Raw genomic sequence first — 57,198 nt, 5'->3', positions numbered from 1 at the left:
CCGTCCAGTTTCAGCTTCGCCTTTGCAGCAAAATCGGCCAGAACCTGCGAGGCCTGCGGCAAAGGCGCCTTCAAAGCGAGGAACTGCTTCAGCAGCGCAAAACTGTCATCCGGTAGACGTGTGGCCGCAAGGGCCAGTTTTTCCCTCAGGCGGCGGGCGATTTCCTGTGGTGAACGGCTTGCATTGGTGGAGTAGCCGGTTTCCTGCATCACCGTATCGAGATAATCGACCAGCACCGCCTCATCCCCGGTCGCCAATAGTCCGGCGACGCGGGCGTCCAGCCCGGTCATCGGCTTGGGATGCATGAGGCTTTCCAGCAACGCGTCAAGCTGCGCCATGTCACCGAAGGCCTGTACCAGCCGCTTCTGCCAGCCGAGCGGCAGACCAAGGGCGGCAACAACCGCCTCGAACACCTGTTGATCGCCCAGGGTGACGGCAAGCGCCCGGCCCGGCAGCAGACGCTGCAGAATCCCGGTGGCATCGATGACGGCACGCGCATCGGCGGCAGCAATATCGGTATCGCCGAGATCCTCGATGCCGGCCTGATAAAATTCGTTCGCACCTTCGCGGCGCTGGCGGAAGACTTCACCGAGATAGGAATAACGTTTGGGTGTGCCGGTCGCCGTCTCGATATGGCGCAGGCAGACGGGAATGGTGAATTCGGGCCGCAGGCACAGGCTCTCACCCGTCTCGCTCTCCGTCATGAAGATACGGCGGCGCAAATCCTCGCCAGCCATATCCAGAAACGGTTCCGCAGGCTGGATGACGGGCGTGTTCACGCGACTCGTGCGGCGCGCGGCGAATTCTTCCAGTAGCTCTCCGGAAAACTCCGGCATGTCGATCAGGGGCATGGAACGGTACTTTTCGTCACGGTTCGAGCGGCTGCATCATTTCGATGCGGTTTCCGAAGGGATCATGGACATAAAACCGGTGATATCCCTCAAGCGGTTCATCCTCAACCACATGGCAGCCCGCTGTTTCAAGTGTTTTTCGCAAGTCTGCCAAGTCATCGACCAGAAACGCCGGATGGGCTTTTTTCGCCGGTCGGAAATCCTGCTCGATGCCCAGGTGCAGTTTTATCGAACCCCGGCTGAACCAACAGCCGCCGCGGGCAACCAGATTGGCCGGTTTTGCCTGTTCCGCAAAGCCGAGCAGGCTCCCGTAAAAAGCCCGCGCCTCTTTTTCACGGCCAGCCGGCATCGCCAGTTGAACATGGTCGAGCGCAAAGATCCCCATGGCTTCAGCGCCCTTCGGCGGCGCGGCGAACGTCCTCTGCCTGATGCTCCAGAATCTCGCGGACCTTTGCCACCAGCTCGGCCTCCGGCACGCTGACCTGGGCCACACGCGCCTCGCGCCAGCTGGCATTGTCCTCGATCTCGCCGGAGAGGCGCTTGCCTTCGATCAGGTCCTTGATCTGCACCACGCCTTCGGCGCGCTCGTCACCGCCCTGAATGATGGCAATGGGGGAACCGAGGCGGTCGGCGTATTTCAGCTGGTTGCCGAATTTCTTCCAGTTGCCCTGATACATTTCGGCGCGGATGCCTTCGGCCCGCAGCGCCTGGGTGAAGCGCTGATAACGGCTCATACTCTCCACATCACCATCCATGACGGTGATGAGAACGGGTGCGAGCGGCTTCACCTGGCCGAGCTTGCCGAGGTTCTTCAGCGCCGTCATCAGGCGAGAAACGCCGATGGAGAAGCCCGTGGCGGGAACCGGCTGGCCCATGAAGCGGGAGACGAGGCCGTCATAACGGCCGCCGCCGCCGACGGAGCCGAACACGACCTTTTCGCCCTTTTCGTTGGTGACGTCGAAGGTGAGCTCGGCCTCATAGACCGGGCCTGTATAATATTCGAGGCCGCGAACGACCGAGGGGTCGATCTTGATGCGATCCGCATCGTAACCGGCACTGGAGACCAGAGCGCCGATGATGTTCAGTTCATCAACGCCTTCCTCGCCTTTCGAGGTGCCCGCGACCAGTTTCGCCAGATCATCGGCGCTTGCCGCATAATCCTTGATGCCGACGAAAAACAGGACCTTTTCGATCTGCTCGTCACCGAGACCGGCACCCTTAGTAAAGTCACCGGACTCGTCCTTGCGGCCGGGGCCGAGCAGCAGCTTCACGCCCTCAGGGCCGAACTTGTCGAGCTTATCAATAGCGCGCAGTACGTTCAAACGACGACCGGCATTTTCCTCGCCACCGAGACCGATGGCTTCCATGACGCCATCGAGCACCTTGCGGTTGTTGACTCGGATAACGTAATCGCCGCGCTTGATGCCGAGTGCTTCCAGCGTATCCGCCATCATCATGCACATTTCGGCATCCGCCTGCACGCCGGATGCACCCACCGTATCGGCATCGAATTGCATGAACTGCCGGAAACGGCCGGGGCCGGGCTTTTCATTGCGGAAGACATAACCGGCGCGATAGGTGCGGTATGGCAGCTGGATTTCGTTGAAGTTTTCAGCCACATGGCGGGCGAGCGGCGCCGTCAGATCGTAGCGCAGGCTCATCCACTGGTCGTCGTCATCCTGCAACGAAAACACGCCCTCGTTCGGACGATCGCTGTCCGGCAGGAACTTGCCGAGCGCATCGGTATATTCGAACTGCGGCGTTTCGATCGGGTCGAAACCGTAAAGCTCATAAACCCTGCGGATCTTGTCGATCATCTCGTTGGTGGCATGGATATCGGCAGCCGAGCGGTCCACGAAGCCGCGCGGCAGGCGGGCTTTCAGTTTCTGAGGCTTTTTTGCTTTTTCGCTCATGATGCCGATCCGATATTTTCCTGAAATTATGCCGGTGTTAAAGCGCGCTGCGCTTTAAATTCTGTTTTTACGCATGTCTTTATCCCAAAACCGCTGCGCACTTTTGGGAGACATGCTTTAGAGGATGAAGCCCTGTGCGGCAAGCCGCAAAGGCTCCGGTTTTACTGGCCGCGAAGGACAAGCGATGCTATATGGGATGCATGTATCCCATTTTGGTCGGAAAGGACGCAAGCGATGAGCAAACAGACGGCCATCCGCCTCCCGGATGAGACCTATGAGCGGCTGAAAGCGCTTTCCGAGCGCACCGGACGCACATCTGCCTATTACATTCGCGAGGCGATCGAGAAGCATATCGAAGATATGGAAGATCTTTATCTCGCCGAAGAGGCGACGCGGCGACGGATCGCAAACAATGAGCGCACCTATACTCTGGAAGAAGTGATGCGCAATCTTGACCTGGAAAATTGAGTTTCAGCACCGCGCCGTCAAGCAGCTTGAAAAGCTGGCGAAGCAAGATGCCAACCGCATCGTTTCGCTTCTGGCAGACAGGGTGGTGCAAAATGAAAATCCCCGCCAGACTGGTGCCGCCCTGCAAGGCTCCGAACTCGGCATTATTGGCGCTACCGGGTGGGCGATTATCGCATCATCTGCGATATACAGGATCATAAGCTAATCGTGCTGGTGGTCGAAATCGGCCATCGCCGCTAAATTTACCGTTAGGCATTCATGATCCTCGAAGCCCTGCAATATGCCGCGACACGCGCGGTCACGCCGAAAGAATTCCGGCCGCATATCCGCTATTCCGTCAATCTCTGGGCACGCGCCAATCGTTGCGCCAAAGCCTGGGCGGAGCATGAAAACAACAGCCGGCAATTCGTGCTGCAATCGGCGAGAAAGCTGAAGCAGAGACGGACCGCCGTGGTGCTGGGGTCCGGTCTGTTGCGGGATGTGCCCCATGAGGCGCTGGTGGCGATGTTCGATACCGTCGTTCTGGTCGATCTGGTACATCTCGCCAGCGTGCAGGCGAAGTTGCGGCTCAATGCCAAAAAGAACGTCCGCATCGCCAATCGCGATCTTTCCGGCTTCGATGATCTCATGGCCGGCCGACCGGCGGAACCGCTCGATTTCCTGCGGCGAGTGCCCTATCTCGATTTTGTCGTCTCGGCCAACCTGCTGTCGCAGATCGGTACGGGTGCACAGCATCGGCTGGAACGGCAGAAAATAGCGGCTACGCCTGATGATCTCCTGCCGAAACTCATTCATACGCATCTCGATGCGCTGGCCGGTCTCCCCTGCAAGGTGTGCCTCGTGACGGACACCGCCTTTGACGTCATCGGCAAGGATGGAAGCCTGCACCAGCACGAAGACCTGCTGCACGGCATTGAGCTTCCCGCGCCCGCCGCTGCATGGGAGTGGCCGCTCGCGCCGCTTGGCGAGGAAAGCAGGGATTATCGCATCGTGCACCACGTCATTGCACGCGAACTGACCTGATCGTCATGCTTATTCCATAATTTCAGCGGTAACTTCACATCATGCCCCATGTGGTCCGCACATTGATGTTCCTTGCCTGCCTGCTTTACGGCGCGATGCCGGCGCAGATGGCGATGAGCATGCCGACAGGCATGGTTGTTTCCTCGCAATTGCCGATGAAACATCAAGATGCCCAATCACACCCGCAAGATCACGGTTCTCAAACGCCTGCGGAGAATGCCGCTCATGACGCGGGAACGGGCGGTTGCTGCCCCCACGGCAACGATGCTTCACATCCGGATTCCTGCGCCGCCTGCCTGATCGTGGTTCCACGAATGATCTTTGCCGATGCCGGGCGGATGGCATTCGCCTATCCGAAGCCGCAACGCGGCACTGTGTTTGACGGCAAGGCTTTCGCGCCGCCGCTACCGCCTCCCCGCGCCTGACCGCAGATTTTTCAGACCGACTTTCGAAAAATCCGTCAGACACAGGAAGGATAATCCATGTCTATCAAGACCATTACGCTCGCCGCCGCTTTTGCGGCCTCTCTCGCCATGCCCGCTTTTGCACAGGACGCGGGCGGCCATGCCGGACACGACATGTCAAAAGGCAGCATGAGCGACAGCGCTTCCACCCAGGCCTTCATGGAAGCCAGCAAAAAGATGCATGGCAATATGGCCATCGATTATAGTGGTGATGCCGACGTCGATTTCGTGCGCGGCATGATCCCGCATCATCAGGGGGCGATCGATATGGCCAAGGTCCAACTGCAATACGGCAAGGACCCGGAAATCCGCAAGCTGGCCGAAGAAGTGATCAAGGCGCAGGAAGGCGAAATCGCCATGATGAAGGCCTGGCTGAAGTCCAGGGGCAAGTGATTGCTATTGTTGAAGGGGAGCGCCGGCTATGGCGCTCCTCCGGCAACTTTGCGGCATATTTCTTCCCCCGGCGGGGAGAAGAAACTTGCGACAGCTTTCCCATACAACGGCGAACGCGCGAACGCCGCCTGCCACCCCGCGCTTTACTATAACCCCGCAAGACCGGCCTTGTAATCCTCCGATGCCGCGCGGCTGAGGCGTTCCAGCTCCATGGCTGCCCGGCTGGTGTGGCGTTCCTTGTGGCGCAACAAAGCGAAGTTGCGGGCGGGCAGATCAATACCAGCGCGAACGAGCAGCCCTTGCCGCAGGAAGAGGGATGCCACTGAGGCTGAAACCGCCGTCGCAGCCCCGCCGGAGCGTGCCGCCATCACCACCGCCTCGTTGGACGGCAGTTCAAGCATGACCGAGAGTTCACCCGGATCCACGCCCATCTGCCGCACCGCCGCCTCGAAGGCGGAGCGGGTGCCGGAGCCCTGCTCGCGCAGAACCCATGAAGTGCCGTAGAGGATATCCAGCGCGGTGAGATAACGGCCATCGGCAAAGGGATGGGCGGAGCCCGTGACGACCAGAAGCTTGTCAGACACCACCGGCTGCACCATCAGAGCCGGCTCATCGATCCTGCCTTCAATGAAACCCACCTCCGCAAGACCGTCCAGCACCGCCTGCGTCACGGTCTTGGTATTGCCGATATCCAGCCGCACGGTGACACCGGGATAGAGCTTCTTAAACTGCATCAGGATCGGCGGCAGCCAGTAGCTCGCAATGGTCTGGCTGGCGCAGACGGTGATTTCGCCGCGCGTCAGCCCGCCCATTTCGGAGAGAATTAGTTCCGCATTGCGCACACGCGCCAATGTCGCCTTTGCTTCACCCAGAAAAACCCGGCCGCTTTCAGTCAACTCAATGTTGCGTCCGACGCGGTGGAACAGTTCGACATTATAAAAGGCTTCGAGATTTTTGATGGCGGAGCTGACGGCGGAGGCGGTCAGACCGATGGCTTCCGCAGCCCTTGTGAGGTGCTCGCGTTCGGCTACGGCTATGAAAATACGGAGCTGCTCAAAGGTCATGGTTTTTCATTCGATTTTATCGAATAATATATGCCATATTATTTGATAGAATAAAACAGGCTGCTGCGGCATGGTCTGGTCATGGCCCAACATCGCACCCTTGCTCATCCCTTCCAGTTTTCGCTCCGCTGGCTCGCCCCGCTTCTTCCGGGCATTCTCATCTGTTCGGCCGTCAGCTGCGCCGCCATTCTGGCGGAGCGCTTTCAGGTGCGGCTTGCGGGCCATGCCTGGCTTGGCGATCTCGTTCTCGCCATTCTGATCGGGACCATGCTGCGTTCGCTGGTGGCTCTGCCCGCAGCCGCTTCCGCCGGCATAAAGTTCAGCGCCAAGACCCTGCTTGAAATCGCCGTGGCGCTTCTCGGTGCATCACTCAGCCTGTCCATCCTCAAGGGCGCCGGCGGATTGCTGATAGGTGGCATTGCGCTGATCGTCGCGCTGTCACTGGTCGTCAGCTATGCCGCCGGGCGGATGCTCGGCCTCCCGCCCAAGCTCGCGACGTTGATTGCCTGCGGCAATTCCATCTGCGGCAATTCCGCCATTGCCGCTGCGGCCCCTGCCATCGGCGCCAAGCCGGAAGATGTCGCCGCCTCGATTGCCTTTACCGCGGTTCTCGGTGTCGCCGCCGTGCTTTTGATGCCATTCCTGCCGCAGCTTCTCGGGCTCGACGCCACCCAATACGGCATCTTCGCCGGGCTTACGGTCTATGCCGTGCCGCAGGTTCTGGCCGCCACCGCCCCGCTTGGCGCGATTGCCGTGCAAACCGGCACCATCGTGAAGCTCATCCGCGTGCTGATGCTGGGACCTGTCATCGCCACCCTCTCCGTCGTCCACGGCCGGTCCGACAAGGGACGCCTCAGATTGCAGCAGATGGTTCCGTGGTTCATCATCGGCTTCGTGCTGATGATCATGGCCCGGTCATTCGGTCTCATCCCTGAAGTCCTGCTTGCCCCCGTCGCCTCTCTCTCAAACATCCTCACCATCATGTCGATGGCGGCGTTGGGCCTGTCGGTCGATATCCGCAGCCTTCGCCACGCCGGCGGCAAGGTCATCCTCGCTGCCAGCCTGTCTCTCTTGCTGCTGGGTATCCTGAGCTTTGGCCTGATCGTATTGACCCAGACGGCCTGAGCCAGCTTCCGGCTTTATTCGCCGGCGCTGACAGTAAGTGTATAATGCGCACCGAGCCCGCGGCGCGGCGAACCGAGAATGAGCGTCGGGCGAATCAACCACTCGGTATCTGCCTTTGGTGTCAGCGTCGCCACCTTGCCCTGGGAATCGCTGAAGAAAATCGCATCTTCATCCGGGGTCGAAAAATCGAAGATCGCCATCAACACGAATTCGCTCGAGGCGGCAAGCTCGACCTTCACCGTCTGCCCTGCCTTCACCTTCAGACGATAAACATCGCCGCGCCCGCGGCGCGTCCAGCCCTCGAGCTTCAGCGGGCCGGCCGGTGGCAACGCCACCTCCTTCAGCCTTTCGCCGTCATCCAGCCAGATACCGTCAACGTTGCGGCCTTCCGCAAAGGAGGGGTGTGGCACGGCGGCCATGGCCATGGCAAGCGCCAGGAGAAGGGGGGTTACCTTCATGGACGTACAAACTCCCGCCGCATGACCTCTATCGGCTGGCGGCAATGACAGCCTTCGATATGGTCGTTGACCATACCCATGGCCTGCATGAATGCATAGACGGTCGTCGGGCCGACAAAGGTCCAGCCCCGCTTCTTCAGATCCTTGGAAAGGCGGATCGAGGCGGCGCTGGTCGGATTGGCCCTTAAAGTCGCATAGTCCAGCCTTTGCGGCCTTTCTGCGGCAGCCGGTTCGAAACCCCAGAAATATCGGGCGAGCGACCCGAACTCGTCCCGCAGAGCCACGGCGCGGCGGGCGTTGTTGATGGTGGAAACAATCTTGCCGCGATGGCGGATAATGCCCTTGTCGGCAAGGCAGCGCTCGATATCGGCCTCGCCGAACTCGGCCACTTTTTCGAACTCGAAATTGGCGAATGCAAGACGGAAAGCCTCCCGCTTGCGCAGCACCGTCAGCCAGGAGAGGCCGGACTGAAAGCCCTCCAGGCAAATTTTCTCAAACAGGCGGCGATCATCGGTGACGGGATAACCCCATTCCTCGTCGTGATATCGGCTGTAATCCGCAAGCCCCTGCTGCCAGAAGCACCGAACAAGGCCATCCGCGCCCGTTTCAAGTCCCGCCTCGATCATTTCCGCGACCACCTTTTCCACTCCGCCTGCGACCACTTAAAGACTGCACTTACCACTCATTCACCACGTTTCAAAACGGGGCGCTAACCCTAAAATCAGCTTTCCTTAATCAAGCGCTTTTTAATGAACAGCCATTTACGATTCGCTGGCGTCAAGGTGCGAACGTGTTCGGCAAAGCGGGAGAATGATCCCGCAAATCCATAGTTGCGACGTCCCGCAGAGAGAGTCCACCCGATGACGATGAAGTCCGTTTTCCTGGCGCTGAGCCTCGTTTCCACCCTCGCCGTCCCTGCCGCCATGGCCAATGAACGTTATCGCGAGCGTCCGCCCGTCGTCGTCAGCCCGGATCTTTCTGCACCATGGGTAACCCAGCTCGGCGGCCGCGGCAACGTGCGCCCCGTTGTCTATCCGCGCGCACCTGCCGCACGCCAGCCGTTCTTCCAGCAGCGCCAGGCCGCGATGCCGCAGCGACCCAGCTCCGGCGTCACATCGCAGCGCCCGGCACGGGTGCAGAATGCCGCCGTACGCCCCAATGCGCCGGTGCGTACCCAGATCGCGCCGCAATTCCTGCCGCAGATCGTCACCTATCCGACCAATGAAAAACCCGGCACTATCGTCATCGATACGCCGAACCGTTTCCTCTATCTCGTGCTTGCTGATGGCAAGGCCCGGCGTTATGGCGTCGGCGTCGGCAAGCCCGGTTTCGAATGGGCTGGAACTCACAAGGTAACCCGTAAGGCGGAATGGCCGAGCTGGACCCCGCCGAAGGAAATGATCACCCGAGAGGCGGCAAAAGGACATTACCTGCCGGCCTTCATGGAAGGCGGCCCCGCCAACCCGATGGGCGCGCGCGCCATGTATCTCGGCTCGACGCTTTACCGTATCCACGGCACCAACCAGCCCTGGACGATCGGCAGCAACAATTCCTCCGGCTGCATCCGCATGCGCAACGAGGATGTCACCGATCTCTATGAGCGCGTCAACGTCGGAACCAAGGTCATTGTGATATGACGGCAACGGTTCAGCCTTTCCGGCCGCTTCGGAACGGGCGTATCGGCTTATCCGCTTGAATTACCGCCCTGCGGCGGTACAATCCGGCTCACTTCAGCGGAATGAGACTTGGCGGGGGACGCCAGGCGCCGAACCTCTCTCAGGGGGATGACGGAACGGCCTTAAAGCGGGTGGTCAATCGACCGCCCGTTTTTCGTTTCTGTCATTCAAATGTTATCAAAAAACGGTTTGGTGAATTACTGATATCAATCTGGATTCACTTCATGCCGCGCCATACTTCATTTGTTTGCGCCCTGCTCTTCAGCGGCGTTTCCTTCTCTGCCACAATCGCGGGCGAATTCGAAATTTCCGGTTACGGCGGCTGGCAAAGCGCACCGCACAGCGATGTGAAAGTTTCCGACGGTCCGGATTTCCGCGCCGGATGGGAAGGCAAGTCCTTTTCCAGCCCGCCCTACTGGGGCGTGCGCGGCACCTACTGGTTCGATGAGGGTCAGCTCCGGAATTTCGGTATCTCGCTCGATTTCACCCATGACAAGGTCTATGCCGATGACCAGACGCTTGCCCGCTTAGGCTGGTCGCATTTCGAATTCACCGACGGCCTGAACCTACTGACGCTGAACGCGCTCTACCGCTTTCCGCTGGAATCCCTGCCGATCACCCCGTACGTCGGCGCCGGCGTCGGCATCAACGTGCCGCATGTGGAAGTGTACCGCCCTTCGGGCAAGACTTTCGAATACCAGTTCGGCGGCGCAACGCTGCAGGCGCAGGCCGGCCTCAGCTACCGCATCACCGACAGCTGGTCGACCTTCGTGGAATATAAGGGCACCTATTCCTTCGTCGATGTCGATATCGACAATGGTGGCTCGTTGAAGACCGACATCATCACCAATGCGGTGAATTTCGGTGTGGCGTATAAGTTCTAGAAGATATGGCCAGCGCGTGCCGCGTGGACGACGCTCTCTTTCTTCGTCATTCCGGCCAAGAGCCGGAATCCAGCCAGCCCAAGTCATTGGGCTGGAAAGACTCTTCTCGTCGCGCCCACGCGCGTCGGCTGGATGCCGGGTCAAGCCCGGCATGACGGATGCCGAAAGTGCATGCGCGAAATCTGGCTCGGGTACTGCGCAGTCGAAAGTACCACGGGACGTTTCTAAACTGACAGCCTCGCCGGCTTCGGCCCGCCATAAGCCCAGTCCAAAAGCTCCACTGTGTGCAGGATCGGCATGTCCGTGCCGGTTCCGATCTGCGTGATGCAGCCGATATTGCCTGTCGCGATGACATCTGCCCGCGTGGCCTCGATGTTCTTCACCTTGCGCGCCTTGAGCTTGCCGGAAATTTCCGGTTGCAGGATGTTGTAGGTTCCGGCCGAGCCGCAGCAGAGATGCCCTTCCGCCGGATCACGCACGGCAAAACCCGCCGCCTTCAGCAGTTGTTTCGGCGCAAGCGTGATCTTCTGACCGTGCTGCATGGAGCAGGCGGAGTGATAGGCGACCGTCAGCCCCTGGCTTTGCTGTTGCGGCAGATCGAGGGTGGCGAGATATTCGGTAACGTCCTTCGCAAGCGCGGATACCCGCGCGGCCTTTTCGGCATAGGCCGGATCAAGCCTAAGCATATGGCCGTAATCCTTGATGGTGGTGCCGCAGCCCGACGCTGTGATGATGATGGCGTCGAGACCGCCATTCTCCATCTCGCGCGTCCAGACATCGACATTCCGCCGAGCAGAAGCCAGCGCCTCTTCCTCCCGGCCCATGTGGTGCACCAGCGAACCGCAGCAGCCCTCCCCTTTCGGCACAACGACCTCGATACCGAGCCGCGTAAGCAGCCGCAGCGTCGCCTCATTGATACCGGGATCAAGCACCGGCTGGGCGCAGCCGGTGAGAATGGCGACGCGCCCGCGCCTTTCACCTTCGGCCGGTCGCGCGCCCGGGCGGCTTGACGCCGACGCTGGAGGGACCGCGACCGGTGCGAGAGCAAGCATGGACTGCAGCGGTTTCAGCGCAGGAGCCTTTGCAAAAAGACCGGCGAAAGGCCGTGCCAGACGGGCCAGATGCAGGGCCAGCCGGAAACGGGCAGGATGGGGTAATATGCCGACCAGAAGATTGCGGATCAGCCGATCCATGAAGGGGCGCTTGTATGTCTGCTCGATATGGGCGCGGGCATGATCGACCAGATGCATGTAATCCACGCCGGAGGGGCAGGTGGTGGTGCAGGCAAGACAGGAAAGACAGCGGTCGATATGGGTGACCACCTCGCGGTCGGCCGGACGGCTGTTTTCCAGCATGTCCTTGATGAGGTAGATGCGGCCGCGCGGGCTATCCAGCTCGTTGCCAAGCGTGACATAGGTGGGACAGGTGGCGGTGCAGAAGCCGCAATGCACACATTTGCGCAGGATTTTTTCGGATTCCGCCACATGTGGATCGGCCAGCTGCTCAGGCGTGAAGGATGTTTGCATGGTTCAGACGGCCCTTTCCATCGTTACGGCCATCTTGCCGGGATTGAAGATGCCCACGGGATCGAGCTTCTCCCTGATACGCGCGGAAAGCAGTGCTTCCGCCGCCGGGCGCGGTTCGAAGGCCGCGACTTTGGCGCGCACAGCATCGCTCGCCCTTACCAGCGTGGCATGGCCACCGCCGAGCGCACGGATTACGCCGCGCAGCAGATCGGCTTCGGGGTCCGCCTCCATCTGCATCCAGACCAGGCCACCCTGCCAGTCATAGAAGGCGTCGATGCCTGCCTCCATGCGCAGCGCCGCAACAAGCTGGTGGCCCATCGAAGGCGCTGCCGAGACTTTCCAGAGCGGCTTGGCGGATTGGCCGGCATAGGGCGCGACATCCCGGACCTGCCGCCACAAAAGGCTGCTTTCGTCGCCCTCCAGCAGCGCCCAGGGTCCGACGCGATCCATGACCGACAGGAGTTTAGCCGTGCGGGCCTCCACCGAGGCCGCAAGGCCTTCCAGACGCAGAATGGTGGCCGGTCCTTCCGGCAAGTTGCCATCGATAAAGCGGGAACGCACGCTTTCAGGCAGATGCGCCGCGCCGGAGACCTCGACGCTCATCGCCATCGCCGCCGCCATGATGCGCGTCGCCGCCTCGTCATCAAGGCCGGACACGACAACGGATTTTTCGACGGGCGGTTTCGGCAGCACGCGGAATGTGACTTCGGTGAGGAACCCAAGCGTGCCGAAAGAACCAGCGAGAAACTTCGACAGATCGAGACCGGTGACATTCTTCATCACCCGGCCGCCGGCCTTGATGATCTCGCCGTTACCATTAACGAAACGGATGCCCAGCAGGCTGTCACGCGCCGCACCCGCCACATAGCGGCGCGGACCGGAAACATTGGCAGCAAAGACGCCGCCAATGGTCGGTTCGCCATGGGTGCCCATGATCGGGCGATGGTCCATTGGTTCGAAGGCCATCATCTGGCGATTTTCTGCCAGCGCCGCTTCGACAGTTGCGAGCGGCGTGCCAGCCTTGGCAGTCATGACCATTTCGGCGGGGACGTAGGAAACGATACCGTTCATCGCACGGGAGGTTAGCACGGTCTCCGCCGTCACCGCATTGCCGAAACCGGAGCGAGTGTTGCCGCCGAAGATTTTCAGCGGGGTTTTGCGCGTGGCATGATCGCGGATGATGTCGGCGACCTGGGTTTCTGCGTAGGGCGTCAGCATGCGATTGTTGCCTTCGAGCAAGTGATACCCCCCTCTGCCCGGCAGGGCAGAGGGGGGTAAGCCACACCCTGCAACATCATAAATCCAGCGCCCATCAACCCCTCCCCTCCAGCGGAAACACCTTGGAAGGGTTCATCAACCAGCCCTCGTCAAAGGCTGCCCGCACCGCCATCTGCTGGGCGAGATCGGCCTCGCCATATTGGTGCCGCATCAGGTCACGCTTTTCGATGCCCACACCATGTTCACCGGTCAAACAGCCGCCGGCATCCACGCAGAGCTTCAAAATTTCGTTGCCCGCTTCTTCCGCACGGGCCGCATCGTCAGGGTCATTGGCGTTGAACAGGATCAGCGGGTGCATGTTGCCATCCCCCGCATGGAAGACATTGGCGACGCGCAGGCCGAGGCGATCGGTGATCTCACTCGTCTTTTTCAGCACATGGGAAAGCTGGGAGAGCGGCACCGTGCCGTCCATGCAGATATAATCCGCGATACGACCCGTTGCGCCAAAGGCGGATTTGCGGCCTTTCCAGATCGCCGCCGCCTCCATTGCCGATTGGCATTCCTTCACGGTCTTTACGCCATGTCGTCGGGCAATGGCCACGATATCGGCCAGCATGGCGTCCATTTCCGCCTCGGAGCCTTCGACCTCCACGATCAGAAGCGCACCGACGTCAAGCGGATATCCCGCTTTGGCGAAGGCCTCGCAGATTTCGATTGCCGGTTTGTCCATGAACTCGATGGCAACAGGGATGATGCCCGCGCCAATGATATCCGCGACGCAGGAGCCCGCTTCTTCGGAGGTTTCGAAACCGAACAGCACCGGGCGCGCGCCCTCCGGCTTGGCGATGAGGCGCACCGTTGCCTCCGTCACGATACCGAGTTGGCCTTCGGAGCCGCAGACAAGCGCGAGCAGGTCGTAACCTGCAGCATCCAGATGCTTGCCGCCCAGCTCGAGCACCGTGCCATCGACCAGCACCATCTTGACGCCAAGCAGGTTATTGGTGGTGACGCCATATTTCAGACAGTGCGCGCCGCCGGAATTCATACCGATATTGCCGCCGATGGTGCAGGCAAGCTGCGAGCTGGGGTCGGGTGCATAAAAGAATCCCTCCGCGCCTGCGGCATCGGAGATGGAGAGATTGGTGACGCCCGCCTGCACCCGCGCCGTGCGATTGTAAAAATCAAGATCGAGGATCGCGCTCATCTTCGACAGGCCGATCACCACGGCGTCTTCCTGCGGGATAGCGCCGCCGGAAAGCGAGGTGCCGGCACCGCGCGGCACGACCGGAATGCCGAAGCGATGGCAATATGTCATGACAGCCGCCGCCTCCTCCGTCGTTCTCGGCAAAGCGACGGCGAGCGGCAGACGGCGATAGGAAACAAAAGCATCGGTCTCGAAAGGCACGAGTTCGCGCGGCTCGTGCACAAGACAGTCATCAGGCAGGACGGTCTTGAGGTCGGCGATAATGCGGTCGCGATCCGCCAAGACCTGAGCGCGCGGCTCCAGAAACTTTATAGGCTGCGTCACCGCCGCTCCTCCGTGCCGATAACTGGTATTGTTTCTTTACCACTTTGAAGCTGCGCAATCAAATGTTATGGATTTTTTCTATTCTGGAAACAATCGAGGGCAACTATGACAAATCTGGGTGATCTCGAAGTCTTTGCCAGCGTTGCCGCCTCCGGCAGCATGTCGCTTGCTGCCAAGGAGCTTGGTTATTCGCCCGCCGTTATTTCCAAGCGCATCAAGCGATTGGAAGAAAAGCTCGGTGCCCGGCTGTTCCAGCGCACCACGCGACAAATCTCTTTGACCGAAGCGGGGCAAGGCTTTTACGAACGGGTGCTGGCTGTTCTCGAAGGGCTGGAAGAGGCGGAGGATTTCGTCTCCGGCCGGGCCAATACCGTCAACGGCACGCTGAAGGTTTCCGCACCCACCTCTTTCGGGCGCATGCATATCGCGCCACATCTGAAGACATTCATGGAGCGGCATCCGGACCTGTCGGTCAATCTGGTGCTGAGCGATGAGTTCATCGATATTATCGAGGGCGGTTACGATCTGGCGATCCGTATCGCCGATCTCAACTCCTCCAGCCTCGTGGCCCGCAGGCTGGCACCGGTGCGGCGCGTGCTTTGCGCCTCGGCGGAGTATGTAAAGGCGTACGGCACGCCGGCCACGATCGAAGACATCAGGAAGCATCGCTGCCTGCCCGCGCATAATAACGACGTCTGGCGACTGGAAGGACCCGGCGGCGCGCTCAGCCTTCGCCCGGAGGGGATGCTCGTCACCAACTCAAGCGAGGTGATCCGCGAGGCGGTCATATCGGGCCTCGGCATTGCGCTGCGCTCCACATGGGATATCGGCCACGAATTGCGCAGCGGGAAGCTGGTGCAGGTCCTGCCTGACTATGAAGGGTCGCGCAACGTGACGCTGTCTGCGGTCTATCCAAGCCGGCAGTTTCTGCCGGCAAAGGTGCGGCTGTTCATCGATTATCTCGCTGCGCTCTACGGTCCTTCACCCTATTGGGAGCAGGGCTGACACTCAGTGCCCGCCCTCCGCATGGGAGCGGCGGATGCGGCGCACCACCCACCAGACGCCAAGCACGGCGAAGGGCACAGAAACGCCGGTGACCACGGCCGGGTCGACCGGCAGCACATCATGGCTGATTGCCTTGGTGAGATAACCGATGAGCCCGACGACATAATAGGAGATGGCGGCGACAGACAGGCCTTCCACCGTCTGCTGCAGTCGAAGCTGCATGGCGGCGCGCTTGTTCATGGTATTGAGTAGCACGGTGTTCTGCCGTTCCAGCTCCACATCAATCCAGCTTCGAACCAGAGCCGTGGCGCGATAGAGCTTGCGCGACAGGTTGGCCTGCCGCTCTTCCACCGACTGGCAGGTGCGCATGGCGGGCGCCATACGCCGTTCCAGAAAGCTGCCCATCGTCTCATGGCCATGAACAGGCGTTTCCGCCAGCGCCCGTATGCGTTCGCGCACGATGCCGTCATAGGCGCGGCTGGCACCGAAACGATAGAGGCTGAGGGCGGCATTGGCTTCGAGTTCGGCCGCAAGCCGGGTCATTTCGGCCAGCAGCGCATCCGCCTCGTCACGCGCGCCGTTTTTCATGCGTTGGGTGATGCCCGTCAAGCCATCCTCGATGCGGCGGATTTCCGGCGAGAGCGTCTGCGCCATCGGCAGGCCGAGCATGGCAAGCGTGCGATAGGTTTCAATATCCAGCAGCCGCTGCACCAGCGCGCCGCGGCTGTAATCGCTGAGGCCGCGGTCGATCACCAATATCTGCGTCAGCCCGTCGCGATCCTGCCTGAAATCGGTGAGGATAGCCGCCTGACCGTCCCGCACATCGCTGTGACAGAGGCTGGTCGGCTCGAAGATTGTTTCCGCCTGCGAGGTAAAACCACTCTCCGGGCGAATTTCCAGCCGCACGCCCGAGATCAGCGAGCCGGGCGGCGAAAAGCCGTCACCGAAGGGATCGCCGGCAATCTCCCCGCCAAATTTTTCCGGCGCAGGGCCATCCCAGAACCAGGTCGAGAATTCGGTATGCCGCTCCCAGCGCAATGTCCCCTGCCCCCACGGCATGGCGTGGTGACGCGCATCGCGTTCCGGCGGCGCAACACCGCGGCTGCGCGACATTTCCGCAATAACGGAATGGTGCACGGCCGAGCCGCCATCCATCATGAAGGCAAGCTGGATGATGATGCGCGACGGGGCGAGCAGCACCGTCGGCCGCGCATGCACCTCGCCCAATGCCAGCGACCGTTCCGGCGCGCTTGCGAATGCAAATCTACCCTTTGCCATTGCGATATCGTCCCCGCTTTTATGGCTGATGTCTAAGGCATCGTTTGTGATGACAACACCACGATCGACGCCGATGTCACTGTTTTGATCCACCTGACAGAAAAATCCGCTGTAGTGCCCCTGTCGGGACCGCTTTAACAAAAGCCAATTCAAAAAGGCAGATGCCGTGTTGCCGCAGGCATTGATACAGCGAGCGAGAGAACTGGACAGAATATTTGACCAGTGCGAGACTTGCCTGATACTTCATACGATATCAAACACGGGCGGATTTCGCCGGGGACTTCTGCGATGGACGAAACGCTTTTTGCGCGCATCGAGCACAGCCGCACATCGCAGGAGGTGATCTTACGTTTCGAAGAACTAATCCTCGACGGCATATTGCGCGATGGCGACCGTCTACCCGGCGAGCGCGAACTGGCGCAGCGCCTCGACGTCTCTCGACCTATCCTGCGCGAAGCGCTGAAAGAACTCGAAACCCGCGGACTTCTCGTGAGCCGGCATGGCGGCGGCACCTATGTCGCCGATATTGTCGGGCCGGTCTTTTCCGATCCCTTGAGCGCGCTGATCACCCGCCACAGCCGGGCGACGCGGGATTTTCTCGAATATCGCCGTTATATTGAAGGCATGACCGCCGAACTTGCCGCGCAGCGGGCGACAGAACCGGACAGGCGCAACCTTGCCGCCATTGTCGAGCGGATGCGCGATGCGCACGAGGCAGGCCGCTTCGAAGAGGAACTGGCGGGGGATGTGGAGTTTCACAACGCCATCGGCGAAGCGGCGCACAACATCGTCCTTATGCACACGCTGCGCTCCTGCTACCGGCTGTTGAGCGACGACATCTTTTATAATCGCCACATCATCTTCAGTATCGCAGGCGCCCATGACGAGGTGCTGAGACAGCATGTCGCCATTTACGACGCCATCGTCGCCGGCGATCCGGCATCGGCACGGGCGGCGGCAGAGGCCCACATCGACTTCATCGTTGAGACGACATCCAGGGCGCATCAGGCGCGGGAATGGGACCGGATTTCCCGTTTGCGGCAGCAGCAGCGGAGTAGTTAAAAACGCCCTCACGCGAAATACGCAATCCATTTTATTCAGGTTTTGATGGAACCTTTTGTGCTCTTTGGTCTTTTTATCGGGTTAATTGGAAAAATTTACCAAGATGGGACCCATGACAACCACGAGCGAAACTGAACGCTATCCGCGGATAGCTCTCATATCGACGCATGGCTATGTCGCCGCGCATCCGCCACTGGGCGCGGCCGATACCGGGGGGCAGGTGGTTTATGTGCTTGAGCTTGCACGCAAACTCGGCCAACTCGGTTATACCGTCGATCTTTATACCCGGCGCTTCGAAGACCAGCCGGAATTCGACGAGGTCGATGAGCGCGTCCGCGTGGTGCGCATTCCCTGCGGCGGGCGCGACTTCATTCCCAAGGAATATCTACATCGACACCTGATGGAATGGTGCGAAAATGCGCTGCGTTTCATCAAGAAAAACGATCTCAACTACTCCTTCATCAACAGCCATTACTGGGACGCAGGCGTCGCCGGTCAGCGGCTTTCCGAGGCGCTGAAAATCCCGCATCTGCATACGCCGCATTCGCTGGGCATCTGGAAAAAACGCCAGATGGAAACCGACTATCCGGAAAAGGCCGATACGTTCGAACTGGAGTTCAATTTCAAGGAACGCATCCAGCACGAACTCATCATCTACCGCAGCTGCGATATGGTGATCGCCACCACGCCGGTGCAGCTCGACGTCCTCATTGAAGACTACGGGCAAAAGCGCAAGCACATCCACATGATTCCGCCGGGTTATGACGACAACCGCTTTTTCCCGGTATCGGATGCGACACGGCAGATGATACGCCAGCGTTTCGGATTTGAAGGCAAGGTGGTGCTGGCGCTCGGACGACTTGCTACCAACAAGGGCTATGACCTGCTGATCGACGGCTTCTCGGTTCTTGCCGAGCGCGAGCCGGAGGCCCGCCTGCATCTTGCCGTGGGCGGCGAGAACATGGACGAGCAGGAAACCACCATCCTCAACCAGCTCAAGGAGCGGGTGAAATCGCTCGGACTGGAGGAGAAGGTGGTATTCTCCGGCTATGTCGCGGATGAAGACCTGCCCGACATCTATCGCGCGGCCGATCTCTTCGTGCTGTCCAGCCGCTACGAGCCCTTCGGCATGACGGCCATCGAGGCGATGGCAAGCGGCACGCCGACTGTTGTTACCATCCACGGCGGATTGTTCCGAGCCGTCAGCTATGGTCGCCATGCGTTATTCGCCGATCCTTTCGACAAGGAGGATCTTGGCATCACAATGATGAAGCCGTTCAAGCACGAGCGACTTTATGGGCGCCTCTCCCGCATGGGCGCGCATAAGGCGCGCAGCCTCTTCACATGGACCGGGATTGCTCAGCAGCTTCTGGCCGTGGTGGAAGGCAGGACCATGATGCCGGTCCTCGAGGAAGCCGACTGGGCCGAACCATGGAATGACGGCGATTGAGACCGCTTCGCCTTTTTTCAACGGATCTCGACGGCACCGTCGTGGGCGATAATGACGCGACGCGGCGGTTCCGGGATTTCTGGCAGTCATTGCCGGACGATCGCCGTCCGGTTCTGGTGTTCAACAGCGGCAGGCTGGTGGATGACCAGCTCGCCCTTATGGAAGAAGTGCCGCTGCCCCGACCTGATTACATCATCGGCGGGGTCGGCACCATGCTGCATGCCAAGGAGCGCAGCGACCTGGAGAGCGCCTACACACATTCCCTCGGCACCGGCTTCGACCCGGAGAAAATTGCCGATGTAATGAGCGCTGTTCCGGGTGTGACGATGCAGGAGGAGCGTTACCAGCATGGCCTCAAGTCCAGCTGGTTCCTGCATGATGCAGATGAAGCGACACTGGCCGATATCGAGGCTGCGCTGATCGGGGCCGATATCGAAGCCCGGATCGTCTATTCCAGCGGGCGTGATCTGGATATATTACCGAAGGCCGCCGACAAGGGCGCGGCGCTCGCATGGTTATGTGGACAATTGCGTATCGGCCTCGACGAATCAGTGGTCGCAGGCGATACTGGCAATGATCGGGCGATGTTCGAGTTGACGGACATTCGTGGCGTCATTGTCGGTAATGCCCTGCCGGAGCTTGTATCGCTGGCTGATCTCGACAGCCGTTATTTCCGCTCGGGCGCGTCCGAAGCGGACGGCGTGGTTGAAGGCCTGCGCCATTGGGGACTGCGCCCCGCCTGAAGCGTTCCGTTATCGATGCTTTGGTTGCGAACGGTGTGAAAAGGACGCATCCGTGAGACCGCAATCGGGCTGTTCGGCCGGGGAACCACCCGGTCGAAACTTTGTTCGCAAATCTGCCGCATCATCTTTTCCGCAGGCTTCATCAGCGTGAAGACAGTAGTGGGTTATGGAGGTTGCGGGATTGGCGGAATTTACGGGATATCTATATTAGCAATTATCATAGGCAGGCAAAGAAGGACCTATTCGGATTGAAGATTTTGAATCGATTGGCGACAGATGTTGGCTTGATGTTGCGCAGACCGCCGCGGCAGCAATATGCGGCGCTGTGCTATCGGTTCTCCAAGAAAAATCCGGGGCCTGAAGTGCTGCTGCTGACAAGCAGGGATACGGGACGATGGGTCATTCCCAAAGGCTGGCCCATGGCGCATAAAAAGGCCCATGCGGTAGCCGAGCAGGAAGCCTATGAGGAAGCAGGCGTCAAGGGCACGGTGGAGAAGGCCCCCTTCGGTTACTACGAATACGAGAAAAAACTGAACAGCGGCATCAATGTGCCATGCAGGGTTCAGGTGCATCTGCTCGAAGTTTCCGAAATGCAGGATAGCTTTCCTGAAAAGGAATCCAGGCGACTGGAATGGGTCAGCCCCCAGGAGGCGACCAGACGGGTCAACGAGCCGGAACTGAAAGCGCTGATGCTCGCTTTCGACAAACGGATGACGCATTCAAAATAGTGCGGCCGCCCCAGGTGTGGCAATTTGCAGTTTGTTTTTCGAACACGGCTTTTATCGTCTTTCCTTTTGGAAAGATGTACGAGATGTAACAGTCTTTCTGTAAATTGCCTTCAACCTGCGACACTGCCGGACGAAAGGGAATGCTGGCAAACGAGGTCTGAATGGCATTGAAGCCGCCATCAAACATGAAGCCGACGCTCGACAAGGATCTCGACAAGATTACCCGTGTCGAAGAAGCGACGCTGCATGTCACACAGCAGCTTGCGGGCCTTGGCGCCGGCTTCATGTTCGTCGTTCTGGCGGCGGTCTTCGCCGGTGCTTTTGTCGTAGGCACTTCGGGCGCCGTCATCATCATCGCCGCCGTCGCCATCGGCGCTTATATGGCAATCAATATCGGCGCCAATGACGTGACGAACAATGTCGGCCCCGCGGTCGGCGCCAAGGCGATGCCGCTTGCCGTCGCGCTCATCATCGCCGCGATCTGCGAGATTGCGGGGGCGCTGATCACCGGCGGCAATGTCGTCGAAACCATTTCCAGCGGCATCATCAACATCGAGACCATTCCCGACAGAACCGTTTTCTCCTGGGCAATGCTGTCTGCGCTTCTCGCCGCCGGCCTTCTCGTCAATATCTCGACCTGGACCAGAGCACCGATTTCAACCACCCATACGGTCGTGGGCGGAGTCGCAGGCGCGGGCATGGCCGCCTACGGAGCGAAAGCAGTGGATTGGCTGTCGCTCGGCAGCATCGCCTTCGCATGGGTCCTCGCGCCCTTCATCAGCGCCGCCATAGCCATCATCATCCTTGCGTTCATCAAGGAATTCATCATTTACCGCGAGGACAAGATTAGCGCGGCGCAGCGGTGGGTGCCGGTCCTCATCGGTTTGATGGCGGGTGTTTTTACGGCTTATCTCATCTGGGTCGGGTTGCGGCAGCTCATGCATGTGTCGCTTGGAAACGCCAGCCTGATTGGGCTGGTGACCGGGCTTGTCGTCTGGCGGCTTGGCGTGCCGATCATCCGCAAGCAGTCGGAAGGACTGGAAAACCGCAACCAGTCGCTTCGCATCCTGTTCCAGTGGCCGCTCGTTCTCGCCGCCGGCCTGATGTCCTTCGCGCATGGGGCTAATGACGTTTCGAACGCCATTGGCCCTGTCGTGGCCATCGTGCGGGCCCTGCATGACGAGGCGGTAAGCACCTCTGCACGTGCGCCGCTGTGGGTGATGCTGGTCGGCGCCTTCGGGCTCTCCTGCGGTATCCTTCTTTATGGCCCGCGCCTCATCCGCCTCGTCGGCGAGCAGATCACCAAGCTCAACCCGATGCGCGCCTTCTGCGTTTCGGTGGCAACTGCGCTCACCGTTCTCGTCGCCTCGCGTTTTGGACTGCCGGTCAGCACCACCCATACGGCGATCGGCGCGGTGTTCGGCGTCGGCTTTTTCCGTGAATGGTACACGCAATCGTCCCGCAGGCGACAGGATCTGGTCCAGGTTGGTGACGGCCGACCCCGCCGGTCTGACAAATATGCCGACAATCCTTCGGAGATACGCCGCCGATATCTTGTCCGCCGCTCCCACTTCATGACGATCATCGCCGCCTGGCTGGTCACCGTTCCCTCCAGTGCAGCGCTCGCGGCGCTGCTCTACTGGTTCATGTCCTTCCTCTTTCTCTAAAGCCGAAAAATCCCATGCGCGCCAATTTCCGGATGCAACGCCTGTATATCGAAGCCAGCCTTGCCGAAGGCGTCGCGCTGGAGGCGACCGCCGAACAGTTCAACTATCTCGCCAATGTGCTGCGGATGACCGATGGTGCGGAAATCCTGCTGTTCAACGGTCGGGACGGCGAGTGGAGAGCGAAACTTGCCTTTCCGAGCCGCAAGAAGATCGTGCTCGTCCCCCTCGAACAGACGCGGCCTCAGCCAAACCCCGCGGACCTGCATTATCTTTTCGTGCCGCTGAAAGTCGGGCGCATGGATTACCTGGTGCAGAAGGCGGTGGAGATGGGGGCCGGCCTGTTGCAGCCGGTGATGACACAGCATGTCCAAGGCAAGATTCACAACACCGAAAAATTGCGCGCCAACGCCATCGAAGCCGCCGAGCAGTGCGGCATACTGTCCCTGCCCGAGGTGGCCGAGCCGGTGAAACTGAAGGACATGCTGGACACCTGGCCCCACGACAGGCGCATCATCTATTGCGACGAAGGCGACACGGGGCAAAATCCGCTGCCGATCCTGCAGGCAGTGAAGGAACGCAAAATCGCATTGCTGGTCGGTCCGGAAGGTGGATTTTCGGAGGAAGAAAGGGAGCTTCTGCGCAGCCTCGACTTCGTCACCCCCATTCCGCTCGGGCCGCGCATTCTGAGGGCAGATACGGCTGCGGTTGCCGCACTGGCGGTCATTCAGGCCACGATCGGCGACTGGAACTAAATGCTCCGTTGCTCTTCATGCATCTTTAAAAGAAATTCATTTGCCTCCAGCTACGATACGGCCCTATCTGCCAATCATATGCCTCGCCGCAACAGAGACGTCATAACAAGGTAAGCCATGGCACGCGACACGACCGACCAGACCCCCCTTTCCTCCGTTACGGAGCTTACCGATTATCTGGCGGGCGGTAACAAAGCTGAAGCCGATTTCCGTATCGGCACCGAGCACGAAAAATTCGCCTTTTTCCGCGAGGACAACCGGCCGGTTCCTTATTTCGGCGATGCCAGCATTTCCGCACTTTTGAAGGGCATGCAGGAGAAGCTCGGCTGGGACCCGATAATGGACGGTGAAAACATCATCGGCCTCGGCGAACAACACGGCATGGGTGCCATCTCCATCGAACCGGGCGGGCAGTTCGAACTTTCGGGCGCGCCGCTTGAGAACCTGCACCAGACCTGCAAGGAATCCAACCAGCATCTGGCGACGCTGCGCGAAGTGGCAGAGCCGATGGGCATCCGTTTCCTCGGCATCGGCGGCAGCCCGCTGTGGACCTTTGACGAAACGCCACGCATGCCGAAATCGCGCTACGCGATCATGACGCGCTACATGCCGAAAGTCGGGACCAAGGGTCTCGACATGATGTACCGCACCTGCACCATTCAGGTTAATCTCGACTTTTCATCCGAAGCCGACATGCGCCAGAAGATGCGCGTTTCCATGAAGCTGCAGTCTCTGGCAACGGCGCTTTTCGCCTCGTCGCCCTTTACGGAGGGCAAGCCGAACGGTCTTCTCTCGTGGCGCGGCGATATCTGGCGCGATACTGACAATCGCCGCTCGGGCGTCTTGCCCTTCACCTTCAACGAGGATTTCGGGTTCAAGGACTATGTGGAATGGGCGCTCGACGTGCCGATGTATTTCATCGTGCGCGACGGTAGATACCATGATTGCACCCATATCACCTTCCGTCAGTTCATGAATGGTGCGCTCAAGGGCGAAATCGCCGCATGGGAACCGACCATGGGCGACTGGACGAACCATCTCTCCACCCTGTTCCCCGATGTGCGCCTGAAGCGTTTTCTGGAAATGCGCGGCGCCGACGGCGGCCCGTGGAGACGCATCTGCGCCCTGCCAGCCTTCTGGGTCGGCCTTCTCTACGATCGGCAAGCGCTGGACGCTGCCGACGCACTGACGGCGGCCTGGAGCTTCGACGAGGTTATCGCCCTTCGTGATGCGGTTCCGGCCAAGGGACTGAATGCCGAAATCGCCGGCAAGCCACTTCTCGGTATCGCGCGCGAAGTGCTCGATATTTCCCGCACCGGACTGAAAAACCGCAACCGGCTGAATGGTGAAGGTCAGGACGAGACCGTATTCCTGTCCTCGCTGGACGAGGTATTGGCGAAGAAAACGACACTCGCCGAAGACTTGCTGGCGCTTTACAATGGCCGCTGGGGCGGCTCGGTTCTTCCTGTGTTCGAGGAATATCAGTATTAAAACCAGCGGAACCGCTTCGGGTTTCGCGAGAGCGCCAATCGCAGACATAAAAAAACCCGGTGCGGCCGAGGGGGCCTGACACCGGGCAAAGGCAGGGCTATTGGCAAATCACCCTGCGGGGAAACCTTTCGGCTGGAGGGCCTCTCCGGCAGCTGGAGGCCTGCCGGATGGCGCTATTTCAAAGTGTCTTGAACCTTGTTACGGCCCGTCGACGTGCCGCGCGGGTCAGATGAGCGGTGGGATCTTCCAGCAGGCCCGTGTTGAGGGCGTCGCTGACGTCCGATCTTGCCAGGCCGATATCGGCGAGAAGACGATCATCCAGCTCGGTGAGGCCATTCGCCACGATACGATTGTAGATGCGCTGCACGAAGGTCTTGACGCGGAAAGCGACGCGGCGGAACGTATCGTTCGGCCGTGCTGTTGCAAGTTCCAGTTCCATTCTCCGTTCTGCCGTGCGCATGACACTTATCCTTTCGTAACGGCACGATGCGGCACCGCCCCCGGCGCACCACGCGCGAGAAGCTGCCTCGGGTTGGGGGCCTGACGTTTCGCCGGCCCGGGGTTGAGATTGATTTGCTTGGTGTCAAAATGTCGCAAGACTATTGATCAGTCCAACGAATGTTTCTAATGTAAGACATCAATCATTCTGATGGATGACCATCCATGTCCGCACCTCTCGACATAGACCAGCTGCACACCTTCATCGCCATCGTCGACACGGGCAGCTTCACCAAGGCCGCAGACCGCGTTTTCAAGACACAGTCCGCCGTCTCGATGCAGATGCGACGGCTGGAAGAACGCATCGGCAAACAGCTCTTCGCCAAGGACGGGCGGGGCAACCGCCTGACGGCGGAAGGCGAAAAGCTGATGAACTATGCCCGCCGTATCATCCGCCTCAATAACGAGGCGATCGCCGCCTTCGATGACAACCGGCTGGAGGGCACGCTGCGCATCGGCACGCCCGATGACTATGCCGACCGTTACATGCCCGAGATCATCGGGCGTTTCGCGAAGACTCATCCGAATGTCGAGCTTTACATCGTCTGCGAGCCGTCGGTTAGCCTTGCGGAAAAAATGGCGCGCGGCGAACTGGATATCGCTCTCGTCACCCACAATCCGCGGGCCCGCTCGTCGGATGTGGTGCGTACCGAACCGCTGTGCTGGGTCGCTTCCGCCAACCATCCGCTGAAGGACGATGCCCCGGTGCCCCTCGCCGTCGGACGACGTGACTGCCACTGGCGCCAGCTCGCCTGTTCGGCGCTCGATGCCGATGGGCGCGATTACCAGGTGCTGTTCACCAGCTGGTCTTCAACCGTCGTTGCCGCCGCCGTGCTGGCGGGCATGGCTGTTTCGGTGCTGCCGGAATCGGCGCTGCGCACCGGCATGAAGGTTCTGACCGCCGCAGACGGCTTCCCGCCGCTGCCGCCGGTGCAGATCGGCCTGATGAAACGACCGGGCCTTTCCCCATCGCTGGTGAATGCCATCACCGACCATATCACCGCCTGCCTCGACAATATCTCACCGATGAGCGTGGTCGACGAGATGGACAGCGATGTGAAGACCTATCCGAAGATGCCGCGCCTGCGCGCCGGGCATATGCTGCCGGGCTGGTAATCCGGCGGCGGATCGCCGAGCGCGCCCCGCGCTGACAAGCCGGTCCGACGGCGCCTATCGCGCGCGCAGCGTTGCTACCGCCAGCAGCGTATCGCCGCTGATTCCCGCAGAGCCGCTGCCATTGAACAGCATCATGATGGGATCTGTGGTGTTCTGCGCGTTGTCATACATGACGGTAAAACGCGCGACGAGCTTCTTTACCTTTTCCGGGTCCTGAAAATCCTTGATGTCGAAGTATTTCTTCATCATCGCCACCTGCGTATCGACCGGGGCATTGCCGAGTTCGTCAGGAATGCCGAAGGTGGTGTTGATGAAACTCTGGATCGCGGTATCGGCAAGGATGGAATAATAGGACGTCGTGCCTGCCGCGATGCGCTTGAAATAAAGCGCCAGACGGACGCCGGCATTCTCTTCGCCCGCCTGCGTCTCCAGGGTCTGGGTCAGATAATTGTCCAGTGTCTCGTAGAGACCGCGCCGTGTCTGGATCAGGCTGCGGTCTTCGCGAAGGATATTGCCGTCAGAATCGAAGTTGAAGGCGGTGACGAGACGGCGGAAGACCGGATCCATTTCCTTGTTGAGATAGCTTTCGCCATCATCCAGTTTCGACGAGAACATCTTCTGCAGCTGTTCCTTCGTCACAGTTTTGGGATCGATGCCAAGCGATTCCATCGCGAATTCCGTAAGACGATCATTGCTCAGAAAATCCTTGAGCGTCTTGATCTTCTGCATCTCGCCCGTGAAATATTCCGCCTCCTTCTTGGCGGTTTCCTTGTCTTTCTCAGTGCCGAAAGCTGACTTCTTCTTGATGTAGTCAGCCGACATGGTCTGCATCTCGATTTCCGACTGTGCCAGCACCGGGGAGCCCAGACTTCCGTCCGGTGCGAAGTTGAAAAGCTCCGCCAGTTTGACATAGCGCTCGTCTTTCAGCGTATAGACGTAGCTCTTTTTGTCCTGAAGGTCGCTGGTGAGGACCTTGCGGATATCCGCCGCATTCACCTTGGCCGGATCGAGGCCGACGGCCTTCAGCGCATAATTATAGACTGCGCTGCTGTCGAGGAAATCCTTGACGGAGGTGACGCTTCTAATGTCACTCTTGAATAAGGTCAGCGCCTTCTCGTCGGCGGCGTCATCCTTTTCGCCGTAATGGGTCGTGTAGCCGCTTGTCGTGGTCGCGGTCTGCAGCGTCGTCTGCGGCGTCGTGCCGTCGGCAAGTGTTCCGTCCGTCTTGAAATTGAACGCGTTCCTCATGGCGAGGTAGCGCTTGTCGTTCTTGCCGAAAGTCGCGATGTAATTGTTCGGGTCGTTCAGGTCGCTGGTCAGGATGTTCTCGATCGTCGCCGTCACGATCGTCAGGTCGTTAAGGTCAAAGGCAACCTTGATATAGTTGAGGAGACGCGTATCCGAGAGCAGTTCGTCCACGGTCTTGATCGAACCGATCTTCGATTCGAAATAGTCCCGGTTCAGCGTGGCGACCGTCGGCGTCACGCGCGGTGCGCTGCTGATGTAGGCATCCGTCATCACCTTGATATTGTCAGCTTTCTGCGCCCCGCCGGCGGCAACGGTGCCATCGTTTTTGAATTCGAAGGCGGCGGCGAGCTGTGCCATCTTGTTATATTGGGTAACGGCATTTGAAAGCGTCGTCTGTTCTGCGGTGATCGCGGCAAGCTTCGCTTCCCACTCGCTCTTGGGTGGCAGCACGGCTTCGAGCTGCGTCAGCTGGTCCTGCCTGGTAACTTTTTCCGCCTCGAGCGCCGTGCGCTGCTCGTCTGTCAGTTCCGTTCCCGCGAGTGAAGTGTCGATTGCGGCGATGCGCGCCGTGACCTCCGCGTGCAGTTCGATATTACCTTTCATGGTCAGCTTTTCGACCGCATCATTATAGGCAGCGCCAAATTTCTGATTGAGGTAGCTGTCGGGATCGGCGATGTCGCTCGTCATCAATCCCCGGATATGGGAATAGGTATAGGTCTTCTCATCGATGCTGAAGACCTGAAATATATAGGCGCGGGCCCTGTCGTTCTGGAGCAGCTGATCAACGTTGGTGACCGTGCCGATGATCGCCTTGTAATAGCGGGTCTCTTCGGCAAGGCTGTCATCCATGTCGGTGATCGACGTCCCGTAGAGCCCGATCATCTTGTCGAGCTGTGCCTCCGTCTGAACCGTCTTTGTCGAGGCCGTGAAATTGAAGGCAGCGGCAAATTCCCGATACCGCTCGTCCGTCAGCTTGTTGGCGAAGCTGTTCTGGTCGTTCAGGTCGCTCTCCAGCACCTTTTTCATGAAAGCCTTGGCATAGGTCATCTCGCCGAGGCCGAAGGCATCCATGGCATAGGAATAGAGCTGATAGTTATCGAGGAATTCATCGACGCTTTTCACATTGCCGATGTTTTCCTTGTAATATTTCGTCTGACGCTCGGTGATTGCCTGCTGCGACACGCGTGAAATGCTTGTCTTCATATCGCGGTTGATGAGGTCGTAGCTGAGATAAGTCGATACCATCCGAATGCCCCCTGGAGCCTCGCTCGTCCCCGTGGAACGTCGAAACTCCGCTTGAATCCGCCCCGCCATGCCTCCATCCGGAAGCGCGGCAGGGCCCGACGCGACTATGCAGGACGCGCCTTGCCCGGAGCTTGAAAGAGCACAATTTCGACCGGGATAAAAACCGCATTGTCCCGATCTCCTTTACCCAAGCGAAACCATGCCACAGTGTGTTTTGCTAACCATTTGGGAATGCAAAGTTTTCTTAACCGCGATTTTTAAGCAGTCTCGAACAGGCGGCGGATATTCTCCTGACATCAGAGGACGAAAAGTCCCGATGAGAAGACCGGAAACCGGCTCTCAGGTAAAACAAGGGTAGAATAAACATGACCAAGACCGTTCTGAAGCCCGACTGGGCCGTCGCCACTCTCAGGTTAGACCCGGCACGTTTTCCGCAACAGGTCACCTATGGAAAAGGCAATGGCGCGACCGATGTCGCCGTCACCCTCGATGAACGGGGCGCCGTTCTGAGAAAGGTTCTGTCCTCTTCCGGCCTGCCTCTGTCCTTCGCCCTGCCTGCCCGCGCCTTCAAGGGTGTTGCCGCCCGCGCCATCGACCATGGTGACGGGCAGGTGACGGTGACTCTCGAGCTGCATCACGACGATCCGGACCTTTGCGTTCCGCTTCTCGTCGCCCACGATCTGTGCGATATCGCCGCCGACTGGCGCAGCTGGTCCGAGGCCTACCGCATTCCCATGCTGATGGTGGAAGCCGATGGCGTCGCCCGTCCGCTGGAAGAACATCTCGGCAAGGTGCGCACCCAGAATACCCGTCCGCGCCGCCGCCATTCCTATTTCGCGGAGCGCCGCCCGCGCTTCCTCGTTCGCCGTTCCACCGGTTCGCTCGGCATGAGCATGAAGATCGAGGGCAAGGAAATCATCGCCCGCAACTGATCTTCTTCATAACACAAAAAGCCCGGCGCGGATGACGCGACCGGGCTTTTTCTTATTCGCTATTCCCGCAGCTTACACCAGCAGCAGCGGCAGAATGAGCCCTGCGAAAATCAGCACGCCGACGCGGTTGTTGGATTTGAACAGCACGAGGCACTGGTCAACGTCATCGATATCAAGCACCCATACCTGCCGGAACAGCATGAGAGCCGCGGCGGCAAGTCCGCTATAGGCAATGACGTTAACACCCGCCGTCCAGAACGACAGGAACATCATGGCAAGGGCTGTGCCATAAAGGAAAACCAGCCAGCGATGTGTGTTTTCTCCAAACAGGAGGGCGGTAGAACCGATGCCCACCGCCGTGTCATCTTCCTTGTCCTGGTGGGCGTAGATTGTATCATAACCGATCGTCCAGGCGATGGAGCCGACATAAAGCAGGACAGCCGGCCAGGCAATCGATCCGAACTGCCCCGCCCAGCCCATCAGCGCGCCCCAGGAAAAGGCAAGACCGAGGAAAAATTGCGGCCAGTTGGTGAAGCGCTTGGCGAAGGGATAGATCGCCACGAAGAACAGCGAGAACATACCGGTCGCGATTGCGAAACTGTTGAACTGCAGGAGGACGACCAGCCCGGCAAGCGCCTGCAGGACGATGAAGACCTTGGCCTGTCCGCGGCTCACCCGGCCCGACGGCAGCGGTCGCGAGCGGGTGCGCGCCACTGCCATGTCGATCTTGTGGTCGGCCAGATCATTATAGGTGCAGCCCGCGCCGCGCATCGCCACCGAGCCGATGAAGAACAGCACTAGATGCCAGAGCAGCGTGCCCCAGGAAAAGCCGCCGGTCGCCACCGCCGCGTTGGCCGCGAGGGCTGCGGACCAGAAGCATGGCCACATCAGCAATTGCCAGCCGATGGGTCGATCCCACCGGGCCAGCTGCGCATAGGGCCAGAGGGGCCTCGGCAAAATCCGATAGACCCAGTTATTGGATGGCGCGTCGGAGACGCGGTCTGACAAATCGCTGTGGTGAACCATGGGATGGTTCTACAGCATCAGCCGCAAAATCGGAATGGATTTCAGCAGCCGACCGTACACGCAGAAAAGTCCCGCAGCGGTTCGCGGCGGGGCTTTTCAGGAGCATATCTCCACTCGTGTCAGGGCAGGGAGAAATTGAATTTGTAGCTCGCCTGAACCCCGATGATGAACTGGTTCTTCGAACCGCGCTCGCGCACGAGCGAACTGTCCGCGGCATCGCCGGTCAGGCGGCGATATTCCGCAAAGGAGCCGACTTCGGCATTTTCGGTGACTTTCCAGGTGATGGCGGCGCCGATACCGGCCGAATGCAGGCCGCCACCCGGGCTATAGGGCGATGGCGCGCCGGCGGCCGTCTGTGCCGCACTCACACCGTAATAACGTTCATTGTATTTGCTGCTCACCCACGTGGCGCGCGGGCCGGCCGAAATCTGGATGCCGGGGGCGATATCGGTGAAGGCATCGACAGCGACATCTCCGACCACGCCGCTGTGGCTGCGGATGCCCTGACGAACTTCGCCGCGAACGCGCAGCCAGTCGGTCGGATAAGCCTCGGCAAAACCACCAAGCTCGCCGCCGCGCTTGATACGCGTCATGCCCTTCAGATCGGCAGAATCACCCTCATCACGTGGAGAAATCAGGCGGCCGGCGAGACCCATGCTGATCGGACCGTTATCCAGAAGCGAGATGGAGGCGCTGTCGTTCCGGGAGGTGAAACGGGCGCCCTGCCCCTGACGGCCGAGGGAAATGATGGGCGAAAAGCCGAATTCATTCTTGTTATCGCCCTGATATTTCGGCGCAGTGAAACCCGCGCCGCCGAGTTTCAGATACCAGTCGCCGGAAAACCAGCCATCCGCATGGGCATTGCCCACGACAAAAAGCGACACGACACAGGCGGCAACGGCCGCTGATGGCTTGAACATGAAAGAACCCCAGAAACGCAATACAGACAGGTGTCCGTAGAATTAGAGGGATTGTCTTTCCATTCGATTAACCAGTGCGTTAAGAAGCAGACGCCACTGCGAGCCTTACGACACGGCGCCGAACCTCTCGCTCGTCATGCTCGGGCCTGTCCCGAGCATCTGCGACCAAAGGACTTTACGCATCGTGGATAGATCCTCGGAACAAGCCCGAGGATGACACCGAGATTGCGGAGACGCTTGCCAACACTCTCAGCAATTCGGTCACTCGTCACCCACACCGTCGTCAGAACGTGACCTTCTCCAGTGGCGCCCGGGTCTTCTCAAACTCCAGCAGCTTTGCCTCGTTCTGCGCAATGTAGTCGCGATTATGCGGCACGGCATCCCGGTCCTTGGCGATCTGGATCTGGAAGATGTGGAAGTTCTCGTGGGTGAAGGCCATTTCCGACCCCGCCAGATAAAACTCCCACATGCGGAAGAAGCGCTCGTCATAAAGTGCTATCGCTTCCGCCTTGCGCGCCACGAAACGCTCGCGCCAGTGTCGCAGCGTGTGGGCATAGTGCATGGGCAGAATTTCGATATCCTTTACCAGCAGCCGCGACTTCTCGAGGGCCGGCAACACTTCCGCGAGCGATGGGATATAGCCGCCGGGGAAAATATATTTTTCGATGAAGGGGTTGGTCGCCAGTGCCGGATAGGGCTGACCGATGGAATGCAGCACCATCACGCCCTTGTCATCAAGCACCTCCGCCACCTTCTCGAAATAGTCGCGATAATGGGTCGGCCCGACATGTTCGAACATGCCGACGGAGACGATGCGGTCGTATTTTTTAGAGGCAGGCAGATAACGATAATCCTGCAACTCGAAGCGGACATTGCCCGCAAGACCGCGTTTTGCGGCTCGGTCACGGGAAACGCGCAGCTGTTCCTCGCTAAGCGTGATGCCGGTGACATCGGCTCCGGCGCTCTCGGCGATATACATGGCCATGCCGCCCCAGCCGGAGCCGATTTCCAGAACACTCTGGCCCGGCTCGGTCATCAGCTTGGCGGCGATGTGCCGCTTTTTCGCGACCTGCGCCTCATAGAGGCTGATGCCGGGCGGATTGAAATAGGCGCAGGAATATTGCCAGTCCTCATCGAGAAAGAGGTCAAACAACTTTGCGCTCAGATCATAATGGTGGGCGACGTTGCTCTTGTTGTGATTGACCGGCAGATGCATCTTGATGCGGGCGGCGATGATGCGAGCCATGCCACGCCAGATCATGCCGAAGGACAGGGCTTCGCTCAGCGTATTGCTTTTGACCAGCGCCAGAAAATCATAAATGTCGCCTTCCGCGACCTTCACGCGGCCTTCCATGTACATTTCAGCAAGCTTGAGCGCCGGATCGGCGGCAATCTCCTGCATGGCGGCTTCGTCGGTGAAGTCGAGAACCACCTTTTTTCCGGCACCATTGCCGAATGTGCGGCTGCCGCCGGGGCTGTTGACGGTCAGATCACCGTTCTTGATTATCTTTTCGAGAAGAACATGCAGAGACGACGCCATGGCACCCCCAATTGCTAAGTCTCACTTATCAATTTTGCTGACCGTATTCCTTTCGGCATAAGTTGCAAGATAGTCTTATTTCAAAAAAATTGAACGATTTCATCAAGCAAAAAGCCCTGCCGAGGTGTATGGCAGGGCCTTACTCAGAAAAATCATTTCAACCGCAGGTCAGCGCCGCTTCATGGCTTCAGCCAGGGCAGCTGCCAGTGCACCACCGGATTGCGACCCCTCGTTGCGATCTTTGGGCTTGGCTGTCGCGTGGCGCATGGCGTTTGTATTGCCCCTCTCCCGCATCGGCTGCGGCGCAGCCTCACCACCATCCTTACGCATGGTCAGCCCGATGCGCTTGCGCTTCACATCCACTTCAACGACTCGCACCTTGACGACATCACCCGCCTTAACGACCTCATGCGGGTCTTTGACGAAACGGTCGGCGAGCTGCGAGACATGCACCAGCCCGTCCTGATGCACGCCGATATCCACGAAGGCGCCGAAGGCAGCCACATTGGTAACGGTACCTTCCAGCAACATGCCGGGTTTCAGATCGGTGATCTCGTCCACACCCTCGGCAAAGGTCGCGGTCTTGAAACTCGGGCGCGGGTCACGGCCGGGCTTTTCCAGTTCGGCGATGATGTCCTTGACGGTCGGCAGGCCGAACTGCTCATCGATGAACTTCTTAGGGTCCAGCGACTTCAAGGTGGCGCTATCGCCCATCAGCGAGCGCAGATCGCGGCCGCAGGCGGCGACGATCTTCTTCGCCACGCCATAGGCTTCCGGGTGAACGGACGAAGCATCCAGCGGCTCCTTGCCGTTTGGAATGCGCAGGAAGCCCGCGCATTGTTCGAAGGTGCGCTGGCCGAGGCGCGGCACTTTGAGCAATTCCTTGCGGCTCGCGAATGGACCGGTCTGATCGCGATGGGCAACGATGGCATCGGCAATCGAGGCACCGAGACCGGAAACCCGCGCCAGAAGCGGCGACGAGGCCGTGTTGAGGTCCACGCCGACGGCATTCACGGCATCTTCCACGACAGCATCGAGCGAGCGGCTGAGGCGGCCCTGATCGACATCGTGCTGGTATTGACCGACGCCGATAGATTTCGGCTCGATCTTCACCAGTTCCGCCAGCGGGTCCTGAAGGCGGCGGGCGATGGAGACTGCTCCACGTAGCGAAACGTCGAGATTGGGGAATTCGGCCGCCGCCCGCTCCGAAGCGGAATAGACGGATGCGCCCGCCTCCGACACGATTACCTTGGTGGGCTTTGTACCTGAAGCGGAAGCCGGCAGCTGGGCCAGAAGATCGGCCACCAGCTTTTCCGTCTCGCGGCTGCCGGTGCCATTGCCGATGGCGATCAGCTCGACATTGTGCTTGCGAATGAGCAAGGCGAGTTCCGCCTGCGCGCCGCGCACGTCGTTCTTCGGCTGGAAGGGGTAAACCGTCGAGGTGTCCAGCAGCTTGCCGGTGCCATCGACCACGGCCACCTTGACGCCGGTGCGGATGCCCGGATCGAGACCCATGGTGGCGCGCGATCCGGCGGGAGCGGCCAGCAGGAGATCCTTGAGGTTCCGTGCGAAGACGTTGATCGCCTCTTCTTCCGCCCGCTCACGCAACTCGCGCATCAGGTCGAGCGACAGCGACATGGAGAGTTTCACGCGCCAGGTCCAGCCGGCGACCTCCATCAGCCATTGATCGGCGGGGCCAGCATTGCGGATATCGAAGGCGGCGGCGATGGTGCGCTGCGCCGGCTTCACCGGTGCGGGATCGTCTGCATCGACATCGATCGTCAATGTCAGAATTTCCTCGTTCCAGCCGCGCAGCATGGCGAGCGCCCGGTGGCCCGGCACCGCCGCCCAGCGTTCGGAATGGTCGAAATAATCGGAAAACTTCTCGCCGGCCGCCTGTTTGCCATCCACCACCTTGGCGCGGAAGGTGGCGTTCTGGCGCATGTAATCGCGCAGGCGGCCAAGCAGATCGGCATTTTCCGTCATGGTTTCAGCCACGATGTCTCGCGCGCCCTCGAGCGCCGCCTTCACATCGGCCACCTCTCCCTGCACATAGGCCTCCGCCAGTTTCGCCGGATCGGCGGCGCGGTTTTCCCATATGGCTTCGGCAAGCGGGCCAAGACCCCTTTCGCGGGCGATTTCGGCGCGGGTACGACGCTTCGGCTTATAGGGCAGGTAGAGGTCTTCCAGCTCAGCCTTGGTGCCCGCCTGCATGATCTTGACCATCAGCTCATCGGTCATCTTTCCCTGCCCGCTGATGGAATCGACGATGGAAGAGCGACGGGCATTGAGTTCGCGCAGATAGACAAGGCGTTCGGAAAGCGTGCGCAGCTGGGTATCGTCAAGCCCTCCCGTCACTTCCTTGCGGTATCTGGCGATGAAGGGAACGGTCGCGCCCTCGTCCAGCAGGGTCACCGCCGCCTTTACCTGATCGGGGCGGGCGTTGATTTCGGAGGCGATGAGCGTGGCGAGGCGGGCGTTGTCTGCGGTCATATGGGTCTCTGCTGTCATATCTGGAGCGGCGACCATAATGTCTGATTGTGGCGTGACAACAAGAGGCGACAACGATTCCACAGGAAAGGCTGACTTCAGGGGAAAGACAGGCAATTCATCGTAGTGACCGCGGCGTCTCGAAAAGCGATTTCTGATGCAGAACGGCACCATCCGCACACCGTCACCCCGGACTTGATCCGGGGTCCAGTGCGATCAAGTCCTTGATCGCTTAAGACTCTTTCACGGCGCAGACGCGCCGTGGCTGGATGCCGGATCAAGTCCGGCATGACGGAGGAGGGATTTGCAGCCTCTGTTCGCAGGCTGAACGCGAGGCAATCGCCACATATTGGTCTTGACCTTTCGCCCCCCTGCCCTTAACGCCCCTGACACAAGGTTACTGGCGAATTTTGCAGGGGTATTGACCATGAAAGTTCTGTTGATCGGTTCCGGCGGACGCGAACATGCGCTGGCGTGGAAAATCGCCCAGTCTCCCCTGCTTGATGCGCTCTACGCCGCCCCCGGCAATCCCGGTATCGCCTACCATGCGACGCTCGTGGAGCTGAACGTGGAAGATCATGCTGCCGTCATCGCCTTTGCGAAAGAAAAGGCAATCGACTTCGTCGTCATCGGCCCGGAAGCACCGCTGGTCGCCGGTCTGGCGGATGACCTGCGTGCCGCCGGCATCGCCACTTTCGGGCCATCGAAAGCGGCAGCGCAGCTGGAGGGTTCCAAGGGTTTCACGAAGGATCTCTGCGCGCGCTACGATATTCCGACCGGCGCTTACCAGCGTTTCAAATCCGCAGAGCCGGCCAAGGACTACGTCCGCGCACAGGGTGCGCCCATCGTCATCAAGGCCGACGGGCTTGCCGCCGGCAAGGGCGTGACCGTGGCCATGACGGAAGCGGAAGCGCTTGCCGCGATTGACGACTGCTTCGACGGCGCTTTCGGCGCGGCCGGCGCCGAAGTGGTGGTGGAGGCCTTCCTCGATGGCGAGGAAGCGAGCTTCTTCTGCCTTTCCGACGGCAAGACCGCGCTGGCGCTCGCCACCGCGCAGGATCACAAGCGCGTCGGCGATGGCGATACCGGCCCGAATACGGGCGGCATGGGTGCCTATTCGCCCGCCCCCGTAATGACCGCGACCATGGTGGAGCGCACCATGAAAGAAATCATCGAGCCGACGATCTCGGGCATGGCGAAAGATGGTAATCCCTTCTCCGGCGTGTTCTTTGCTGGACTGATGATTACCGCCAAGGGCCCGGAACTCATTGAATACAACGTGCGCTTCGGCGATCCAGAATGCCAGGTGCTGATGATGCGCCTGAAAAGTGATCTGCTGCCCATCCTCTACGCCACGGCCACTGGCACACTGGACAGGGTTGACGCGGAATGGCGCGACGAGGCTGCGCTGACCGTCGTCCTGGCTTCCAAGGGTTACCCCGGCGCATACGACAAGAACACGCCGATCGCGCATATTCCTGAAGCGAGCGAAGAAGCGAAGGTGTTCCATGCCGGGACTGCGTTGAAGGACGACAGGCTGGTGGCTACGGGTGGCCGCGTGCTGAACGTTACCGCCCTTGGAAAGACCGTGACGGAGGCGCAGGCCCACGCCTATGCGCTGGCGGACAGGGTGGAGTGGGAAAACGGCTTTTGCCGGCGCGATATCGGCTGGCAGGCTGTGGCGCGCGAAAAGGCCTGATTTTTAGATCAAACGGGCCGGCAACGAATATTTCGTTCAATTTTTACCAAGTTTGCTGACCCGATGGAAACGAAACGCCGGTAATACTTGCCCGAACATGGAATGGCGCACTTTGCCCGTATCACGAGGCGGCGCCGTTATTTGGGGGCTTTTTCGATGCGGCGTCTTCTTCTGACAGCGATTGTCGTGCTGACCGGCGGGTCTGCCATGGCGTCTTCCATCGAATATATCAACGGTGTTCATACCACCAATGGCAGCTTCATCCGTCGCGACTGCACGGGTTGCCAGCAGGTCAAGGAGAAAACCGCGGCGCAGGTTTACAGCATTCCTTCCATAGAACCCGGGACCCAGCACACGGAAATGCGGGAAGTGGATGGCAAGCAGACGCTGGTGCGCACGGAAGCATGGCTCGGCGGCGCGCCCGTGACATTTGTCAGCACCAATCCGGCATGGATGCCGAAGGAAGCGTCTGGCACCGCAATCGCCACCTATGACGACGTGGAGCCAACGGCGCATACGCAGGAAACCGCTGCGACGCCCGGCGGCATAGACATGACGACCACCACTGCGGCTACGAAGGAAATTTCGAGTACCGATGCGGCGGCCCCCTCACGCGCTTCTGCCTTGCCCGCTCCGACCAACTTCCCGGACTTCCAATTGCGCGGCAACTGACCTGCGGGTTGGATGACAAATGTCAAACAATCGCGTCCGCGCTGTATTTTTCACGGTCGTCAGCAACCATTTGGGGAATTAAAAATCCCCGAGGGGTTATTCCGCCGGCTGGCGTGATAAAGCTTCCACTAATTAAATATATCTTCAAATTTTTGGCTGCTAAGTCATCTCATGGTGCAATGCAGCACAGCATGAGGCCTTGGGCGGATGCCGCTCTTCAGGCCGTTCCCGGCGCATCATGCGCTTCTCCCTTTTCCGAAACACCGGCAGCGCGCGGCAAAGCGAGGCGCGCGAGGCCAAACGCTTGTGAGCGCCCATGAAGAACCTTTCCATTTCCCGTCAGTTGATCGTTCTCGTCGTGGCCCTGATGGCCGCCTTCGCCGTGGCAACCTTCTACCAGCTGAAGTCCGCCACCGACGCGATCTATGAGGAACGCTACGGTATGCTGCGGACTCAGGTGCAGTCGGCCATCTCCATCCTGCAATCCTTCCACGACAAGGAAAAGGCCGGCACCCTTTCGCGCGACGAGGCCATGAAGCAGGCTTATGCGACCGTCAGCGCCATACGCTTCACCCCGGATGGCTACCTCTTCGGTTATGATTACGATGTGACGATGAAGTTCCATCCCGATGCCAAGCGCGTCGGCGAGAACTTCAAGGGCAAGCCTGACAGCAAGGGTTTCGCTTATCGTGACGAGCTGGTGCGGCTTGGTCGCAATGGCGGCGGCCAGACGGATTTCTACGGCCCGAAGCCCGGCATGGAAGGCAATGACTACGCCAAGAGCTCCTATGCACTTGCCTTCGAACCCTGGCAGGTGGTGGTCGTGACCGGCGTTTACATCGATGATCTGAACGCACAGGTGCGCGGCGAGGTGATGAAGGCGCTATCCATCGGCGCGTTGATCTTCGTGCTGGCGCTTGCAGCCGCTTTCTATGTCATCCGTGGTATCTCGAAGCCCCTCGGCGATATTCACCGCGCGCTTGGCGAAGTCGCCAATGAAAACGTCTCGCTCGCCATTCCCCATACTGGCCTCACCAACGAAGTGGGCATGATGGCGAAGGCTACTGCCTCGCTTCAGGACAAGGTACGCGAGCGCCATGCCATGCAGCGCCGTGAGGAAGAACAGCAGCAACAGCTCAATGCCGAGCGCCAGAACAACCTCGACATGCAGCGCGACGAGGCAGAATTGCAGGCGCGTGTGGTCGCCACCATCGGCGAGGCGCTGGAAAAGCTGGCCGGCGGCGATCTGACCGTGCGCTGCGGCGACCTCGGCAACCGTTACGCAACGCTGCGCGACAATTTCAACGAGGCCCTGACCCATCTCGATGCCGCCATGGCCAAGGTAAATTCCAAGAGCATCGACATTGGCGGCTCAAAGGAAGAAATCCGCAAGGCCTCCAACGAGCTATCGCAGCGTACCGAACGGCAGGCTGCCAATCTGGAAGAGACCTCCGCAGCGCTTGACGAACTGACCGTCGCGGTGCGCCAGACGGCGGAAGGGGCAGCTGACGCCGCCAAGCGTGTCACCACCGTCAGCTCGGAAGCCACGCGCAGCGACCGTGTGGTGGAAGAAGCGATCATGGCGATGAGCGGCATCGAGCAGTCTTCCGACCAGATTTCCAACATCATCGGCGTGATCGACGATATCGCCTTCCAGACCAACCTTCTGGCACTGAATGCTGGCGTCGAAGCTGCTCGCGCGGGTGAGGCTGGCAAGGGCTTTGCCGTGGTAGCGCAGGAAGTGCGCGAACTCGCACAGAAATCCGCGGCTGCCGCCAAAGAGATCAAGGACCAGATCGCCCGCTCTTCCGCCCAGGTGGAAAATGGCGTGCGGCTTGTGGGCGAGGCCGGCGATGCACTGAAGCGTATCTCGGACCAGATCAAATCCGCTAACGAGATCGTCAGCAAGATCGCCCACTCGGCAGCCGAGCAGGATACGACGCTGCGCTCGATCTCCTCATCGCTCAACCAGCTCGACGTCACCACCCAGCACAATGCGGCCATGGCGGAAGAAACCACGGCTTCGGCGGAAGCGCTTGCCGTGGACACCGAGGAACTGCTGAACCTCATCCGCGGCTTCCGCGTGTCGTCCGGTCACCAGCTTCATGCCATGGCGCATGAGCTGCGCATGGCGGGGTGATACGCCGCAAGACTATCGATGAACAAAGGCGCCGGGGAACTCCGGCGCTTTTCTTTTAACGGGTCAGCACATCCAGCCGGTCGATATCGGCAGGTGAAAAAACGGCAATACCGGCTTTTTCGAGCAGCGCCGCCGTCACCCCATTGCCCGCATGTTTGACGCCAGAAAACGAACCGTCATAGATCGCAACCGATCCACAGGACGGGCTGCCGTCGATCAGAAGCGCGTATGTGCAGGCATTGGCCCTCGCAAAGGCCAGCGCCCTTTCTGCGCCGGCAATGAATTGCGCCGTGACATCGCCGCCGGTCACCTCTAGCACGCGGGCGCGGCCCTCCAGCACATCGAGACCGGAGGCACGATCTTCGATTTCCGCCGGCGGGCGCGGCACGGGCATACCGCCCGCCATCTCAGGACAGATCGTCACCAGCCTACCCTCGCTTCGCCAGCGGTCTATCGCCGGGTGGGCGAAGGGTTTGCCTCTGCCGTCGTAACGGACAGGTTGGCCGAGGAGGCAGGCGCTGATGAGGATTTTGGAGGTGGGGTGGGTCAATCGGAGGTTATCCTGCGGGAGTTGAGGCTGTGGCTTACCCCCCTCTGCCCTGCCGGGCATCTCCCCCTCAAGGGGGGAGATCGGCGAGAGGAATGCTCCCCGCTCTTCCCGAAACGTTCAATGTGGCTGAGAGCTCGCCACAGGTCGATCTCCCCCCTTGAGGGGAGATGTCCGGTCGGACAGAGGGGGGGTGAACCGCGCACACTGACATGTACGGCTGCCCCAACCCCATCACCCCGTTATCTTCGAGAAATCCGCAACCGTGCCAGTTGCCTCGCGAATGGCCTTCAGCAACGCCAGACGGTTTGCGCGGATGGCCGCGTCCTCGTCGTTGACGAGCACATCTTCGAAGAATTTATCGACGGGCGCGCGAAGCGTCGAAAGCGCCTGCATGGCAGAGCGGAAATCTTCGCCGGCAACAGCCTTCGCGGCATCGGCAGACGCGGTCTTGATCGCCGCATAAAGCGCCTTTTCGGCATCGAGCTTCAACAACTCTTCCGAAACGCCATCCGCCACCACAGTCCCCTTCTTCTCCTCCGCGGCCAGAAGCTGGGTGGCGCGCTTGGCGCCTGCCAGAAGGTTACGGCCATCCTCACCGGTGATGAAGGCGGTGAGCGCTTCGACACGGCGGGCGATCATCAGCAGGTCGTCGGATTCCGGCGTCAGGACGGCGTCGATCAGATCGTAACGCGCGCCGAGATCGCGGAGATAGACCTTCAGACGGTCGTGGAAGAAGGAGAGAAGGTCCGGATCCTTGGCAACGCACAGCAGTGGCAGCCGCACGTTCTTCTCAAGCAGAATACGCACCACGCCCAGCGCCGCACGGCGTAGCGCGAAGGGGTCCTTCGAGCCGGTCGGCTTTTCATCGATGGCCCAGAAACCGACGAGGGTGTCGAGCTTGTCAGCGAGAGCGACCGTGATCGCCACCTTATCGGCCGGCAGGCGGTCGGAAGGGCCCTGCGGCTTGTAGTGATCTTCGATGGCGGCAGCGACGCTTTCGTTTTCGCCCTGAAGTGCCGCATATTTGCGGCCCATCAAGCCCTGAAGCTCGGGGAATTCGCCGACGGCTTCGGTGCGCAGGTCGGCCTTGGCCAGCACAACGGCGCGGTCCACCAGCGCGGCATCGGCGCCGACGATCGGGGCCAGCGTCTTCGCCAGTTCGCGGATGCGAGCCACGCGCTCGCCCTGCGTTCCGAGCTTGGCGTGAAAGGTGACGTTGAGCGCATCGAGCTTCGCCATGCGCTGGTCGAGCGGCTTTTTAAGATCGAGGCTGAATTTTGCAGCCGAGTCCTTCAGCATCTCAAGATCGGGCAGATCACCCTGGTCACGGGTCCAGAAATGGCGGGCATCCGACAGGCGCGCGCGCACGACCTTGCCATTGCCGTGGATGATTTCCTTGCCGCCATCACTCGCTTCGATGTTCGAGACAAGGATGAAGCGGTTGGAAAGGCCCTCTTCCGCACCCTGGTTGCGGGTGACGAAACACTTCTGGTTGGTCTTGATGGTGAGGCGGATGATTTCTGCGGGAATTTGCAGATAGTCCTCTTCGAAAGTGCCTATCAGCACCTGCGGCCATTCGACCAGGCCGGAAACTTCTTCCAGCAGGCCTTCGTCTTCCACAAGGTCGAGCCCGTTGGCGAAAGCGAGGTCCTTGGCGTCGTGCAGGATGATGTCCTTGCGGCGCTCGGCATCGAGAATGACCTTCGCCTTTTCGAGGCTCGAGACATAATCCTCGAAACGGCGTACGGTGATCGGGCCCGGCGCATGGAAACGATGGCCATAGGTAACGTTACCGGCAACGATACCATCGATGGCAAACGGGATGACCTGCGTTTCATCGTGTTCGGGGCCGAACAGGCAGACAATGGACTGCAGCGGCCGCACCCAACGCAGGCTTTCCGAACCTTTGCCTTCGATACCGGCATAGCTGGAGCCTTTCGGCATCGAAGCGGGGCCGGAGCGCATGGATTTCGGCCAGGGGAAAGAGCGGATGATGCCGGGCATCACCTCGGCGATGATCTCTTCCGCCGGACGGCCCGGCTTGTTGATGATGGCGATGTAGAAATCACCCTTCTTCGGATCGGAAACAACCTGCGCTTCCGAGATATCGTTGAGGCCTGCGCCACGCAGAAAGCCTTCGATGGCCTTTTCATTGGCATCGGTGCGCGGACCCTTCTTTTCCTCACACACATCGGCCGAGCGGGCGTTGAGGCCACGAATATCCAGCGTCAGACGACGCGGTGTCCAATATTCACGCGCACCTTCATAGGTCAGCCCTCTCTCCACCAAGGCATCGGTGACGAGTTTCTTCAGATCGCCCGCCGCCTTGCGCTGCATGCGGGCAGGGATTTCCTCGGAGCGAAGTTCAAGCAGAAGATCGGGCATGGGATAAGGACTTTAATCTGTTGCAAAAGAGTGTCGCGGACTTAGCAAGACCAGCGGCAAAAGTCACCAGCTATCGGTTAAATTACCGCGGCAGGCATCACCAGCCGCCGCCACCGCCACCGCCGCCGCCAGAGCCGGAAAAACCGCCCCCGCCCCCGCCTGAGAAGCTGGAGCCGGAAGAGCTGACAGGCTGCGGAATGGTGGAGGCGATTGTGCTTGCCATAGAGGTTGAGAACCCGCCGATCCTGTCGCCAAAGCTGCCGTAATTGCTGCCCAGGTACCAGCCGGGCGCATAACTTGCCGCGGCGGCACCGGCGGCGGCGGTCGCGAGCCAGGTCTCGAACGTACGGCTCCAGGGCTTTTCGACGCCAAGCGCCACGGCATAGGGCAGCAGCGTTTCGAAATGTTGCGGCGACATGGCCGGCGCGCCCGCCATGTTCATCCGGTCCTTTTCGGCCAGCGTCAGATAGGTCCGCAGGCCTTCGATGCCATCCATCAGCTTGCGGCCGAGCGGCGTCGGTGCGCCCATCAGAAACAGGAACAGCGCATTGGTGAGCACGATTCCGCCGATGGCAGCGAGCGCCAGTGACTTGGTGTCATGTGTAACGTCAAGCAGGATTTGCGTGGCGATGCCGCCAATGGCCGAAAACGCCACGAAACCGGCAAAGGCGAGCATGACGATGCCACCGATCCGCTTGCGCAGCGGCGCGCCGCGCGAAAACTGCCGGCCGATGCCAATCGAAAGGATGCTGAAAAAGAAAGCAAAAAAGCCAAAGACCAGCACAGCGGCGATGGCGCTCTCATCCAGATCGCCGAAGACCAGCGTCGCAACGATGAGGGCGAGGCTGAGGAAGATACCGAAGACGGTGTAGCCGGCATTGCTGCGGTAATACTTGCCGCGATGTTCTTTCTCTATCGCTGCGCGAAACTGTTTGCCGACCTTCTCGACCTCCGCCCCATGGGCCTTGTCGATGGTTAGCGTCTCCCCCGGCCCACCGATGGAGGAAAGCAGCGTCTTCTGTCCCGTCGGCAGGTTGTCGGCCGTCGCCTTTTGCGTGCGGCGGATGACGATGGCGTTCTTCAGGTCCTCCAGAACCACATAACCTTTTACGGCCAGATCAAGTGCCGAAGCGGAAAGCGCCGTCCAGCCTGCGCCGGAAAAACCGCGGTTATCGACGTAATTGACCAGCGCCGGGGAAAGTCCATCCGGCGCGTCCCAGCGCGGCACGACGACGCCTTTTGCCGGATCGCGGCCCACGGCGAACCAGGCTCGCAGATAATAGAGGAGCACGACGAAGAGACCGCCGCCCGAAAGGAGGATGGCGAGATTGTCCCGCAGCCACCACCCCGCCTCCTGCGTGGTGTCAGGAGCCGCTATAGCCCCCTTGGGCAGTTTCACCGCAACCGTCATGCCCTCGCCCACCGAAAAGGGGCGAGTGGAGGCGAAGAAAAGCTCGTTGCCCTCACTGAGGATGCGGGCGTCCTTGCCTTTTGCGCCAAGCGGACCGGTGAAGACGGCGGTATCCGTCGCCTTGACACCATCAGGCAACGTGATGGTAGCGGAAATCTCGCCCATGGGGAATTGCCAGCCATTGCCGGTGACGTTCCAGGTCAGCTCGTCATAATCGCTGAAATAACGGATCTGCCGGGCGGTGGTGTAGGTGATCTGGAAGATATGTTCGCCCGTCGGCAACATCCTGTCGGCGCTGCCGGTATAGATGCGGATGCCGCCATCGATGGTTTCGGTGCGCCAGTTCTCGGGCGCGCCGTCGCGCTCCACCGAAACGACGTCGAAATCCACCTTGGTGCGGCGGTTATTCGCATCCAGCGCATAAAGCGGAAAATCGCGGAAAATGCCGCGCTTGATGTTCTGGCCTTCGGCGCGGGCGGTGATGGTCTCCGTCACCGTCAGCTTTCCGTCTCGCGCAACCTCGATGACGGAATGATACGAACGGATGAACTCTTCCGCGAAAGCCGGGAAGGCCGCGCCCAGGAAGACGAACAGCGCGAGAAATCTTGCGGCGATGGTCTTCACGGGTGATTTCTCCTTAAGGGGATGGAGCGTTTCCGGTTTCAGAATACAGTCATTGCCGTCATACCGGGCTAGACCCGGTATCCAGCAGCCGCGCGTCTGCGCGGCTTGAAGAGTCTTTCGCGATCAAGGACTTGATCGCACTGGATTCCGGCTCAGGGCCGGAATGACGGAAAACCAATACCGTTCTTCTAATGCTGCGGCTCGGCAGCGGTTTCCTTTTCCGAGTATTCGACGCCGAGCGAGGCGAGCGCCTTCCAGTAACCGGGATAGGTCTTGGCCACGCAGGCCGGGTTCTGGATGGCGATACCGCCGATCTTCAACGCCGCCAGCGCAAAGCTCATGGCGATGCGGTGGTCGGCGAAAGTGTCGATGGAGGCCTTGACCGTTTGGCCCGCAAGCGAGGGATCGGAATGCACGATCAAGTCGTCGCCTTCCTCATGCGCCAGACCATCGCGGATTTCGTTGAGGCCGAGTGAGACGGCGCGGATTCGGTCGCACTCCTTGACGCGCAGATTGGCGATGCCGACGAAACGCACCGGCGTTTCGTTGAAGGCAGCGAGAACCGCGATGGTGGGAATGGCGTCCTGCATCTGCGAACCGTCGATTTCGGCGGGCAGATGCGGAAATTGCGCCATGACCTCATAGGCCTTGGCATCCGGCTGGGTGAACTTGTCGGCCGGCGTGCCGATATCGATTGCGCCGCCGGTCAAAAGCTCAGCGCCCCAGAGATAGGTGGCGGCCGAGGCATCCGGCTCAATGTGGAAATCGGTTGCCGTGTAGCCGGTCGGATGCACGCGCCAGATGGCGTTGCTGACCCGCTCCACCTTTGCGCCGAAGGCTTCCATGGCCGATGTGGTGAGATCGATATAGCCCTTCGCGCCGATATCCTCACCTTTGAGGATGATATCGACAGGCTTGTCGCCGCAGGCGGCGGCCATCAGAAGTGCGGACACATACTGGCTGGAAAGGTTGGCGTCGATCGTGACGCTGCCCTTCGGGAAGCCAGTACCCTTACCGCAGACGGTGACGGGCGGGCAGCCGGTCGGCGCCTCCGCCTCAACGCCGAGGGAGCGCAGGGCTTCCACCAGCGGCATGATCGGGCGTTTGCGCATATGCTCGTCGCCATCGATGATGACGGCGCCATCCACAAGGGCGGCAGCGGCGGTGAGAAAGCGGGTAGCTGTGCCGGCATTGCCGAGGAAAAGCGGCTTTTCCGGCTGATGCAACCCACCTGAACTCTCCACCACGAAGGTAGTGGCGTCAGGCTCGGTTACCTTGACACCCATCTCACGCAGCGCTTCTGCCATGTAAAGCGTATCGTCGCTTTTCAGCGCGCCCGTGAGACGGCTTTTGCCCTTGGCGAGCCCGGCCAGCAGAAGTGCACGGTTGGTAATGGATTTGGAACCGGGCGGCTCCACCTTGCCGGAAAGCGGGTGGCCGGGCGGGGTGATGGTCAGTTCGATCATGATCGTCGTCTTGTCAAAGTATGCGGCGCAAAGCCGGGCTATCGGAATATCGGCGGGAATTTGTGAGCCGGTGCTTAGAACTTCACCGTCGGCACGGCGCGGTCGGCCGGGTTGTCGATCTCGAAATAGGGCGCCTTGGCAAAACCGAACTGCCCCGCCACGAGATTGGACGGGAAGCTCTCCACCTTGACGTTAAGATCGCGGGCAGCGCCATTGTAATAACGGCGCGACATCTGGATCTCGCTTTCGATGGTTTCGAGCGAGCGCTGCAATTCCAGAAAGTTGGTGTTGGCCTTGAGGTCGGGATAGGCTTCGGCAAGTGCAAAAAGCTTGCCGAGCGCCTGCGACAGCAGCCCTTCCGCCTGGGCGCGGCCTTCAACGTCTCCCGCCGGTACGGCCTGCGCCCGGTTGCGCAGGTTGATCACCTCCTCGAAGGTGCTCTTTTCATGGGCCGCGTAACCCTTCACGGTCTCGATGAGGTTGGGGATGAGATCAGCGCGGCGCTTCAGCTGCACGTCGATGCCTGACCACGCCTCTTCCTTCATCTGCCGCGCCTTGACGAGACCGTTATAGATGAAGACGACATAAAGCGCGATTGCCGCGATGATTGCCAGCGTGATAAACATGAATTGCGATTCCCAGCTTCGTTGCGCGCACGATAACCGCTCATTACCGCAAAGTCATGAGGCTTCGCTCATTCTGTCCGCTTTTGGCGGAACGGACCCGCTGCAGGAAGCAGCGCCCGTTATTTATAAAAGACGGTACAATATAATTTCAGGCCGGATACCTTACGGACAAAAAGAGTATAGGAGGCAAGCCTGTAGCCTCGCTCAGCCCAATATTCCTTGTTTCCCTCCAGATGATTCCAGCCGTCTATGACCCAGTCGAGCATTTTCGTATTGCGCGTGTAGTGCATGCGGACGAGCGCGCTGCCCACATCGAGAGAGCGCTGGCCGCTATCCTTGCACTCCATGCGGGTGACGATCATTCCGAAAGAACGCAGCTTGTCGGCGCGGGCAAAGGCATCGTTGCCGCTCATCCAGTCTGTCGTTTCCGCAGCCGCGCCATTACCGAGAACGCATCCGAGTGTAAGCACATATAGAAAACAGAAATTTCTAATATTATTCACGGTTAAACCCATTGCGCTATTCAGCCATACGAATCCACACAAAATAAAAGGCCGTCAAGAACGGCCTTTCAAATCATCAAAGTTAGACAAGAGCTTACCGCTAAAAATCAAGCGGCCCTGTTCCAGTTCAGCCCGCCCGCATCCGTCAGCAGGAAAGCTTCGCCGCAGGCTTTGGCCAGCGTGCGCACGCGCAGGATATAGCTTTGACGTTCCGTCACCGAAATCACGCCGCGCGCATCCAGAAGGTTGAAGACGTGGCTGGCCTTGATGCACTGATCATAGGCCGGGAACACGCATTTGTGCAGGCGCTGATTATCGTTGTCCCCGGGCGCACCGGCAGCGAGAAGCGCCTGGCATTCCTTTTCGGCGTCGATGAAATGGCGATGCAGCATGGCCGTATCGGCGAATTCGAAGTTGTGGCGGGAATATTCCTGCTCGGCCTGCAGGAAGACGTCGCCATAGGAAATCTTCTCTTCGCCCTCGCGGCCGTTGAAGTTCAGGTCGTAGACATTGTCGACGCCCTGGACATACATGGCGAGGCGTTCCAGACCATAGGTCAGTTCGCCCGCGACCGGCGAGCATTCGATGCCGCAGACCTGCTGGAAGTACGTGAACTGCGAGACTTCCATGCCATCGCACCAGCATTCCCAGCCGAGGCCCCACGCGCCAAGCGTCGGGCTTTCCCAGTCGTCTTCGACGAAGCGCACGTCATGCAGCAGAGGGTCGAGGCCGATGGCCTTCAGCGAACCGAGATAGAGTTCCTGCAGGTTTGAAGGGTTTGGCTTCAGGATGACCTGATACTGGTAATAATGCTGCAGACGGTTGGGGTTTTCCCCGTAACGGCCGTCCGACGGGCGGCGCGAGGGCTGCACATAAGCGGCCTTCCACGGCTTCGGCCCAAGTGCGCGCAGCGTCGTGGCCGGATGGAACGTACCCGCGCCCACTTCCATATCGTAAGGCTGCAGCACCGCGCAGCCCTTGTCGGCCCAGTAATTATGGAGCGTCAGGATCAGCGCCTGAAAGGAACGCTTCGGGTTCATATGGTCGGGAACATCGGTCATTGCAGTCATCGCGGCGTTAGGAGGACAAGTAAGCATTGACTTACTTCGGATGCGGACTGGTGCCACGGCGTGGCCTGAGGGTCAAGGTTTTATGCGAAGCGGCGATCAGCCCACGGCCTCGGCACGTTGACCACCGATGCCACGGTCTGCGAATTTCCTGAGAAGCCTGATCACCGGTTTTTCAAACAGGAGATGTGCGGCAACCGAGACAGCCAATGCCGCAAAAACGACCACGATCCCCGCCGCAGGGCCCGGCGCTATGATCTTGTAGACCACGGAAATAACCAGCCCGTGCAGGAGATAAAGCGCATAGGAGGCGTCCCCGATGATTTCAAAGGGCTTCAGCCACGCGATGGGCCAGCCACCCGCTCTTTCGATCCACACACAGCCTGCCACCAGCAGAAAGGCTGGCACGCCCCAGCTCGCGATGCGCAGAAGGCCGGATTGCTCACCGATACCGGCCGCGAAAGCGAAGCCGACAAAAGAAAGCACGAGGGCCGCTGCGCCGCTGCGCACGCCCGCAAAGGCAATCTGCGACAGGACAAGACCGGCGAGGAATTCCAGCAGCAGCGGCGAGGCCCAGATCTGCATGAAGGGAGACTGCCAGTCCGCCAGTTGCCCCAGGCAGACCATGCCCGTCAGGACAATGATCGTCACGGAAATGGGCGCGCGCAGTGCAAGACCCAACGCAAAAACGAGATAAAAGAACATCTCCATATTCAACGTCCAGCCCACCATCACTAGAGGCGTGACCTGGCCCGAAGCATCCGCATAAGGGACGAACAGCAAAGATTTCCAGAGATGGTCCATGGTAAAGGTGAATGTGGAAAACACGCCTGCCAGCGCGCCAAGACACATGAGCAATGTAACGGCCCAGTAGAGCGGCACGATACGGAAAAGCCGATGACGCAGGAATTTGGTGGGTGTCGCCTTATCGCCGACCATGCCCATCACAAATCCCGATATTACGAAAAACACATCCACCCCGGCGGCGCCTATCGTCAGAGGAGCCCCGACAATGTGAAAAAACATGACGGAAAGCGCGGCGACCGCCCGCAAAAACTGAATGGAATGAACTTTTTGCAAAACTACCCCGTCCGGCTGCGCAATGCGAGACTTCAGCCGGCTTAGGCCGAAGCAAAGCAGATCACCCTGAAATTTGTGGATCACTAATCGCACAATCGGGACGAAAATACTCGGCGAATTTCAGGGCTGTCCCGAAAAGCTGATTTTTGGGTTAACCCCCAATCCTTCAGGACTGGCAAACGAGATTGTCCGGGATGACTGCGCCTTACGCCTCATCCTCACGCTTCACGCGGTACTCCCCCGTCTCGGGATCCTTGATCAGCGTGCCGATCGCTCCGGTCTCGCGTTCCTTCTCGCGCTGTTTCGATTTTGCCGAGAGCTTTTCCGCATCGCGAACGAAGCGGCGGTAGAGGATGATGGCCCCCACCACCAGAAGAATGATTGTAATAAGCTGCGCCATAAGGCTTTATTCCCGCGACATCATAGACCGAAACGCGACCACAATGCCTTTTCTTCGGCGACCTCCGCAAGACCCGCGACGGCGCCCGCCGCCAGCCTTGGGGTGTCGAGGCCAAACGCAGCATTCACACCAGGTACTTTTTTACCGAACAAAGTGCGCCCGCCGCTGACGAGCTGGAGCTTGACCTTTTCACCATAACGGCGGCGCAGAACCTCGCGCATGTCACCCAGCCCATCGATCAAGCCAAGGTCGAGGCCACGCATGCCGGTCCAGAACAGGCCGGAGAAGATCGCCTCGTCGCCCTTTAGCTTGGAGCCGCGGCGCATCTTGACCATATCAATGAAAACATTGTGGATTTCGACCTGTAGCGACTTCAGGTAATCGATGTCGCCTTCCTTTTCCGGCTGGAAGGGATCGAGAATGACCTTGTTTTCGCCGGCCGTATAAACGCGCCGCTCCACACCGATCTTCTTCAACATTTCCGGAAAACCGAAGCCGCCGGAGACGACGCCGATCGAACCCACGATTGAGGTGGGGTCGGCGATGATCTCGTCGCCGGCAAGAGCGATCATATAGCCGCCCGAGGCCGCGACGTCCTCCACGAAGATGAGGACTTTCTTGTCCTTTTCCTCGGCAAGCTGGCGGATACGGTTATAGATCATCCGCGCCTGCACCGGCGAACCACCGGGCGAATTGAGCGAAATGGCGACGGCCGGAGCATCCTTGACGGCGAAGGCCTTTTCGAGAAGCGGCGCATAGGAAGCGAGATTGAGGGCGGGGCGGAACTGGTTGCCGCCGGCCATAATCGCGCCATGCATGCGCACCACGGGAATGACGAGCTCTTTTTTACGAAAGCGTTTCGGCACAAGAAGCTTCAGCAAACCCACCAATCAATCCTCACAGCAATGACTTCATCGACACGGATGTATGTATCGCCGGGCAAAACACAATGGCATGCGGCTAGCGTCACGGTGATTTTATAAGCCGGGTCTGATTGCCCTTACATTACGGGAATAGGCCGCACGACCATTGTTGAGGTCATCAACAAAGGGGGTGAAGGCGTGGCTGCCGGTCTCATGCATGATGAGCGGTGCGCGGAAGGACAGCCGTGCGCGCGATCCCTTGATGGCGGTTACGAGCATACGTACCGCATCCTCGCCGGGACGCGGATGGATGAGGGTGATTTCGATACCGCCGAACCGGCTGCCGCAGGCAGCAATGATCTCCGCCACTGATTGCGGCCTCGAAATCAGGGAAAGCTGCCCGCCCGGGATCATGATCGCACCCGCGGTCCTGATCCAGTCTTCGAACAGGCCGTCCGTCATCGCGTGGGCTTCGGCCTTCAGAGCATCCGGCGTGCGGCGGTCGCCCGCGTCATTATAGGGCGGGTTCATGATGACGTGATGGAAATGATCGTCGGGCAAACCCGCTTCCACACGGGCTTTCGCGCGCAGCGTCACATCCGCTTCGCGCACCTCGACGCGGGCCGAAAAGGCTGCATTGTCAAGCAGTTCCAGACTGCGGCGGGCAAACTGCGCCATTTCCGGCGAGCGCTCATAGAGCGTCACCCTGGCCTTTTCGAGCCGCGCCGCAACCGCCATGCCGGCGGCACCGGCACCGGCACCCAGATCGGCAATCCGGCAGGGGCGGTCATCCGCCACCAGCGAAGCCAGAAGCATGGCGTCCATGCCGGCCCGATGCCCCCTGCCCTTCGGCTGGATGATATGAAACCGGCCCCGATGAAAGGCATCGATCGTTTCGGAAATGCCGTCGTCCACCGTCGTTCAAGCCTCTTCGTTGCGCAATTCGTCGCCGAGCCCGGCATCGATGAGGATACGGCGGGCCTGAGCCGCCCGATCTTCCTCTACCAGAAACCGGCGGGGCAAAAGGCCGAGAGATCCCTCCAGAATGCTCATTGCCTGATCGGCAATGAGGCAATGGATGCCGGCATCCTTCATCAGGCTTTCGGCGAAGGAGAGCAGCACGGCATCGTTGGTACGGATCAGTTCACGCATGGATAGACCTTAAATTCCCATCTTTTTGAATGGCTAGCGGCAATTCGCCCCTTGCCGCGCAAGGCGTCAGTTTTTATTGTCGAATTCAAATTCGAACTGGAGTCCTGTCCCTTGGGCGTCGTCATACCGCTTGAAGAAAGCAAAAACAAACTCGCATCCGTCAAGCCGCTTGTCGACCTGACCCGCCCCGACATGGAACGGGTGAACCAGCTTATCCTTTCCAAGGCCGGTTCCGACGTGCAGATGATACCCGAGGTGGCCAACCACCTCATCTCGTCCGGCGGCAAGCGCCTGCGGCCGATGCTGACGCTCGCCTCGGCCTCGATGTTCGGTTATGAGGGCGACAACCACATCAAGCTCGCCACCAGCGTGGAGTTCATGCACACGGCGACGCTTCTGCATGACGACGTGGTGGATGAAAGCGATCTGCGTCGCGGAAAATCCACCGCACGCACCATCTGGGGTAACCAGGCAAGCGTTCTCGTCGGCGACTTCCTGCTTGGCCAGGCTTTCCGCATGATGGTGGATGTCGGCTCTCTCGATGCGCTCGACGTGCTCTCCACCGCCGCCTCGGTCATCGCCGAGGGTGAGGTACTGCAGCTTTCGGTCGCCAAAAACATGGAAACGACAGAGGACGATTATCTTCAGGTGATTCGCGCCAAGACGGCTGCCCTCTTCGCCGCCGCGGCCGAAGTCGGCCCCATCGTCGCCAAGACCGACAAAGCGACCCGCAGTGCACTGAAATCCTATGGCATGAATCTCGGCCTCGCTTTCCAGCTGGTCGATGACGTCTTGGACTATGGCGGCAAGTCCGCCGATCTCGGCAAGAACACGGGCGACGATTTCCGCGAAGGCAAGATCACTCTGCCGGTCATCCTGTCCTATCGCCGCGGCACGCAGGATGAGCGCGCTTTCTGGCGCAATGCCATCGAAAATGGCGAGAGCAGCGACGAGAACCTCGAAAAGGCGCTCGGCCTGATCACAAAATATAACGGCCTCGGTGATACGATAGGCCGTGCAACGCATTATGGCACCATTGCCCGCGATGCGCTTGCACCGTTGCCGCAGAGCCCCTGGAAAAATGCGCTTCTGGAAGTGATCGACTTCTGCATCGAGCGTCTGAACTGACGCCGCAGGCCAGGCGAAAGGCGGATGGAACACAGCATCCGCCCGAGGTTGCGGGCTTGGCTCTCCGCGAGGCGTGATTGTGGCCGGGGCCATAATTTCTTGCGGGGTTGCTTCAAAAAAGCCATTCTATAGTGACCAAACAATGGAAACTGATTTTTCCGTGCTTCTGCACAAAGGCAAAGGTTCCCTCATGCGGCGTAAACCAGCACTCCGTCTTCTCTGCAGCGCGGCTCTTGCCGCCGCTCTCGCAATCGGCGCGGGTGCAAGCCCCGGCTTTGCGGAGACGAAGGCGACACCGGAAGACAAGGCCGTTACGTTCGACGCCGGCAAGGTCAACACCTTCTCCGGCGCCTTCCTCGCCGGACGCAATGCCGATGTCGATCAGGATTATCCCACCGCAATTTCGCTCTACAAGAAGGCGCTGGAATTCGACCCTGCCAACTCGGAAATCCGCCAGCGGCTGATGATCGCCGAACTTCTGAGCGGCAACTTCGAAGCCGGCGCCAAGATCGCCGATTCGATGAAGGACGATACCTCGGTGGAACGCGTCACGACCATCGTGCGTGGCCTCGACGCCATCAAGGACAAGGAATTCGCCAAGGCCGAGAAAGTCCTGAAATATTCCGGCCCGAACGATCTGGACCGCATGGTCAACACGCTTCTGACCGCCTGGGCGCGCGCGGGTTCCGGCAAGCCGAAGGAGGCTCTGGCGCTCGTCAACAACATGAAGGGCCCGGGCTGGATTTCGATCTTCCAGAAATACAATGCGGCAGCCATCGCGCTTGTTTCCGGCAACACCGAGGCCGCCCGCAAGAGCCTGAACGAAGCGGTAACCGACCGCGAAGGCGGAGCGACCGCCTCCGATACCTATATGCGCGCAGTGATGGCGCTCGCAAGGCTGGAGGCTTCCGCCGGCAACAAGCAGAAAGCGCTGGATGCGATCGCGGTCGGCGACACTTTCGCGCCGAATTACGCACCGCTGAAAGCCCTCCGCCAGTCCATCGAAAAGGGTGAGAAGCCGGAGCAGCAGATCACCAATGCCGTGGAGGGCGCCGCCAGCGTCATGTTCTCCATCGCCGGTGCGTTGAACCGCGAAGGCGCCGAAGAGATCGTCACGCTTTATCTGCAGACGTCGCGCGCGCTCGATCCGAAGAGCCCGGATACGCTCATTCTTCTCGGCGGACTTGCAGAAGCCATGAAGAAGCCGGAACGTGCCATCGCCTTCTATCGTGAAGTGCCGAAGGACTCGCCGATGTACCGCATCTCCGAGCTGCAGCTCGGACTGACGCTGGCGCAGACCGAAAAGGTGGAAGAGGCACGCAAACACCTCAAGTCGCTCCTCGAATCCGACCCCAAGGATATTCGTTCCTACCTCGCCTATGGCAGCGTGCTGTCCGATGCCAAGGACTACAAGGCCATGGCGGAGAATTACGACAAGGCCGTTGAAGTGATCGGCGCCGTGCCGCAGAAATCCGACTGGACGGTGTTTTTCCAGCGCGGCATCGCCTACGAGCGCCTGAAGCAATGGGACAAGGCCGAACCGAATTTCAAGCGGGCGCTGGAGCTGAACCCCGAGCAGCCGCAGGTTCTGAACTATCTGGGTTATTCCTGGGTGGACAAGGGCATCAATCTCGATGAAGGCATGAAGATGATCAGCCGCGCCGTCGAGCTTCGGCCGAATGACGGCTATATCGTGGATTCGCTCGGCTGGGCGCATTATCGCCTCGGCGATTTCGACGATGCCGTGACCGAACTGGAACGGGCAATCGAACTCAAGGCCGGTGATCCCACCATCAACGACCATCTGGGCGATGCCTATTGGCGCGTCGGCCGCAAGATCGAGGCGGTCTATCAGTGGAACCGCGCATTGATCGGCGACAGCGACGACGTGGACAAGGCCAAGGTGAAGGAAAAGATCGCCAACGGCCTGCCGCCAGTCGAAAAGGATGCCGAGAATACGGCCAAGAAGGACGTCGCGCCGCAGCCGCCGGCTCCTCCGGCCCCGGCGACCCCTGCTCCGGACAAGAAATCCTGACGCCGCATGGCGATGCAGGGAATTTCCGGGGCGGCCGAGACAGTCGAGGCGGCCCCGGCCAAGGTTAATCTGGTACTCCACGTCACCGGGCAGCGGGCGGATGGCTACCATCTGCTTGAATCGCTGGTGGTGTTTACCGAAGCCGGCGACACGATCCATATCCAAGACGCCGATGTCGACAGCTTCTCCATCTCAGGACCGTTTGGCGATCTTCTACACGCCGGCGACGGCGGCAATAACCTCGTCACCCGGGCCAGAGATTTACTGCGCAACGCGCTCGCATCAATGGGTCAACCAGCGCCCCCGGTCGCCATTCACCTTGAAAAGAATCTGCCCGTTGCATCAGGTATAGGGGGCGGCTCGGCGGATGCGGCGGCAACGCTGCGGGCGCTTCTGCGCCATTGGCGTGCCGGGATGACACCGGATAGGATTTCGTCCATGGCACTGACGCTCGGCGCGGACGTGCCTATGTGTCTTGAAAGCCGATCGCTGATCGCGCGCGGCATCGGCGAGGACATCGAACCGGTCAATGACCTGCCGGAACTGTTTCTGGTGCTGGCCAACCCGCTGAAGGCGGTCTCGACGCCGGAGATTTTCCGGCGATTGCAGAACAAGGCCAACCCGCCTTTGCCGACGCCAGCCAAGGTTGGCGAGGTGACAATCGGCTGGATGGATTTTCTCGCGGAAAGTCGCAACGATCTGCAACCGCCGGCCCAGGCGCTTCTGCCTGACATCGGCGCGATCATCGGGTTGCTGTCTGAGGAGGGCGCCACCCTTGTGCGCATGTCCGGTTCGGGGGCAACCTGTTTCGGGATTTTTCATTCCTTCGATGCCGCCCAAAACGCGGAAACATCGCTTCGGAAGAAGCGCCCAGGCTGGTATTTTCAGGCAACGCGGACCATTTGAGGGCCGGATATTTCGAGGACAAAGCCATGGCAGGCGATAGACCCTTCATTCCCCTTGGCATTGCGGTTCTGACCGTTTCGGACAGCCGCACGCTGGAGAATGACAAGTCCGGCGATACGCTGGTCACAAGGCTGGAGGAGGCAGGCCACAGGCTCGCCGCCCGCGCCATCGTGCCTGACGACAAGGCGGCGATCGCAGACACGGTGCGCGAATGGACGCTCACTGACGGCGTGGATGTGGTCATCACGACAGGCGGCACCGGCTTTACCGGCCGCGATGTGACACCCGAGGCGCTGGAACCGCTGTTCGAAAAGCGCATGGACGGGTTTTCGGCGCTGTTCCATCGCATTTCCTACGACAAGATCGGCACCGCCACCATCCAGTCACGCGCGACCGGTGGCGTGGCGAATGCGACCTTCATCTTCGTGCTGCCGGGATCACCGGGGGCTTGCAAGGATGCGTGGGATGGCATCCTCAAGGCGCAACTCGATTATCGTCATCTGCCGTGTAATTTCGTGGAAATCATGCCGCGGCTGGATGAGCATTTGAAGCGTGGAGCTGGTGGGGTTTAGGGCACTTGGTCGAGGGTGCGTGGAGCTTTACCCCCCTCTGCCCTGCCGGGCATCTCCCCCTCAAGGGGGGAGATCGACTTGAGGCGAGGTCTCGCCCATCTTAGGGCTTGAGAATAAAGTGGCGGTAGCGCCTCTTG

General features: G+C 59.9%; 52 protein-coding genes and 1 pseudogene (1 of these 53 running past the window's edge). 25 read left to right on the top strand and 28 right to left on the bottom strand.

Annotated features, from left to right (window positions below):
- The 3 genes in view from AGR2A_RS04680 to hisS are tightly spaced (at most 16 nt apart) and all read right to left on the bottom strand, a layout consistent with a single transcriptional unit that may run on beyond the window.
- A protein-coding gene (locus AGR2A_RS04680; protein WP_004440189.1) for an ATP phosphoribosyltransferase regulatory subunit crosses the window boundary here: on the bottom strand, positions 1 to 851 show its 5' portion. Its footprint begins 274 nt before the window's first position; the window shows 851 of its 1,125 coding nt (coding positions 1-851); its start codon is at positions 849 to 851; the stop codon falls past the left edge of the window.
- A gap of 16 nt (positions 852 to 867) precedes the next feature.
- On the bottom strand, positions 868 to 1,236 hold the full coding sequence (locus AGR2A_RS04675) for a VOC family protein (protein ID WP_006699502.1): 369 nt from the start codon (positions 1,234 to 1,236) through the stop codon (positions 868 to 870).
- Positions 1,237 to 1,240: 4 nt separating this feature from the next.
- Positions 1,241 to 2,764: a histidine--tRNA ligase gene (hisS, locus tag AGR2A_RS04670; protein ID WP_072494018.1), complete on the bottom strand. Its 1,524-nt coding sequence runs from the start codon at positions 2,762 to 2,764 to the stop codon at positions 1,241 to 1,243.
- Positions 2,765 to 2,998: 234 nt separating this feature from the next.
- On the opposite strand from hisS, the gene relB reads away from it, so the two are divergent.
- The 5 genes and pseudogenes from relB (at position 2,999) to copM (ending at position 5,112) form a co-directional block, all read left to right on the top strand.
- Complete coding sequence (gene relB / locus AGR2A_RS04665) at positions 2,999 to 3,232, top strand: type II toxin-antitoxin system RelB family antitoxin (protein WP_004440186.1); 234 nt, start codon at positions 2,999 to 3,001, stop codon at positions 3,230 to 3,232.
- Positions 3,216 to 3,472: pseudogene (locus tag AGR2A_RS04660) on the top strand (type II toxin-antitoxin system RelE family toxin). Before relB ends, AGR2A_RS04660 begins: the two are co-directional and overlap by 17 nt.
- An 18-nt stretch (positions 3,473 to 3,490) precedes the next feature.
- Positions 3,491 to 4,255, top strand: a complete 765-nt coding sequence (locus tag AGR2A_RS04655; RefSeq protein WP_004440184.1) for a hypothetical protein — start codon at positions 3,491 to 3,493, stop codon at positions 4,253 to 4,255.
- A 41-nt stretch (positions 4,256 to 4,296) separates the two neighbouring features.
- Entirely contained in the window at positions 4,297 to 4,680 is a 384-nt protein-coding gene (locus tag AGR2A_RS04650; protein ID WP_234797381.1) for a hypothetical protein, read from the top strand.
- A gap of 57 nt (positions 4,681 to 4,737) precedes the next feature.
- Positions 4,738 to 5,112: a CopM family metallochaperone gene (gene copM / locus AGR2A_RS04645; RefSeq protein WP_004440183.1), complete on the top strand. Its 375-nt coding sequence runs from the start codon at positions 4,738 to 4,740 to the stop codon at positions 5,110 to 5,112.
- Between the two features lie 146 nt (positions 5,113 to 5,258).
- Here copM and AGR2A_RS04640 read toward each other — a convergent pair whose 3' ends face one another.
- Positions 5,259 to 6,176, bottom strand: coding sequence for a LysR substrate-binding domain-containing protein (locus AGR2A_RS04640; protein ID WP_004440182.1), 918 nt, complete (start codon positions 6,174 to 6,176; stop codon positions 5,259 to 5,261).
- Between the two features lie 81 nt (positions 6,177 to 6,257).
- On the opposite strand from AGR2A_RS04640, the gene AGR2A_RS04635 reads away from it, so the two are divergent.
- Positions 6,258 to 7,301, top strand: coding sequence for a YeiH family protein (locus tag AGR2A_RS04635; protein WP_072494016.1), 1,044 nt, complete (start codon positions 6,258 to 6,260; stop codon positions 7,299 to 7,301).
- 14 nt (positions 7,302 to 7,315) lie between these two features.
- Here AGR2A_RS04635 and AGR2A_RS04630 read toward each other — a convergent pair whose 3' ends face one another.
- Together AGR2A_RS04630 and AGR2A_RS04625 are read right to left on the bottom strand one after the other, a co-directional pair.
- Positions 7,316 to 7,759, bottom strand: coding sequence for a hypothetical protein (locus AGR2A_RS04630; RefSeq protein ID WP_004440178.1), 444 nt, complete (start codon positions 7,757 to 7,759; stop codon positions 7,316 to 7,318).
- On the bottom strand, positions 7,756 to 8,385 hold the full coding sequence (locus AGR2A_RS04625; protein ID WP_004440176.1) for a DNA-3-methyladenine glycosylase I: 630 nt from the start codon (positions 8,383 to 8,385) through the stop codon (positions 7,756 to 7,758). The genes AGR2A_RS04630 and AGR2A_RS04625 overlap by 4 nt, the downstream gene beginning before the upstream one ends.
- 234 nt (positions 8,386 to 8,619) lie before the next feature.
- On the opposite strand from AGR2A_RS04625, the gene AGR2A_RS04620 reads away from it, so the two are divergent.
- Both AGR2A_RS04620 and AGR2A_RS04615 read left to right on the top strand, forming a co-directional pair.
- Positions 8,620 to 9,396: a L,D-transpeptidase gene (locus tag AGR2A_RS04620; protein WP_004440174.1), complete on the top strand. Its 777-nt coding sequence runs from the start codon at positions 8,620 to 8,622 to the stop codon at positions 9,394 to 9,396.
- A gap of 263 nt (positions 9,397 to 9,659) precedes the next feature.
- Positions 9,660 to 10,319 (top strand): outer membrane beta-barrel protein, encoded by a 660-nt coding sequence (locus AGR2A_RS04615; RefSeq protein ID WP_072494015.1) that lies wholly within the window; start codon positions 9,660 to 9,662, stop codon positions 10,317 to 10,319.
- A gap of 224 nt (positions 10,320 to 10,543) precedes the next feature.
- Here AGR2A_RS04615 and glcF read toward each other — a convergent pair whose 3' ends face one another.
- The 3 genes from glcF to AGR2A_RS04600 all read right to left on the bottom strand — a co-directional run bounded on the left by glcF (position 10,544) and on the right by AGR2A_RS04600 (position 14,591).
- Positions 10,544 to 11,845: a glycolate oxidase subunit GlcF gene (gene glcF, locus AGR2A_RS04610; RefSeq protein ID WP_072494014.1), complete on the bottom strand. Its 1,302-nt coding sequence runs from the start codon at positions 11,843 to 11,845 to the stop codon at positions 10,544 to 10,546.
- Between the two features lie 3 nt (positions 11,846 to 11,848).
- On the bottom strand, positions 11,849 to 13,063 hold the full coding sequence (locus tag AGR2A_RS04605) for an FAD-binding protein (RefSeq protein ID WP_072494868.1): 1,215 nt from the start codon (positions 13,061 to 13,063) through the stop codon (positions 11,849 to 11,851).
- A gap of 94 nt (positions 13,064 to 13,157) precedes the next feature.
- A complete protein-coding gene (locus AGR2A_RS04600) occupies positions 13,158 to 14,591 on the bottom strand; it encodes an FAD-linked oxidase C-terminal domain-containing protein (protein WP_072494013.1) in 1,434 nt (477 codons plus the stop codon).
- 105 nt (positions 14,592 to 14,696) lie between these two features.
- On the opposite strand from AGR2A_RS04600, the gene AGR2A_RS04595 reads away from it, so the two are divergent.
- Positions 14,697 to 15,596, top strand: a complete 900-nt coding sequence (locus AGR2A_RS04595) for a LysR family transcriptional regulator (RefSeq protein WP_072494012.1) — start codon at positions 14,697 to 14,699, stop codon at positions 15,594 to 15,596.
- 3 nt (positions 15,597 to 15,599) lie between these two features.
- Here AGR2A_RS04595 and AGR2A_RS04590 read toward each other — a convergent pair whose 3' ends face one another.
- Positions 15,600 to 16,874 carry a DUF3422 family protein gene (locus AGR2A_RS04590; protein ID WP_004440163.1) on the bottom strand — a complete coding sequence of 425 codons (1,275 nt, stop codon included), beginning with the start codon at positions 16,872 to 16,874 and terminating at the stop codon, positions 15,600 to 15,602.
- A 288-nt stretch (positions 16,875 to 17,162) separates the two neighbouring features.
- Between AGR2A_RS04590 and AGR2A_RS04585 the strand changes: the two genes are divergently transcribed.
- The 7 genes from AGR2A_RS04585 (at position 17,163) to AGR2A_RS04550 (ending at position 24,767) form a co-directional block, all read left to right on the top strand.
- Positions 17,163 to 17,936 (top strand): FadR/GntR family transcriptional regulator, encoded by a 774-nt coding sequence (locus AGR2A_RS04585; protein WP_072494011.1) that lies wholly within the window; start codon positions 17,163 to 17,165, stop codon positions 17,934 to 17,936.
- Positions 17,937 to 18,039: 103 nt separating this feature from the next.
- Complete coding sequence (locus tag AGR2A_RS04580; RefSeq protein ID WP_004440158.1) at positions 18,040 to 19,386, top strand: glycosyltransferase family 4 protein; 1,347 nt, start codon at positions 18,040 to 18,042, stop codon at positions 19,384 to 19,386.
- Positions 19,383 to 20,129: an HAD-IIB family hydrolase gene (locus AGR2A_RS04575; protein WP_072494010.1), complete on the top strand. Its 747-nt coding sequence runs from the start codon at positions 19,383 to 19,385 to the stop codon at positions 20,127 to 20,129. Before AGR2A_RS04580 ends, AGR2A_RS04575 begins: the two co-directional genes overlap by 4 nt.
- Before the next feature lie 287 nt (positions 20,130 to 20,416).
- A complete protein-coding gene (locus AGR2A_RS04570; RefSeq protein ID WP_034495984.1) occupies positions 20,417 to 20,857 on the top strand; it encodes an NUDIX hydrolase in 441 nt (146 codons plus the stop codon).
- Positions 20,858 to 21,018: 161 nt separating this feature from the next.
- Entirely contained in the window at positions 21,019 to 22,524 is a 1,506-nt protein-coding gene (locus tag AGR2A_RS04560) for an inorganic phosphate transporter (protein WP_072494008.1), read from the top strand.
- A gap of 14 nt (positions 22,525 to 22,538) precedes the next feature.
- A complete protein-coding gene (locus AGR2A_RS04555; protein ID WP_072494007.1) occupies positions 22,539 to 23,276 on the top strand; it encodes a 16S rRNA (uracil(1498)-N(3))-methyltransferase in 738 nt (245 codons plus the stop codon).
- A gap of 117 nt (positions 23,277 to 23,393) precedes the next feature.
- Complete coding sequence (locus AGR2A_RS04550; RefSeq protein ID WP_072494006.1) at positions 23,394 to 24,767, top strand: glutamate--cysteine ligase; 1,374 nt, start codon at positions 23,394 to 23,396, stop codon at positions 24,765 to 24,767.
- A 178-nt stretch (positions 24,768 to 24,945) separates the two neighbouring features.
- Here AGR2A_RS04550 and AGR2A_RS04545 read toward each other — a convergent pair whose 3' ends face one another.
- Entirely contained in the window at positions 24,946 to 25,227 is a 282-nt protein-coding gene (locus AGR2A_RS04545) for a DUF1127 domain-containing protein (RefSeq protein ID WP_004440146.1), read from the bottom strand.
- 203 nt (positions 25,228 to 25,430) lie between these two features.
- Here AGR2A_RS04545 and AGR2A_RS04540 point away from each other — a divergent pair, with 203 nt between their 5' ends.
- Complete coding sequence (locus AGR2A_RS04540) at positions 25,431 to 26,381, top strand: LysR substrate-binding domain-containing protein (RefSeq protein WP_004440144.1); 951 nt, start codon at positions 25,431 to 25,433, stop codon at positions 26,379 to 26,381.
- A gap of 54 nt (positions 26,382 to 26,435) precedes the next feature.
- On the opposite strand, the gene AGR2A_RS04535 is transcribed toward AGR2A_RS04540, so the two are convergent.
- Positions 26,436 to 28,874, bottom strand: coding sequence for a DUF1217 domain-containing protein (locus AGR2A_RS04535; protein ID WP_072494005.1), 2,439 nt, complete (start codon positions 28,872 to 28,874; stop codon positions 26,436 to 26,438).
- Positions 28,875 to 29,239: 365 nt separating this feature from the next.
- Between AGR2A_RS04535 and AGR2A_RS04530 the strand changes: the two genes are divergently transcribed.
- A complete protein-coding gene (locus AGR2A_RS04530) occupies positions 29,240 to 29,806 on the top strand; it encodes a DUF6101 family protein (protein WP_004440141.1) in 567 nt (188 codons plus the stop codon).
- 72 nt (positions 29,807 to 29,878) lie between these two features.
- On the opposite strand, the gene ubiA is transcribed toward AGR2A_RS04530, so the two are convergent.
- The 4 genes from ubiA to AGR2A_RS04510 all read right to left on the bottom strand — a co-directional run bounded on the left by ubiA (position 29,879) and on the right by AGR2A_RS04510 (position 35,785).
- On the bottom strand, positions 29,879 to 30,832 hold the full coding sequence (gene ubiA, locus AGR2A_RS04525; RefSeq protein ID WP_072494004.1) for a 4-hydroxybenzoate octaprenyltransferase: 954 nt from the start codon (positions 30,830 to 30,832) through the stop codon (positions 29,879 to 29,881).
- Between the two features lie 119 nt (positions 30,833 to 30,951).
- Entirely contained in the window at positions 30,952 to 31,752 is an 801-nt protein-coding gene (locus AGR2A_RS04520) for a MipA/OmpV family protein (protein WP_034496302.1), read from the bottom strand.
- Positions 31,753 to 32,035: 283 nt separating this feature from the next.
- Positions 32,036 to 33,292, bottom strand: a complete 1,257-nt coding sequence (locus AGR2A_RS04515; protein ID WP_045532680.1) for an SAM-dependent methyltransferase — start codon at positions 33,290 to 33,292, stop codon at positions 32,036 to 32,038.
- A 168-nt stretch (positions 33,293 to 33,460) separates the two neighbouring features.
- Entirely contained in the window at positions 33,461 to 35,785 is a 2,325-nt protein-coding gene (locus tag AGR2A_RS04510) for a Tex family protein (protein WP_004440134.1), read from the bottom strand.
- Positions 35,786 to 36,209: 424 nt separating this feature from the next.
- Between AGR2A_RS04510 and purD the strand changes: the two genes are divergently transcribed.
- The 3 genes from purD to AGR2A_RS04495 all read left to right on the top strand — a co-directional run bounded on the left by purD (position 36,210) and on the right by AGR2A_RS04495 (position 40,293).
- Positions 36,210 to 37,481 carry a phosphoribosylamine--glycine ligase gene (gene purD / locus AGR2A_RS04505; RefSeq protein WP_072494003.1) on the top strand — a complete coding sequence of 424 codons (1,272 nt, stop codon included), beginning with the start codon at positions 36,210 to 36,212 and terminating at the stop codon, positions 37,479 to 37,481.
- 156 nt (positions 37,482 to 37,637) lie between these two features.
- Positions 37,638 to 38,153 (top strand): plant virulence effector HPE1-like domain-containing protein, encoded by a 516-nt coding sequence (locus AGR2A_RS04500; protein ID WP_022555665.1) that lies wholly within the window; start codon positions 37,638 to 37,640, stop codon positions 38,151 to 38,153.
- A 316-nt stretch (positions 38,154 to 38,469) separates the two neighbouring features.
- Complete coding sequence (locus AGR2A_RS04495) at positions 38,470 to 40,293, top strand: methyl-accepting chemotaxis protein (protein WP_072494002.1); 1,824 nt, start codon at positions 38,470 to 38,472, stop codon at positions 40,291 to 40,293.
- Positions 40,294 to 40,348: 55 nt separating this feature from the next.
- On the opposite strand, the gene AGR2A_RS04490 is transcribed toward AGR2A_RS04495, so the two are convergent.
- The 12 genes from AGR2A_RS04490 to AGR2A_RS04435 form a co-directional block, all read right to left on the bottom strand.
- The gene (locus AGR2A_RS04490; protein WP_072494001.1) at positions 40,349 to 40,843 is read right to left on the bottom strand and encodes a DUF523 domain-containing protein; all 495 of its coding nucleotides are present in this window, start codon (positions 40,841 to 40,843) and stop codon (positions 40,349 to 40,351) included.
- Between the two features lie 231 nt (positions 40,844 to 41,074).
- A complete protein-coding gene (gene glyS, locus AGR2A_RS04485) occupies positions 41,075 to 43,228 on the bottom strand; it encodes a glycine--tRNA ligase subunit beta (protein ID WP_072494000.1) in 2,154 nt (717 codons plus the stop codon).
- A 97-nt stretch (positions 43,229 to 43,325) separates the two neighbouring features.
- Positions 43,326 to 45,263 (bottom strand): DUF2207 domain-containing protein, encoded by a 1,938-nt coding sequence (locus AGR2A_RS04480; protein ID WP_072493999.1) that lies wholly within the window; start codon positions 45,261 to 45,263, stop codon positions 43,326 to 43,328.
- A 188-nt stretch (positions 45,264 to 45,451) separates the two neighbouring features.
- Positions 45,452 to 46,729 carry a 3-phosphoshikimate 1-carboxyvinyltransferase gene (aroA, locus tag AGR2A_RS04475; RefSeq protein WP_072493998.1) on the bottom strand — a complete coding sequence of 426 codons (1,278 nt, stop codon included), beginning with the start codon at positions 46,727 to 46,729 and terminating at the stop codon, positions 45,452 to 45,454.
- Positions 46,730 to 46,803: 74 nt separating this feature from the next.
- Positions 46,804 to 47,355 (bottom strand): LemA family protein, encoded by a 552-nt coding sequence (locus AGR2A_RS04470; RefSeq protein WP_006699477.1) that lies wholly within the window; start codon positions 47,353 to 47,355, stop codon positions 46,804 to 46,806.
- 119 nt (positions 47,356 to 47,474) lie between these two features.
- Entirely contained in the window at positions 47,475 to 47,858 is a 384-nt protein-coding gene (locus tag AGR2A_RS04465) for a hypothetical protein (protein WP_223215408.1), read from the bottom strand.
- Positions 47,859 to 47,965: 107 nt separating this feature from the next.
- Entirely contained in the window at positions 47,966 to 48,928 is a 963-nt protein-coding gene (locus tag AGR2A_RS04460; RefSeq protein WP_020813609.1) for a glycine--tRNA ligase subunit alpha, read from the bottom strand.
- A 96-nt stretch (positions 48,929 to 49,024) separates the two neighbouring features.
- Complete coding sequence (locus tag AGR2A_RS04455) at positions 49,025 to 49,951, bottom strand: acyltransferase family protein (protein ID WP_234825357.1); 927 nt, start codon at positions 49,949 to 49,951, stop codon at positions 49,025 to 49,027.
- Between the two features lie 259 nt (positions 49,952 to 50,210).
- Positions 50,211 to 50,405, bottom strand: coding sequence for an NfeD family protein (locus AGR2A_RS04450; protein WP_004440115.1), 195 nt, complete (start codon positions 50,403 to 50,405; stop codon positions 50,211 to 50,213).
- A gap of 20 nt (positions 50,406 to 50,425) precedes the next feature.
- Entirely contained in the window at positions 50,426 to 51,292 is an 867-nt protein-coding gene (locus AGR2A_RS04445) for a S49 family peptidase (protein ID WP_162699437.1), read from the bottom strand.
- Positions 51,293 to 51,382: 90 nt separating this feature from the next.
- The gene (locus AGR2A_RS04440) at positions 51,383 to 52,183 is read right to left on the bottom strand and encodes a tRNA1(Val) (adenine(37)-N6)-methyltransferase (protein ID WP_004440112.1); all 801 of its coding nucleotides are present in this window, start codon (positions 52,181 to 52,183) and stop codon (positions 51,383 to 51,385) included.
- A gap of 6 nt (positions 52,184 to 52,189) precedes the next feature.
- On the bottom strand, positions 52,190 to 52,420 hold the full coding sequence (locus AGR2A_RS04435; protein ID WP_004440111.1) for a DUF2007 domain-containing protein: 231 nt from the start codon (positions 52,418 to 52,420) through the stop codon (positions 52,190 to 52,192).
- Between the two features lie 111 nt (positions 52,421 to 52,531).
- On the opposite strand from AGR2A_RS04435, the gene AGR2A_RS04430 reads away from it, so the two are divergent.
- The 4 genes from AGR2A_RS04430 (at position 52,532) to moaB (ending at position 57,061) form a co-directional block, all read left to right on the top strand.
- Positions 52,532 to 53,548, top strand: a complete 1,017-nt coding sequence (locus tag AGR2A_RS04430) for a polyprenyl synthetase family protein (protein ID WP_004440110.1) — start codon at positions 52,532 to 52,534, stop codon at positions 53,546 to 53,548.
- Positions 53,549 to 53,690: 142 nt separating this feature from the next.
- Entirely contained in the window at positions 53,691 to 55,583 is a 1,893-nt protein-coding gene (locus AGR2A_RS04425) for a tetratricopeptide repeat protein (RefSeq protein ID WP_167378174.1), read from the top strand.
- 6 nt (positions 55,584 to 55,589) lie between these two features.
- A complete protein-coding gene (locus AGR2A_RS04420; RefSeq protein WP_072493996.1) occupies positions 55,590 to 56,489 on the top strand; it encodes a 4-(cytidine 5'-diphospho)-2-C-methyl-D-erythritol kinase in 900 nt (299 codons plus the stop codon).
- 26 nt (positions 56,490 to 56,515) lie between these two features.
- Complete coding sequence (gene moaB / locus AGR2A_RS04415; protein ID WP_072494866.1) at positions 56,516 to 57,061, top strand: molybdenum cofactor biosynthesis protein B; 546 nt, start codon at positions 56,516 to 56,518, stop codon at positions 57,059 to 57,061.
- Positions 57,062 to 57,198 lie beyond the last annotated feature (137 nt).

The sequence above is a fragment of the Agrobacterium genomosp. 2 str. CFBP 5494 genome (assembly GCF_900013495.1).
Lineage (GTDB): Bacteria > Pseudomonadota > Alphaproteobacteria > Rhizobiales > Rhizobiaceae > Agrobacterium > Agrobacterium pusense.
Note: the sequence above shows the minus strand (reverse complement) of the source record. Positions and strands in the feature narration are given on the sequence as shown.

Bases quoted from the DNA above. Each gene is read 5' to 3' on its own strand.
- AGR2A_RS04675 (WP_006699502.1), bottom strand. From the start codon at position 1,236: ATGGGGATCTTTGCGCTCGACCATGTTCAACTGGCGATGCCGGCTGGC.
- hisS (WP_072494018.1), bottom strand. From the start codon at position 2,764: ATGAGCGAAAAAGCAAAAAAGCCTCAGAAACTGAAAGCCCGCCTGCCG.
- relB (WP_004440186.1), top strand. From the start codon at position 2,999: ATGAGCAAACAGACGGCCATCCGCCTCCCGGATGAGACCTATGAGCGG.
- AGR2A_RS04655 (WP_004440184.1), top strand. From the start codon at position 3,491: ATGATCCTCGAAGCCCTGCAATATGCCGCGACACGCGCGGTCACGCCG.
- AGR2A_RS04650 (WP_234797381.1), top strand. From the start codon at position 4,297: ATGCCCCATGTGGTCCGCACATTGATGTTCCTTGCCTGCCTGCTTTAC.
- copM (WP_004440183.1), top strand. From the start codon at position 4,738: ATGTCTATCAAGACCATTACGCTCGCCGCCGCTTTTGCGGCCTCTCTC.
- AGR2A_RS04640 (WP_004440182.1), bottom strand. From the start codon at position 6,176: ATGACCTTTGAGCAGCTCCGTATTTTCATAGCCGTAGCCGAACGCGAG.
- AGR2A_RS04635 (WP_072494016.1), top strand. From the start codon at position 6,258: ATGGCCCAACATCGCACCCTTGCTCATCCCTTCCAGTTTTCGCTCCGC.
- AGR2A_RS04630 (WP_004440178.1), bottom strand. From the start codon at position 7,759: ATGAAGGTAACCCCCCTTCTCCTGGCGCTTGCCATGGCCATGGCCGCC.
- AGR2A_RS04625 (WP_004440176.1), bottom strand. From the start codon at position 8,385: ATGATCGAGGCGGGACTTGAAACGGGCGCGGATGGCCTTGTTCGGTGC.
- AGR2A_RS04620 (WP_004440174.1), top strand. From the start codon at position 8,620: ATGACGATGAAGTCCGTTTTCCTGGCGCTGAGCCTCGTTTCCACCCTC.
- AGR2A_RS04615 (WP_072494015.1), top strand. From the start codon at position 9,660: ATGCCGCGCCATACTTCATTTGTTTGCGCCCTGCTCTTCAGCGGCGTT.
- glcF (WP_072494014.1), bottom strand. From the start codon at position 11,845: ATGCAAACATCCTTCACGCCTGAGCAGCTGGCCGATCCACATGTGGCG.
- AGR2A_RS04605 (WP_072494868.1), bottom strand. From the start codon at position 13,063: ATGCTGACGCCCTACGCAGAAACCCAGGTCGCCGACATCATCCGCGAT.
- AGR2A_RS04595 (WP_072494012.1), top strand. From the start codon at position 14,697: ATGACAAATCTGGGTGATCTCGAAGTCTTTGCCAGCGTTGCCGCCTCC.
- AGR2A_RS04590 (WP_004440163.1), bottom strand. From the start codon at position 16,874: ATGGCAAAGGGTAGATTTGCATTCGCAAGCGCGCCGGAACGGTCGCTG.
- AGR2A_RS04585 (WP_072494011.1), top strand. From the start codon at position 17,163: ATGGACGAAACGCTTTTTGCGCGCATCGAGCACAGCCGCACATCGCAG.
- AGR2A_RS04580 (WP_004440158.1), top strand. From the start codon at position 18,040: ATGGGACCCATGACAACCACGAGCGAAACTGAACGCTATCCGCGGATA.
- AGR2A_RS04570 (WP_034495984.1), top strand. From the start codon at position 20,417: ATGTTGCGCAGACCGCCGCGGCAGCAATATGCGGCGCTGTGCTATCGG.
- AGR2A_RS04560 (WP_072494008.1), top strand. From the start codon at position 21,019: ATGGCATTGAAGCCGCCATCAAACATGAAGCCGACGCTCGACAAGGAT.
- AGR2A_RS04555 (WP_072494007.1), top strand. From the start codon at position 22,539: ATGCGCGCCAATTTCCGGATGCAACGCCTGTATATCGAAGCCAGCCTT.
- AGR2A_RS04550 (WP_072494006.1), top strand. From the start codon at position 23,394: ATGGCACGCGACACGACCGACCAGACCCCCCTTTCCTCCGTTACGGAG.
- AGR2A_RS04545 (WP_004440146.1), bottom strand. From the start codon at position 25,227: ATGCGCACGGCAGAACGGAGAATGGAACTGGAACTTGCAACAGCACGG.
- AGR2A_RS04540 (WP_004440144.1), top strand. From the start codon at position 25,431: ATGTCCGCACCTCTCGACATAGACCAGCTGCACACCTTCATCGCCATC.
- AGR2A_RS04535 (WP_072494005.1), bottom strand. From the start codon at position 28,874: ATGGTATCGACTTATCTCAGCTACGACCTCATCAACCGCGATATGAAG.
- AGR2A_RS04530 (WP_004440141.1), top strand. From the start codon at position 29,240: ATGACCAAGACCGTTCTGAAGCCCGACTGGGCCGTCGCCACTCTCAGG.
- ubiA (WP_072494004.1), bottom strand. From the start codon at position 30,832: ATGGTTCACCACAGCGATTTGTCAGACCGCGTCTCCGACGCGCCATCC.
- AGR2A_RS04520 (WP_034496302.1), bottom strand. From the start codon at position 31,752: ATGTTCAAGCCATCAGCGGCCGTTGCCGCCTGTGTCGTGTCGCTTTTT.
- AGR2A_RS04515 (WP_045532680.1), bottom strand. From the start codon at position 33,292: ATGGCGTCGTCTCTGCATGTTCTTCTCGAAAAGATAATCAAGAACGGT.
- AGR2A_RS04510 (WP_004440134.1), bottom strand. From the start codon at position 35,785: ATGACCGCAGACAACGCCCGCCTCGCCACGCTCATCGCCTCCGAAATC.
- purD (WP_072494003.1), top strand. From the start codon at position 36,210: ATGAAAGTTCTGTTGATCGGTTCCGGCGGACGCGAACATGCGCTGGCG.
- AGR2A_RS04500 (WP_022555665.1), top strand. From the start codon at position 37,638: ATGCGGCGTCTTCTTCTGACAGCGATTGTCGTGCTGACCGGCGGGTCT.
- AGR2A_RS04495 (WP_072494002.1), top strand. From the start codon at position 38,470: ATGAAGAACCTTTCCATTTCCCGTCAGTTGATCGTTCTCGTCGTGGCC.
- glyS (WP_072494000.1), bottom strand. From the start codon at position 43,228: ATGCCCGATCTTCTGCTTGAACTTCGCTCCGAGGAAATCCCTGCCCGC.
- aroA (WP_072493998.1), bottom strand. From the start codon at position 46,729: ATGATCGAACTGACCATCACCCCGCCCGGCCACCCGCTTTCCGGCAAG.
- AGR2A_RS04470 (WP_006699477.1), bottom strand. From the start codon at position 47,355: ATGTTTATCACGCTGGCAATCATCGCGGCAATCGCGCTTTATGTCGTC.
- AGR2A_RS04460 (WP_020813609.1), bottom strand. From the start codon at position 48,928: ATGACTGCAATGACCGATGTTCCCGACCATATGAACCCGAAGCGTTCC.
- AGR2A_RS04455 (WP_234825357.1), bottom strand. From the start codon at position 49,951: ATGTTTTTTCACATTGTCGGGGCTCCTCTGACGATAGGCGCCGCCGGG.
- AGR2A_RS04450 (WP_004440115.1), bottom strand. From the start codon at position 50,405: ATGGCGCAGCTTATTACAATCATTCTTCTGGTGGTGGGGGCCATCATC.
- AGR2A_RS04435 (WP_004440111.1), bottom strand. From the start codon at position 52,420: ATGCGTGAACTGATCCGTACCAACGATGCCGTGCTGCTCTCCTTCGCC.
- AGR2A_RS04425 (WP_167378174.1), top strand. From the start codon at position 53,691: ATGGAAACTGATTTTTCCGTGCTTCTGCACAAAGGCAAAGGTTCCCTC.
- AGR2A_RS04420 (WP_072493996.1), top strand. From the start codon at position 55,590: ATGGCGATGCAGGGAATTTCCGGGGCGGCCGAGACAGTCGAGGCGGCC.
- moaB (WP_072494866.1), top strand. From the start codon at position 56,516: ATGGCAGGCGATAGACCCTTCATTCCCCTTGGCATTGCGGTTCTGACC.